Annotated in this window: 58 protein-coding genes (1 of these 58 cut by a window edge); 19 read left to right on the top strand and 39 right to left on the bottom strand. The window is 70.2% G+C overall.

Going from position 1 to position 55408, the window contains the following annotated elements; translation table 11 throughout:
• Nucleotides 1-294, bottom strand: the start of a protein-coding gene (locus FHX33_RS18515; protein WP_051336962.1) for an OmpL47-type beta-barrel domain-containing protein. It extends 5901 nt beyond the left edge of the window; only the first 294 of its 6195 coding nucleotides appear in the window; the start codon lies at nucleotides 292-294; the stop codon falls past the left edge of the window.
• 195 nt (nucleotides 295-489) lie between these two features.
• Between FHX33_RS18515 and FHX33_RS18510 the strand changes: the two genes are divergently transcribed.
• Nucleotides 490-936 (top strand): GyrI-like domain-containing protein, encoded by a 447-nt coding sequence (locus FHX33_RS18510; RefSeq protein WP_039922142.1) that lies wholly within the window; start codon nucleotides 490-492, stop codon nucleotides 934-936.
• Nucleotides 937-1006: 70 nt separating this feature from the next.
• On the opposite strand, the gene FHX33_RS18505 is transcribed toward FHX33_RS18510, so the two are convergent.
• Nucleotides 1007-1243, bottom strand: coding sequence for a hypothetical protein (locus FHX33_RS18505; RefSeq protein ID WP_021762904.1), 237 nt, complete (start codon nucleotides 1241-1243; stop codon nucleotides 1007-1009).
• 198 nt (nucleotides 1244-1441) lie between these two features.
• Nucleotides 1442-2323 carry a sigma-70 family RNA polymerase sigma factor gene (locus FHX33_RS18500; RefSeq protein ID WP_183428839.1) on the bottom strand — a complete coding sequence of 294 codons (882 nt, stop codon included), beginning with the start codon at nucleotides 2321-2323 and terminating at the stop codon, nucleotides 1442-1444.
• A 74-nt stretch (nucleotides 2324-2397) separates the two neighbouring features.
• On the opposite strand from FHX33_RS18500, the gene FHX33_RS18495 reads away from it, so the two are divergent.
• Nucleotides 2398-3180, top strand: a complete 783-nt coding sequence (locus FHX33_RS18495; RefSeq protein ID WP_021765070.1) for an SDR family oxidoreductase — start codon at nucleotides 2398-2400, stop codon at nucleotides 3178-3180.
• A gap of 31 nt (nucleotides 3181-3211) precedes the next feature.
• Here the strand turns inward: FHX33_RS18495 and FHX33_RS18490 are convergent, their stop codons facing one another.
• Nucleotides 3212-3850 (bottom strand): LysE family translocator, encoded by a 639-nt coding sequence (locus FHX33_RS18490; RefSeq protein ID WP_021765069.1) that lies wholly within the window; start codon nucleotides 3848-3850, stop codon nucleotides 3212-3214.
• Between the two features lie 106 nt (nucleotides 3851-3956).
• Here FHX33_RS18490 and FHX33_RS18485 point away from each other — a divergent pair, with 106 nt between their 5' ends.
• A complete protein-coding gene (locus FHX33_RS18485; protein WP_021765068.1) occupies nucleotides 3957-4418 on the top strand; it encodes an Lrp/AsnC family transcriptional regulator in 462 nt (153 codons plus the stop codon).
• A 61-nt stretch (nucleotides 4419-4479) separates the two neighbouring features.
• On the top strand, nucleotides 4480-5181 hold the full coding sequence (locus FHX33_RS18480) for a hemerythrin domain-containing protein (protein ID WP_039923743.1): 702 nt from the start codon (nucleotides 4480-4482) through the stop codon (nucleotides 5179-5181).
• A gap of 3 nt (nucleotides 5182-5184) precedes the next feature.
• Here FHX33_RS18480 and FHX33_RS18475 read toward each other — a convergent pair whose 3' ends face one another.
• The 7 genes from FHX33_RS18475 to FHX33_RS18445 form a co-directional block, all read right to left on the bottom strand.
• A complete protein-coding gene (locus FHX33_RS18475; protein WP_021765066.1) occupies nucleotides 5185-5676 on the bottom strand; it encodes a hypothetical protein in 492 nt (163 codons plus the stop codon).
• Between the two features lie 85 nt (nucleotides 5677-5761).
• Nucleotides 5762-6703 (bottom strand): nucleoside hydrolase, encoded by a 942-nt coding sequence (locus FHX33_RS18470; protein WP_021765065.1) that lies wholly within the window; start codon nucleotides 6701-6703, stop codon nucleotides 5762-5764.
• A 60-nt stretch (nucleotides 6704-6763) separates the two neighbouring features.
• Nucleotides 6764-7390, bottom strand: a complete 627-nt coding sequence (locus FHX33_RS18465) for a GntR family transcriptional regulator (protein ID WP_021765064.1) — start codon at nucleotides 7388-7390, stop codon at nucleotides 6764-6766.
• A gap of 312 nt (nucleotides 7391-7702) precedes the next feature.
• Nucleotides 7703-9952, bottom strand: coding sequence for an Ig-like domain-containing protein (locus FHX33_RS18460; protein ID WP_183428838.1), 2250 nt, complete (start codon nucleotides 9950-9952; stop codon nucleotides 7703-7705).
• Between the two features lie 485 nt (nucleotides 9953-10437).
• Nucleotides 10438-11742 (bottom strand): threonine/serine exporter family protein, encoded by a 1305-nt coding sequence (locus FHX33_RS18455; RefSeq protein WP_021762813.1) that lies wholly within the window; start codon nucleotides 11740-11742, stop codon nucleotides 10438-10440.
• A gap of 93 nt (nucleotides 11743-11835) precedes the next feature.
• Nucleotides 11836-12717, bottom strand: a complete 882-nt coding sequence (locus FHX33_RS18450; protein ID WP_039922048.1) for a PhzF family phenazine biosynthesis protein — start codon at nucleotides 12715-12717, stop codon at nucleotides 11836-11838.
• Nucleotides 12718-12778: 61 nt separating this feature from the next.
• Complete coding sequence (locus FHX33_RS18445) at nucleotides 12779-14698, bottom strand: sensor domain-containing diguanylate cyclase (RefSeq protein ID WP_021762815.1); 1920 nt, start codon at nucleotides 14696-14698, stop codon at nucleotides 12779-12781.
• Between the two features lie 140 nt (nucleotides 14699-14838).
• On the opposite strand from FHX33_RS18445, the gene FHX33_RS18440 reads away from it, so the two are divergent.
• The 9 genes from FHX33_RS18440 (at nucleotide 14839) to FHX33_RS18400 (ending at nucleotide 22337) form a co-directional block, all read left to right on the top strand.
• A complete protein-coding gene (locus FHX33_RS18440; RefSeq protein ID WP_021762816.1) occupies nucleotides 14839-15789 on the top strand; it encodes a manganese catalase family protein in 951 nt (316 codons plus the stop codon).
• Nucleotides 15790-15908: 119 nt separating this feature from the next.
• Complete coding sequence (locus FHX33_RS18435; RefSeq protein ID WP_183428837.1) at nucleotides 15909-16655, top strand: hypothetical protein; 747 nt, start codon at nucleotides 15909-15911, stop codon at nucleotides 16653-16655.
• Nucleotides 16652-17068, top strand: a complete 417-nt coding sequence (locus FHX33_RS18430; RefSeq protein ID WP_021764989.1) for a phage holin family protein — start codon at nucleotides 16652-16654, stop codon at nucleotides 17066-17068. Before FHX33_RS18435 ends, FHX33_RS18430 begins: the two co-directional genes overlap by 4 nt.
• Entirely contained in the window at nucleotides 17065-17610 is a 546-nt protein-coding gene (locus FHX33_RS18425; RefSeq protein ID WP_021764990.1) for a DUF3618 domain-containing protein, read from the top strand. The genes FHX33_RS18430 and FHX33_RS18425 overlap by 4 nt, the downstream gene beginning before the upstream one ends.
• 138 nt (nucleotides 17611-17748) lie before the next feature.
• Nucleotides 17749-19116 carry a ferredoxin reductase family protein gene (locus tag FHX33_RS18420; protein WP_021764991.1) on the top strand — a complete coding sequence of 456 codons (1368 nt, stop codon included), beginning with the start codon at nucleotides 17749-17751 and terminating at the stop codon, nucleotides 19114-19116.
• Nucleotides 19113-19634 (top strand): FMN-binding protein, encoded by a 522-nt coding sequence (locus FHX33_RS18415; RefSeq protein ID WP_021764992.1) that lies wholly within the window; start codon nucleotides 19113-19115, stop codon nucleotides 19632-19634. The genes FHX33_RS18420 and FHX33_RS18415 overlap by 4 nt, the downstream gene beginning before the upstream one ends.
• The gene (locus FHX33_RS18410) at nucleotides 19631-20377 is read left to right on the top strand and encodes an FAD:protein FMN transferase (protein WP_338092050.1); all 747 of its coding nucleotides are present in this window, start codon (nucleotides 19631-19633) and stop codon (nucleotides 20375-20377) included. The genes FHX33_RS18415 and FHX33_RS18410 overlap by 4 nt, the downstream gene beginning before the upstream one ends.
• A gap of 26 nt (nucleotides 20378-20403) precedes the next feature.
• The gene (locus tag FHX33_RS18405) at nucleotides 20404-21069 is read left to right on the top strand and encodes a response regulator transcription factor (protein ID WP_039923662.1); all 666 of its coding nucleotides are present in this window, start codon (nucleotides 20404-20406) and stop codon (nucleotides 21067-21069) included.
• Complete coding sequence (locus tag FHX33_RS18400; protein ID WP_021764943.1) at nucleotides 21066-22337, top strand: sensor histidine kinase; 1272 nt, start codon at nucleotides 21066-21068, stop codon at nucleotides 22335-22337. Before FHX33_RS18405 ends, FHX33_RS18400 begins: the two co-directional genes overlap by 4 nt.
• A gap of 21 nt (nucleotides 22338-22358) precedes the next feature.
• On the opposite strand, the gene FHX33_RS18395 is transcribed toward FHX33_RS18400, so the two are convergent.
• Nucleotides 22359-23084: a VIT1/CCC1 transporter family protein gene (locus tag FHX33_RS18395; protein WP_021762887.1), complete on the bottom strand. Its 726-nt coding sequence runs from the start codon at nucleotides 23082-23084 to the stop codon at nucleotides 22359-22361.
• 96 nt (nucleotides 23085-23180) lie between these two features.
• On the opposite strand from FHX33_RS18395, the gene FHX33_RS18390 reads away from it, so the two are divergent.
• Nucleotides 23181-23558 (top strand): ArsR/SmtB family transcription factor, encoded by a 378-nt coding sequence (locus FHX33_RS18390; RefSeq protein ID WP_155829010.1) that lies wholly within the window; start codon nucleotides 23181-23183, stop codon nucleotides 23556-23558.
• A complete protein-coding gene (locus FHX33_RS18385) occupies nucleotides 23555-24622 on the top strand; it encodes a cation diffusion facilitator family transporter (RefSeq protein ID WP_021762885.1) in 1068 nt (355 codons plus the stop codon). Before FHX33_RS18390 ends, FHX33_RS18385 begins: the two co-directional genes overlap by 4 nt.
• Here the strand turns inward: FHX33_RS18385 and FHX33_RS18380 are convergent.
• The 4 genes from FHX33_RS18380 to FHX33_RS18370 all read right to left on the bottom strand — a co-directional run bounded on the left by FHX33_RS18380 (nucleotide 24603) and on the right by FHX33_RS18370 (nucleotide 27572).
• Nucleotides 24603-25697 carry a DUF1214 domain-containing protein gene (locus FHX33_RS18380; RefSeq protein ID WP_021762884.1) on the bottom strand — a complete coding sequence of 365 codons (1095 nt, stop codon included), beginning with the start codon at nucleotides 25695-25697 and terminating at the stop codon, nucleotides 24603-24605. The genes FHX33_RS18385 and FHX33_RS18380 overlap by 20 nt on opposite strands.
• Nucleotides 25694-25960, bottom strand: coding sequence for a hypothetical protein (locus FHX33_RS21770; RefSeq protein ID WP_021762883.1), 267 nt, complete (start codon nucleotides 25958-25960; stop codon nucleotides 25694-25696). The genes FHX33_RS18380 and FHX33_RS21770 overlap by 4 nt, the downstream gene beginning before the upstream one ends.
• A gap of 104 nt (nucleotides 25961-26064) precedes the next feature.
• Nucleotides 26065-26844 carry a CPBP family intramembrane glutamic endopeptidase gene (locus FHX33_RS18375; RefSeq protein ID WP_021762882.1) on the bottom strand — a complete coding sequence of 260 codons (780 nt, stop codon included), beginning with the start codon at nucleotides 26842-26844 and terminating at the stop codon, nucleotides 26065-26067.
• A gap of 221 nt (nucleotides 26845-27065) precedes the next feature.
• Nucleotides 27066-27572: a GyrI-like domain-containing protein gene (locus FHX33_RS18370; RefSeq protein ID WP_021756912.1), complete on the bottom strand. Its 507-nt coding sequence runs from the start codon at nucleotides 27570-27572 to the stop codon at nucleotides 27066-27068.
• Nucleotides 27573-27684: 112 nt separating this feature from the next.
• On the opposite strand from FHX33_RS18370, the gene FHX33_RS18365 reads away from it, so the two are divergent.
• Nucleotides 27685-28956 carry a flavin-dependent oxidoreductase gene (locus tag FHX33_RS18365; RefSeq protein WP_021756914.1) on the top strand — a complete coding sequence of 424 codons (1272 nt, stop codon included), beginning with the start codon at nucleotides 27685-27687 and terminating at the stop codon, nucleotides 28954-28956.
• Nucleotides 28953-29459 (top strand): DUF3237 family protein, encoded by a 507-nt coding sequence (locus FHX33_RS18360; RefSeq protein ID WP_183428835.1) that lies wholly within the window; start codon nucleotides 28953-28955, stop codon nucleotides 29457-29459. The genes FHX33_RS18365 and FHX33_RS18360 overlap by 4 nt, the downstream gene beginning before the upstream one ends.
• Here the strand turns inward: FHX33_RS18360 and FHX33_RS18355 are convergent.
• From FHX33_RS18355 to FHX33_RS18325, 7 genes are read right to left on the bottom strand one after another with little or no spacing between them, the layout of a single operon-like run.
• On the bottom strand, nucleotides 29456-29923 hold the full coding sequence (locus tag FHX33_RS18355; RefSeq protein WP_021756919.1) for a DUF3237 domain-containing protein: 468 nt from the start codon (nucleotides 29921-29923) through the stop codon (nucleotides 29456-29458). The two genes, FHX33_RS18360 and FHX33_RS18355, sit on opposite strands and share 4 nt — an antisense overlap.
• Nucleotides 29913-31613, bottom strand: a complete 1701-nt coding sequence (locus tag FHX33_RS18350) for a CocE/NonD family hydrolase (RefSeq protein ID WP_183428834.1) — start codon at nucleotides 31611-31613, stop codon at nucleotides 29913-29915. The genes FHX33_RS18355 and FHX33_RS18350 overlap by 11 nt, the downstream gene beginning before the upstream one ends.
• Nucleotides 31610-32524, bottom strand: a complete 915-nt coding sequence (locus FHX33_RS18345) for an ABC transporter ATP-binding protein (protein ID WP_183428833.1) — start codon at nucleotides 32522-32524, stop codon at nucleotides 31610-31612. Before FHX33_RS18345 ends, FHX33_RS18350 begins: the two co-directional genes overlap by 4 nt.
• Entirely contained in the window at nucleotides 32517-33323 is an 807-nt protein-coding gene (locus FHX33_RS18340) for an ABC transporter ATP-binding protein (protein ID WP_051337037.1), read from the bottom strand. The genes FHX33_RS18345 and FHX33_RS18340 overlap by 8 nt, the downstream gene beginning before the upstream one ends.
• Nucleotides 33323-34186, bottom strand: a complete 864-nt coding sequence (locus FHX33_RS18335) for an ABC transporter permease (protein ID WP_021764566.1) — start codon at nucleotides 34184-34186, stop codon at nucleotides 33323-33325. Before FHX33_RS18335 ends, FHX33_RS18340 begins: the two co-directional genes overlap by 1 nt.
• Nucleotides 34183-35133, bottom strand: coding sequence for an ABC transporter permease (locus tag FHX33_RS18330; RefSeq protein WP_021764567.1), 951 nt, complete (start codon nucleotides 35131-35133; stop codon nucleotides 34183-34185). Before FHX33_RS18330 ends, FHX33_RS18335 begins: the two co-directional genes overlap by 4 nt.
• A gap of 7 nt (nucleotides 35134-35140) precedes the next feature.
• Nucleotides 35141-36784 (bottom strand): ABC transporter substrate-binding protein, encoded by a 1644-nt coding sequence (locus FHX33_RS18325; RefSeq protein WP_021764568.1) that lies wholly within the window; start codon nucleotides 36782-36784, stop codon nucleotides 35141-35143.
• Between the two features lie 186 nt (nucleotides 36785-36970).
• Between FHX33_RS18325 and FHX33_RS18320 the strand changes: the two genes are divergently transcribed.
• Nucleotides 36971-37534 carry a TetR/AcrR family transcriptional regulator gene (locus tag FHX33_RS18320; RefSeq protein ID WP_021764569.1) on the top strand — a complete coding sequence of 188 codons (564 nt, stop codon included), beginning with the start codon at nucleotides 36971-36973 and terminating at the stop codon, nucleotides 37532-37534.
• Nucleotides 37535-37566: 32 nt separating this feature from the next.
• On the opposite strand, the gene FHX33_RS18315 is transcribed toward FHX33_RS18320, so the two are convergent.
• The 3 genes from FHX33_RS18315 to FHX33_RS18305 all read right to left on the bottom strand — a co-directional run bounded on the left by FHX33_RS18315 (nucleotide 37567) and on the right by FHX33_RS18305 (nucleotide 40311).
• On the bottom strand, nucleotides 37567-38037 hold the full coding sequence (locus FHX33_RS18315) for a DUF3237 domain-containing protein (RefSeq protein ID WP_021764570.1): 471 nt from the start codon (nucleotides 38035-38037) through the stop codon (nucleotides 37567-37569).
• A complete protein-coding gene (locus tag FHX33_RS18310; protein WP_221209719.1) occupies nucleotides 38031-39443 on the bottom strand; it encodes an amidase family protein in 1413 nt (470 codons plus the stop codon). The genes FHX33_RS18315 and FHX33_RS18310 overlap by 7 nt, the downstream gene beginning before the upstream one ends.
• A gap of 112 nt (nucleotides 39444-39555) precedes the next feature.
• Complete coding sequence (locus FHX33_RS18305; RefSeq protein WP_021765114.1) at nucleotides 39556-40311, bottom strand: SDR family NAD(P)-dependent oxidoreductase; 756 nt, start codon at nucleotides 40309-40311, stop codon at nucleotides 39556-39558.
• Nucleotides 40312-40487: 176 nt separating this feature from the next.
• Between FHX33_RS18305 and FHX33_RS18300 the strand changes: the two genes are divergently transcribed.
• Nucleotides 40488-41378, top strand: coding sequence for a hypothetical protein (locus FHX33_RS18300; protein ID WP_039923772.1), 891 nt, complete (start codon nucleotides 40488-40490; stop codon nucleotides 41376-41378).
• 20 nt (nucleotides 41379-41398) lie between these two features.
• Here the strand turns inward: FHX33_RS18300 and FHX33_RS18295 are convergent, their stop codons facing one another.
• From FHX33_RS18295 to FHX33_RS18235, 13 genes are all read right to left on the bottom strand, one after another.
• The gene (locus FHX33_RS18295; RefSeq protein WP_183428832.1) at nucleotides 41399-42544 is read right to left on the bottom strand and encodes an MFS transporter; all 1146 of its coding nucleotides are present in this window, start codon (nucleotides 42542-42544) and stop codon (nucleotides 41399-41401) included.
• Nucleotides 42545-42548: 4 nt separating this feature from the next.
• Nucleotides 42549-43385, bottom strand: a complete 837-nt coding sequence (locus tag FHX33_RS18290; RefSeq protein WP_021762351.1) for a carbohydrate ABC transporter permease — start codon at nucleotides 43383-43385, stop codon at nucleotides 42549-42551.
• Nucleotides 43379-44353 carry a carbohydrate ABC transporter permease gene (locus tag FHX33_RS18285; protein WP_183428831.1) on the bottom strand — a complete coding sequence of 325 codons (975 nt, stop codon included), beginning with the start codon at nucleotides 44351-44353 and terminating at the stop codon, nucleotides 43379-43381. Before FHX33_RS18285 ends, FHX33_RS18290 begins: the two co-directional genes overlap by 7 nt.
• Nucleotides 44350-45678 (bottom strand): ABC transporter substrate-binding protein, encoded by a 1329-nt coding sequence (locus FHX33_RS18280; RefSeq protein WP_021763241.1) that lies wholly within the window; start codon nucleotides 45676-45678, stop codon nucleotides 44350-44352. The genes FHX33_RS18285 and FHX33_RS18280 overlap by 4 nt, the downstream gene beginning before the upstream one ends.
• Nucleotides 45679-45836: 158 nt before the next feature.
• Nucleotides 45837-46928, bottom strand: a complete 1092-nt coding sequence (locus FHX33_RS18275) for a LacI family DNA-binding transcriptional regulator (protein ID WP_039922389.1) — start codon at nucleotides 46926-46928, stop codon at nucleotides 45837-45839.
• 35 nt (nucleotides 46929-46963) lie between these two features.
• A complete protein-coding gene (locus FHX33_RS18270) occupies nucleotides 46964-47887 on the bottom strand; it encodes a PfkB family carbohydrate kinase (protein WP_021763239.1) in 924 nt (307 codons plus the stop codon).
• A 10-nt stretch (nucleotides 47888-47897) separates the two neighbouring features.
• Nucleotides 47898-48899 carry an SIS domain-containing protein gene (locus FHX33_RS18265; protein WP_021763238.1) on the bottom strand — a complete coding sequence of 334 codons (1002 nt, stop codon included), beginning with the start codon at nucleotides 48897-48899 and terminating at the stop codon, nucleotides 47898-47900.
• A gap of 328 nt (nucleotides 48900-49227) precedes the next feature.
• Entirely contained in the window at nucleotides 49228-50031 is an 804-nt protein-coding gene (locus FHX33_RS18260; RefSeq protein WP_021763236.1) for a class I SAM-dependent methyltransferase, read from the bottom strand.
• 310 nt (nucleotides 50032-50341) lie between these two features.
• A complete protein-coding gene (locus FHX33_RS18255) occupies nucleotides 50342-50896 on the bottom strand; it encodes a hypothetical protein (protein WP_155829034.1) in 555 nt (184 codons plus the stop codon).
• 40 nt (nucleotides 50897-50936) lie between these two features.
• Entirely contained in the window at nucleotides 50937-52790 is a 1854-nt protein-coding gene (locus FHX33_RS18250; protein WP_155829033.1) for an alpha/beta fold hydrolase, read from the bottom strand.
• Nucleotides 52791-53003: 213 nt separating this feature from the next.
• A complete protein-coding gene (locus tag FHX33_RS18245; protein ID WP_155829032.1) occupies nucleotides 53004-53171 on the bottom strand; it encodes a hypothetical protein in 168 nt (55 codons plus the stop codon).
• Nucleotides 53172-53327: 156 nt separating this feature from the next.
• Nucleotides 53328-54524: an ABC transporter permease gene (locus FHX33_RS18240; RefSeq protein ID WP_021763232.1), complete on the bottom strand. Its 1197-nt coding sequence runs from the start codon at nucleotides 54522-54524 to the stop codon at nucleotides 53328-53330.
• Nucleotides 54521-55408, bottom strand: an 888-nt coding sequence (locus tag FHX33_RS18235) for an ABC transporter ATP-binding protein (RefSeq protein WP_246397573.1), incomplete at its 5' end; no start/stop codon positions are given. The genes FHX33_RS18240 and FHX33_RS18235, both read right to left, overlap by 4 nt.

Raw genomic sequence — 55408 nt, 5'->3', positions numbered from 1 at the left:
GCCGGTCGTCCCGGTGCGGGCGAGCATCGTGTCGAACCAGAAGTCCTTCGACGGATCGCTGCCCGCTCCCTTCGCGACGTCGGCGTCGAAGATGGCGCCGAGCTCGTTGTGCGGGTCGTAGGTCACGCCGGTGTCGGGAACGGGGTTGGCCGAGCCGGTGAAGGTCGGGTACCCGAGATCGCTGTTGGCGGCCTGTGCGACCGGAGCCGACAGTAGGCCGGCCACAGAGAGCGCGAGGGCGGTCGAGGCGGCGACGAGGCCGCGGATGGGGGATCGCTTAGGTGGGTGCGTCACTGCACAGACCTCTCCAGAGGGGGAATGGATTCTCCAGGAGGCTAGCGGGACGTCGAATGCTTTCGCAATGCTTTTCGGAACTTTTCGGAAATGCCGTGCTGATCGCGCAATCCCATGAGCACTTCAGGCTCCCTTGCTTTTCGAAATCTCTTTCGCAAACGTGGCAGTCGGCACCGTCGCCCTATGCTTTCGCACGTGAGTTCGTCGCCCCTCCCCGCCTTCGTCGCGGGACACGCCATCCGCACCACCAACGCCGCCGAGGCCACCGACCAGGGGCTCATCCCCGGGGTGTGGCAGCGGACGAGCGCCGACGTCGGCCTGCTCGGGCTTGCCGCCCGCCGCGGCGATGCCTTGTACGCCGTGCTCTTCGACTACGAGTCCGACCAGGATGGCGCCTACACGCAGATCGTCGGCGGCGTCGGCATCGACGACCCCGCCGACGCGCCTGCGGGTCTCGCGATCGTGCGCCTCGGCGACGAGCCGCGCGTCGCCGTCGAGGCCGTCGGCGAGATGCCGCACGCGCTCATCGCCGCGTGGGGATCCGTCTGGGAGCAGAGCGCGAGCGGGACGCTCGAGCGCGCCTTCACCGTCGACGTCGAGGTGCACCACGCGGACGGCACGGCGACGCTGCTGATCGCCTGACCCATCCACTTGTCACGACACGCCGCCGGAGGGACGTGGCGGACGGCGTGTCGTGACGACTGGATGCGGGCTAGAGCATCGTCTCCTGCGGGACGTGGCCCGGGGTGTACGACTCGATGCTCCACGTGCCGGGCGAGAAGTCGGCGGAGAGGAACTCGCTGATGACCCCCGTCCCGCCGATGTAGAAGCCGTCGTCGCGAATGCGCTCCCAGGCCGTGGAGGCCTCGTCGAGCGACGCGTACACGCCGTACGAGATCTGCATCTCGCCGACGTACTGCCAGAGCACGTGGACGCCGTGTGCGCGCATGCTCGACCCCTTCTGCTCCCTGGTGCCTGATGATTGGGCACGCCGAGGTGACCTTCGGCGGGTGGAAACCCGAGCGCGATGGTCTGCGCGATCGTGACGTGCTCCCGAGCGGGGTCTGGGCCCGGATGTGACGGTAGCGTACGCTACGCGCTCGCCCAGTGGAAGAGCGGCAGGGGGCCCCTTTCGGGGAGCGGTCGGTCAGCGGCCGGCGGCGAGCGCCCCCGGGTCCAGCTCGGCGAGGCGGCGCGGGTCGGCGAGGACGTCGAGGCCGACGATCCGCTCGTCCGCGCCGAGGTCGAAGGCCATCAGCGAGACGACACGGCCGTGCAGCACGGCCGCGACGCCGGGGCGCCCGCCGATCAGCACAGGGAGGGAGTGCGACGCCAGGTGCGCCGCGGTCCGTGCCGAGTCCGCGATCTCCGCCGCACCGGCGAGCTGGACCGTCGACGAGCCGTAGTCCGCGTCGAGGACGGCGTGCTCGTCCAGGAGGGCGAGCAGACCGGCGAGGTCGCCCTCCTGCACCGCGCGCAGCCAGGCGTCCACGACGGCGCGGCCGCGGCGGCCGTCCGCACGGGGCTCCTGTTCGGAGGCACGCACGCGCCGCCGCGCCCGCGACACCAGCTGCCGGGTGGCGGCCGGCGAGCGGTCGACGAGCGGGGCGATCTCGTCGAACGGCTGCCCGAACACGTCGTGCAGCAGGAACGCGAGCCGTTCCGTCGGCGAGAGCAGGTCGAGCACAGTCAGAAGGGCGACTGCGACACGCTCGTTGCCCGCGGCGATCGCGGCGGGGTCCGCGTCGGCATCCGTCGAGACGCTCTCCCACGCCTCGACGTTCCACCGGTCGGCCTTCACGACGCGGGCGGAGCGGAGCACGTCGAGGCTCAGCCGCGAGACGACGGTGGTCAGCCAGGCGTCGAGGTTCTGGATGCTGTCCGTGTCGGCGAGGGCGAGCTTCAGCCAGGCGTCCTGCAGCACATCGTCGGCCTCCGCCGTCGAGCCCAGCAGCCGGGTCGCAACAGCCCGCAGGCGCGGGCGGCGCTGTTCGAAGGCCTCGGCCAGGGCATCCTCATCGATCGGCATCGTCACATTCTCCTTCGTTCGCCCGTTCGGAGAGAAGACGGGGAATCCTGCCCCGATGTGACGAAGGAGCGAACATGACCAGCACCATCCTCGTGACCGGCGGCACCGGCACCCTCGGCCGGCACGTCGTCCCGCTGGTCGCAGCCGGCGACCGGCGCATCCGCGTCCTGAGCCGCCACGGGCGTCCGGAGGCGGATTCCGCCGAACGGGCGTGCGCGGCGGACGACGGCATCCAGTACCTCGTCGGCGACACCGTGGCGGGAACCGGCCTGGCCGAGGCGATGGCCGGCGCGGACGTCGTGCTGCACCTGGCCGGCGGTCCGAAAGGGGACGACGAGGGAACGCGGCACGTCGCGGAGGCCGCCCGCGCCGCGCGCGTCGGGCACGTCGTCCTCATCTCGGTGATCGGCGCCGGCCGCATGCCGATCGGCTACTTCCGCCGCAAGGCCGCGTCGGAACGCATCCTCGCCGCGTCGGGAGTGCCGTGGACCGTGCTGCGCGCCGCCCAGTTCCACAGCTTCGCGCGCTCGATGGCCGGAGGGATGGCGCGGCTGCCGATCGTCCCGGTCATGCGGGACGTCCGCCTCGAGCCCGTCGCCGTCGCGGACGTCGCGCACCGCCTCGCCGAGCTCGCTCTGCAGCCTCCCCAGGCCCGCGTCGCCGACCTCGCCGGGCCGGAGGTGCGCACGCTGGAGGACCTGATCGACTCGCTCCCCGCGCGGAGGCATCCGCATCTGCGGTTCGGCCTCCCGGGAGCGCTGGGGCGCGCCTACCGGAGCGGCGCGAACCTCGCGGCTCCGGGCGCCGACCGCGGGACCGGCACGTGGGAGGAGTATCTCGGAGCCGTCAGCGCCTGACCGTCACGCGACCGCTGTCACGCGACCGCCGTCAGGCGAACGCCGTCGGCGACACGACGTGCGCGACGCGCTCGACGACGAGGAACGCACCGATGGCGATCATCGCGAACCCGGACACTCGGGCGACCACACGCGCCGCGACCGGCCGGGCAGACAGCACGCGCTTCGCGGCGAAGCCGACCGCGAAGTAGACGATGGCGCAGTTCACGACGTGCACCGCCCCGAGCACGACGATCTGCAGCCCCACCGGCCACGGATCCGCGACGGACGTGAACTGCGGGAGCACGGCGAGAGTCAGGAGGAGCAGCTTCGGGTTGAGCCCGCTGACCGCGAAGCCGCGCGCCAGCCAGCTCCGGGCGGTGCCGTCGTCGACGCCGTCCGCGGCGCGCGGAGCCGACGACCGGCGCAGGACGCCCCAGCCCAGCCACAGCAGGTACGCGGCTCCGACCAGCGTCAGGCCGGTGAGGGCCATCGGGAACCGGGCGATCACCGCGCCGACTCCGGCGGCGACGATCGCGATCACGACGACGTGGTCGAGGAGGAGGCCGGTGACGGCAGGCACGACGCGGCGCTTCAGGCCGCCCGAGATCGCGTACGCCCAGTCCGCCCCGGGCGTGAGGATGAAGAGGAGCGAGATGCCCCCGAAGGCCACGATCGCCGATCCCGGCATGCTGTCCCCTTTCCCGAACCACGGTGTCGAGGGAAGATTAGGATGGATGTCGCGCAAGGTGGTCCCGTAAATCCCACCTGAACCGACCTGCTGTGGAAGGAAAATCGTGATCGACGCGATCGACTGGAAGATTCTTGCCGAGCTGCAGCAGGACGGGCGCCTCAGCATCACCGAGCTCGCCGAGCGGGTCAACCTCAGCACCTCCCCCGCTCACCGGAGGCTGCGCACGCTGGAGGCCGACGGCGTCATCTCCGGCTATCACGCCGACGTCGACCTGCAGCTGCTCGGTTTCGGTTTCGAGACCCTCCTCTTCGCCACGATGCGCGTCACGGACAAGGCGACGATCGAGGCGTTCGAGGTCGCGGTCGCGGACGTGCCCGAGGTGCTGCAGGCGCAGCGCCTGTTCGGCGACCCCGACTACCTGTTGCGCGTCGTCTGCCGCGACCTCACCGCGTTCCAGGAGCTCTACGACGAGACCCTCTCCAACCTCCCGGGCGTCGGTCGCCTCGAGACGACCCTCGTCATGAAGAACGTGGTCTCCGGCCGCTCGATGCCGCTGCGGCCCTGACCGTCCCGCGACCGCGAAGATCCCCTCGCGCAGGCGGCCGCCGGAGTCGTAGAGTTCCGCCATGGCAGCGACCCCTCTGCCGTCGTCCGGCGCTTCACCGCTCGACGGCCCCACGACCTGCGACGCGAGTGGCATGGCCGAGATCCACCGGATGTTCCGCCGCTCCTTCGACGAGGCGACCGGCCTCGTCGACGGCGTGGCCGACGGCGACAGCGCGCACGCGCAGGTCGTCGCCGCCCAGCTCTCCCTCGTCTCCACGTCCCTGCACGCCCACCATGAGGGCGAGGACGCCCGGCTGTGGCCGGCCATCGACGAGCGCGCGCCGTCGTGCGCGGCGCACGTCGAGCGGATGCGGCGCCAGCATGCCGCGATGCTGGTGCAGCTGACGGCACTCGACGCCGCTCTCCCGGTGTGGCGCGATGCCCCTTCCGCGACGACCGCCGAACCGGTCCGCGCGGCGCTCCGCGGGATCACCGGCGCGCTGGCCGAGCACCTCCCCGACGAGGAGGCCACGATCGTTCCCGTGATGGAGCGCGTGCTCACGCCGCGCGAGGTCGAGTGGTTCGCCAGGCACGGCCGCGCCAGCACGCCCAAGGGCCAGTCCTGGAACATGCTCGGCGCCATCCTCGCCGCGCAGCCCGACGGTGGCGGCGAGTGGGAGAAGAAGAACCTGCCTGCGCCCGTCCGGTTCTTCTGGCGACGGGTCGGGGCGCCGAAGTACGCCCGCTACCGCGCGGAGCTCGAGGGCCGCACGTCGCCGTGACGGTTAGCGTGCGGCGAGGTCCTCCCGCAGGGCGGTGAAGATCGTCCAGACCGAGCTGCGCTTGTGCGGCGTGTTCGCCTCGCTCATCGGGATGATGAGCTCGAGGCCGTCGCGGTAGAGCGCCCGCACCGTGAACCGGCCGGGCCATTCGGCCGTGTCGTCGCTGCCGAGGGAGGGCACGCCTCCCGAGATCTCGAGCCGTTCGAGATCGCCGCGGCGGTGCACGCGCGTCGAGACGTCGGTGTTGCGGGTCGGGAGGGAGTAGACCGCATCGATCGTCGTCACCGTTCCGCTGGTGAAGGCGCCGACACGCACCCGCACGATCTCGCCCTTCTTCTGAGCGCTCGCGCCGAGATAGTTGAGCTCGCTCTCGCCGATGGCGAGCGCGACCCCGGTCACGATCGAGCCGAGGAACGTCGACGGGACCCCGTCGAGGGCCGACTCCCCGATCTCCTCGAGGATCATCCGGCGGATCGAGTCGCGCGACGTCTGCATGTTGGTCCCTCCCGGCCGGCAGCAGTACCGGCTCCCTGATGAGTATGCGCCCGCCAGGCTCCGCCGACCAGCGGTCCTGCGGATCTCAGCTGCGCGGTGCGTGCGAGAGCAACTGCGCCAGGAGCACCGGAGCCGCGTCGCCGTCGACCGCCGTGACGACGTCGATGTTCGCCGGGCCGCTGTCGAGGGCCGTCGTGCGGCCCCGGGTGGACTCCCGCGACGTGTCCACGGCGAGGGCCGTGGGGCGCACCTCGCTCGGGATGCTGTCGCCGGTCACGATCATCGACGCGAGCGGATCGTGCAGGGCCGCGCGCCGCACGGTCGAGACCGTGGCGTAGAAGTCGAGGTACCGGTCGAGCATCGCCCCGAGTGCGGAGTGGTAGTCGGTGCCCGCCTCGGCGAGTGCCCGCTGGGCCTCCGCGTCGAAGCCGTGCTGCAAGGTGACGTCGAGCGGTACCAGCGTGATCCGCCAGTCCGCGGCGAACACGGCCTCCGCCGCCTCCGGGTCGTTGTGGATGTTCGCCTCGGCGGCCGGCGTGATGTTGCCCGGCACCCATACGGCCCCGCCCATGACGGTGAGGCTCTTGACCAGGCGCGGCAGCTCCGGCTCGAGTTCCAGCGCCTTCGCCAGGTTGGTGAGCGGCCCGATGGCGAGCACATCCACCTCGCCGGGCCGCTCGCGCACCGACGCGATCAGCAGCTCCGGCCCGGTGAGGTCGCTGACCTGCTGCGCGGGCTCCGGGAGGGTGATGTCGCCGATCCCGTTGCCGCCGTGGACGTGCGGCGCCCCGCCGTGGAACTCGCCCGCGAGCGGGTGGTGCTCGCCGACCGCGACGGGGATGCCCTCGGCACCGGCCAGGGCGAGCAGCCCGAGCGTGTTGGCCGCCGCCTGCTCCGCCGTCGTGTTGCCGCTCACCGTGCTCACGCCGACGAGCCGCACCTGCGGGCGGGCGAGGAGGTGGGCGATGGTGAGGGCGTCGTCGATGCCGGTGTCGCAATCGAGGTGGACGAACTGGGGTGCGGGCATGGGGGAAACCCTACCGCCGGTGGGGACGGCTCCGGCGGGGGACAGCTCCGGCGGCCCCTGTCACAGTGCGGGCACCATCCGGGTGTGCATCGCTTCGGCGGCGTCCCTGGCCGCGGAGGCGTCAGCACGTGCGATGGCGTCGACGAGCTCATCCGCCGCACGGGCGAGGGAACGAGCGCTGGACGCATCCAGAGCGCGGACCAACTCCTCGATGGGCACCTGGAAGTAGAGGCCGTCGAGGTCATCCAGCGCCAGATGCCGATAGACGTCGTTCGAGGTGTGGTCGGCGAAGGCGCTGAAGAACGGCATGAACGTGTCTCGGACGCGTGCGGCGTCGCCGGCACGAAAGGCGGCGGCCAGGTGCGTGCAGCTGCGCTGGAGTTCCTCGCTCGTCTCGGCGGAGAGGTGGGGCACGGCCATCAGGACGGCGCCGCCGTGCAGCACGGCGAGGGTGCGCATCGCCGGCACGATCCGGGATGTCTTCCGGGTCGCCACGCGGGTGTAACGGTTGGGGGAGGTCTCGATCAAGCCGATGCGAGCCAGGTCGTTGATCGCCTCGCGCAGCGGGGTGCGGGAGATTTCCAGCCATTCGGCCAGCTCAGCATCCCGAAGCAGCTCGCCCGGGGCGAACGTGCCATCGAGGATCGCGTCGCGCAGCTGATCGCGCACGATGTCTCTGAGGAGCACACGTTCCCCGGCGACCGAAGACAGTTTGCGGGGAGCGGGCATGGGATCCTCCAATGGCGTGCCGGTGCGAGCGCGGATGCGGATGCGGCTGATATGCCGATGACCGCACTCGCGTTGTGGCGGGTGCGGCCATCGGTTGGAGCCTGCCCATTCCTAGAAGGCGCTCCGTGCCTCCGAGTGACCGCTCACTCGTCGGCGGCGCGGTGCCGGAAGAACAAGGCGGCGACCGCGGGTGTGTGAGGTGTGGGGGTGGCGGGCGGACGCTGCGTGCGTCCGCCCACCGGGGTGACCCTGGTCCGGGTCGGGGTGCTGCTAGTTGGTGCTGGTGCGGCGGCGGCGGATCATCAGGAACGATCCCGCAGCGGCCAGGAGCGCCAGAGCTGCGCCACCGGCGATGGCCGGGTCCATCATCGGGCTGGCCTCGTCCGCGTCGACCACGACGATGCCGCCGAGATCGGTGCTCACCGGGTCCGCACCAGGAGCGGTGTAGGTGATCTCGAGGTTGTTCGGACCCTGCGGCAGACCGGTGACCGGGGTGGACCAGTTGCCTTCGGTGTCGACCTCGGCCTGACCGACCGGGGTGCCGTCCTTGTCCGTGATGACGACGGTGGTGCCGGGCTCGCCCTTTCCGGTGAACACGGTGCCGTTCGTGATCGAACCGTTGTCCGTGGACAGGTCCGGGGTGAGGACCTCGAACTTCGTGGTCGACTCCGTCATCTCGTAGGTGTTGTCCGCGAGCTGGATCGTGTCGCCACCGCCCTTTCCGGTGACCTCGATGATCAGGTTGGTGTCACCGTTGTTCGGGGCCGGGGACAGCTTCGTGGACCAGGTGCCGTCCTGGCCGACCTCGGCCTGGCCGAGGACGTTGCCGTCCTTGTCCTTGATCTTCACGACGTCACCGATGTTGCCGGTCCCGGCGAACACCGTGTCCGGAGTGATCTGGCTGCCCGACTTCGGGGAGGTCAGCGCGCGCTCCTCGTCCGCACCCGTCATCACCAGGTTGCTGTCGGCGACCTTCTCGCCACCGATGGTGACGATCAGGTTCACGTCCCCGTTCTTCGGCGCCGGGTCAAGCTTCAGCGACCACTGGCCGTCCAGACCGACCGTGGTGGTGCCGACGACGTTGCCGCTGCCGTCCGTGATGACGACGGTCTCGCCCTTGGCACCGGTACCCGTGAAGGCGGTGTCCGGAGTGATGGTGCCGGACGTGGGCCCGGTGTAGGAGCGCGCCTCGTCCGAGCCGGTCATCGTGACCTTCGGGTTCGCGACCGTCTCGTCACCGATCGTGACGGTCAGGTCGAGGTTGCCGTTGATCGGCGCCGGGTCCAGCTTCAGTGACCACTGGCCGTCCTGACCGACCGTGGTGGTGCCGACGACGTTGCCGCTGCCGTCCGTGATGACGACCGACTCACCCTTGGCACCGGTACCCGTGAAGGCCGTGTCCGGAGTGATCGTGCCGGTCTTGGGCCCGGTGTACGCGTTGGGCTCCTCGGAACCTTCCATCGTGTACGTGTTGTCCGCCAGCTGCTCGGTGATGCCGTCCTCGCCGGTGATCTCGATCACCAGATCGGTGGAACCGTTGGTCGGCGCCGGGCTCAGGGTCGTCGACCAGTGTCCCTGGTCATCCACGGTCGCCCGGCCGAGGACGTTGCCGTCCTTGTCCTTGATGACGACCTTCTCGCCCTTGCCACCCGTCCCGGCGAACACGGTGTCAGGCGTGATCGTCGTGCCGGACTCGGGCGAGGTGAACCCACGCGCCTCATCCGAACCCGTCATCGAATACGTGCCCTCGGCGAGGGTCGTCGCCAGGCCGTCGGTGTCGGTCGCGACGACCTTCAGGACGCTGTCGCCGTTGATGGGCGGGTCGATCAGCACCAGCGACCAGGTCTTGTCCGCACCAGCCTCTGCCGTGCCGATGACCTTGCCGTTCATGTCCACGACCGTGATGACAGTGTTCTGCTCGGCCTCACCCGTGAACACCGTGCCGGGAGTGATGTCCGCGCCCGGGAGCGGCGAGGTCAGCGAGGGCGCGATCGTGACCGGAGCCGCGGCGGCGAGCCCGAGCGCAAGAATGGCCCCGTTCGCATTCGTCTGGACTCCCCGGGGCGGATTGACAGTCGAGTCGGTGTACCACGCGAACTGGTACGAGCTGGTCGCACTCCTCGCTCGCAGCTTGAAGGTGGTCGCGTCCCCGGTTCCGAACCACGTCTGGTCCAGGATCGTGTCGTTGCAGGTGACGAGGACGGACGTCTGATACGCCCCGACGGCCGTCTTGTTGGCTTGCAGGCATCGTCCATCGGCGGACGTGATCGGGCCGACACCGCCCGGGCCCGGGTAGGTCCAGGTGGCATTGGCGGCGGCGCCGGCCGCCGAGTAGGCAGCGGGAAGCGTCGAGTTGGTGGGCAGATAGAACGCGAGCCCAGCGATGGGACCGCGGACCATGTCGGTGCCGGTGTCCGCGCTGGCCGGCGCGGCAAAGGCGAGGCCGGTGGCGGTGAGGCCGAGGAGGGTGGCGCCGGCTAGGGCCGCGCGTCCGATTCGTTTGTGAGATGTCTTTTTCACGTTGTCTTCCTGGGATATTCGGGTAGGCAGCGCGAAGCCACTGCTGGTCGAGCGTGGAATCGACCGCGCGGCGAGTGATCGCCGAGCCTGGCAGACGGAATTTGCGCCACTTGGGACGCTAGGGTCGCCAGGGACGCGAACCAGCGGATATGCCCGAGAACTCCGTGTTCGGGCCGAAGAAACCGCGGGAGTCGGCCTCGATTGTTACGCAATGCGCACAGGCGAAAACCAGTAATCGGCCGCCTGAATCGGCGCAGCACGGATCAGCAGCGCCTTCGCCGCGATCACAGTCCTGGGATGAGCGCGGGGTTCGTGTTTCCACGCATCGAACCCGCGTGGCCGACAGACGGTATCCCACCATCTGAACGTCGACCTCTTCGCACGGCTCCGGAAGACGGGAACCGAACGAGTCAACAGGTTAGCACACTCGCCACTGACATTCCAGTTGATGGGATGGTCGGTGTCGCCGACCGCTCAGTCTCCGATCATGGTTGCGGCTGCCGCCACCCGCGGGCGACGGCTGTGGCGTCGCGGCTCACGCCGGCGCCGATGAGCATCCCTGTGGCGATCGCGATGAGCGAGCCGAAGGTCTGCAGGATCAGGTTGGTCGCGCCCGCGGCACCGGCCGCGGCCTCGCTGAGGCCGATGAACCCCATCGCTCCGGGCACGAGCAGCCAGTACGCACAGGTCAGCATGATCGCGACCGGTGGTGCGGCCGGAATGCGCGCGGCCAGGTAGACCGCGGGGACGACGATGGCCGCGCCGACGAGGCCGGACAGCTCCGGCCCGAGCAGCAGGTTGCCGAGCAGCTGGGCCGCGTACGCGACGACCAGCGCGTAAAGGATCCAGACGAGGGAGCGGCGGGGCGCCGCCGAGAAGAAGTAGTAGCCGACGCTGACCAGGAGGATGCCGACCCACGCCGCCCACCCGCCGAGCTGGTGGGCGTGCACATCCACCTGGGCCGGGTGGCCCGTGACCACGATCGCGGCGAAGACCCCGAAGGCGAGGAGAGCCAGCCGGGCGATCCCGTAGACGAGGCGGCTGGCGCCGGCCATCACCTGCCCGCTGGTCAGCTCGACCGCCGCGATGGTCAGGGTGAGACCCGGGAGGAAGCTGACCAGCGCGGGCGCGACGAGCCGGAGCACGTCGTCGTGGATGAACGCGTCCGCCGCGTACGAGGTGACGAGGGTGACGACGAAGGCCGTGAACACCGGCAGGATGAGCGACAGCGTCGGCATCCGCGTCCCGAACGTCACGATCGTGCCGACGATCGCGCCCAGTACGGCATACACGGGGAGCGCGGCCACCGTCGGGTTGAGCACCAGCCCGAAGCCGACCGTCAGCAGCAGGTGGCCGACGATCGTCAGCGCGACGCCGAACCGCGGGGGCCGGTCCTCGATGCGCCGGATCTCGGCCACCACGGCGCTCGGGTCGTCGCGGTGCGCAGCCGCGTGCCGCACCGCGTGATCGACAGCGCCCGCCTGATCCAGCCGGAGCTGCTGGTTGTTCGCGGGATAGATGGCGGTGTGCGACGGCGCGACTCCCGGGTCCTCCACGATCACCAGGGTGGGGAGGACGAAGACACGCAGGTCGGGACGCTCGTACGCGGCGGCCACCCGCTCCAGCGTCTCCTGGACGTCGCTCGTGGCCTGCGACGAGGAGAGGAGGGCCGGCCCGAGCGCGCCGACCATCTCGGGAACCCCGATCTCGGACGCGAGCGGCAGTCGCTCCGGCGGCGGCTTGATGAGCGCCACCAGCGCACCGCGCACTCGATCCTGGATCCCGGACATCCCACCTCCGACGCGTGGCCACTTGGGGCCAGCGTATTCAGCGCGACCCGCTGCACCGAAGAGGCAGTTTGCTGGACGAGGTGTGGGTCGGCGTCAGAGGAAGAGCGTTCCCGCCGCCGCGACGACACCCGAGCCGGTGAGGGCGACGCGGTCGCCGTCCACCGTCACGACGATCCGACTGGGCCGGCCGAGGGAGCGGCCCTGCTCGATCACGACCGGTGCGCCGGCGGCAGCGAGGCCGTCGCGGACGAGGAGCGCCGCCAGCGGTCCGGCCGCGGTGCCCGTGGCCGGATCCTCGGCGATCCCGACCGTGGGGTTGAAGAAGCGGGCGTACGCGTGCGTCCCCGACGACGGATCGACGGCGGTCGTGTAGAGGTAGCAGCCCTCGGCGCCCGCACCGGCCAGGACGGCCTTCAGCGCGGCCTGGTCCGGCACCGCCGCGTCGACCGCCTCCCGGTTCGTCGCCGGGACCAGGAGGTGCTCGGCGCCCGTGTCCCCCACCTCGGGTCGCCGGTCGGCGGCGAGGCCGTCGACCGGGAGGCCGAGGGAGGCGGCGAGCGCCTCCCGATCCGCGAACCTTCCGGGGAAGCGCGGCGGCGACTGCTCCAGCGTCACCCGCACGATCCCGTCCGCCGTCGAGACCCGCACCGGCAGGAGGTCGTCGCCGATCTGCTGGACGAAGGCATCGCGCCCGGGTTCCAGCCGGCCGCTCCCGGCAAGCCAGATCCACGCGCCCATCGCGTTGTGGCCCGCTCCCTCGACCTCCACCCCCGCCGGGGTCAGCGACCGCAACCGCGCGTCGGCCTCCGGCGCGCTGGGGCGGCAGAGGAACGTCGTCTCCGACTGGTTGAACTCGCGGGCGATGGCGCGCAGCTGCTCGTCGCTCAGCGTGTCGGCGTCGGGGACGAGCGGGAGGGGGTTGCCGGCGAGGGCGCGCTCGGCGAAGACGTCGATCCAGACGAAGGGAACATCCATCGCCCCATCCTGCCCGTGGGCACCGCGCAGGTCCATGAACCGTTGCGCCGTACGACGACCGTCAGCGCGAGACGCCGTTCCTCCCGGCGCGCTTGGCCCGGTACATCGCGGCGTCGGCCTCCTCGATCACCTGCGTCGCCGTGCGGCCCGGCTGCAGCTCCACGAATCCGCAGGAGCCGGAGACGCGGACCGGACCGCGTTCGGTCTCGATGGGCTGGTCGATCCGTTCGACGAACCGGTGCGCGAGGCGCACGCTGTCCGCCGCCGAGAGCTGTGCGCTGAAGACCACGAACTCGTCGCCCGCGAGCCGCGCCACGAGGTCGGACTCGCGGCAGGCTCCGGTCAGGCGCTCGGCGACGACCCGGAGCACGTGGTCGCCGGTCTCATGACCGCGGCTGTCGTTGATCTGCTTGAAGCCATCCAGGTCGATGAAGAAGACGGCGCCGCTCTCGCCGTCCGCCAGGGCGGCCTCGATGCGGGCGACGAGGGCCCGCCGGTTGTGCAGGCCGGTGAGGTAGTCGATCAGCGCGAGTTGAGCGAGCCTCGCCTCACCGCGGCGATCCAGAGAGGTCTCGATCTCCTGTGCCAGCGCCCGCGCCTCCTCGACGGTGACGCCCCACTCCAGCGCCGTGCCCTCGACGCTCTGCTGCCATTCGGAGAACGAGCGGCGGGGCGACAGCGGGGTGTCCCGGTTGCTCGCGCTCTGGTCGCCGAGCCAGCGGATGACCCGGGTCGCCTCGACCCGGAACAGTACGAGCACGCCGTGCGCACCGAGCGGCACGACCAGCACGCCGGCGAATCCTGTCACGAGGTCGGCCAGCTCGGGATGGGTGCGTGCGACCTCGTTCGTCGCGAACGGTTCGGTTCCGATCGCGCTCAGCAGCCGGGAGCGATCGGCGAGGGGGACGTGCCCGATGCTGCGGCTGACCCCGTCGATGGAGACGATGGCGCCGTCCGCCTCGACGAGCGCCAGCAGGTCCGCGCCCCGGTCGACGAGGGTGAGCAGCGCGTCGGCCGAGGACGGCAGGTCCGCCGTCAACGCCGTGCGTCGTGCTTGCAGGGAGAGATCGCGTCGCAGCGTCGCGATCGACTCCAGCGCCGTCAGTTGCAGTGTCGCGTGCGCCGCCAGGACCTCGATCGCGCGGCGGAGGAGCAGCGGCATCCTCTTCTCCGTGCGGTGGGCACAGGTGATCATGCCGATCAGGCGCCCGTCGTGGATCAACGAGAAGGAGACCGTCGAGGCCTGGCCCATGTTCCGCATGAACTGGAGGTGGTGCGGCGACACGGCGCGCAGCTCCGCCTGGCTCAGGTCCAGCGGCGGGAGTTCGGGGTCGAGCGCGACCAGGGCCGAGCCCGGGTCCTCGGTGCTGACGATCGCCCGCGAGAGCTTGGTCAGGTAGAGCGCGCGCGCCTGCTCCGGGATGTCGGAGGCGGGGAAGCGCAGCCCCTGATACGACTCCATGTCGGGCTCCGCGGCCTCCCCCGCCACCTCGCCGTGTCCGTCGTCGAAGAACCGGTACGTCATCACCCGGTCGAAGCCCGTCATCCGCTTCACCTCGGCCGCGACGGCGAGATGGAGCTCGTCCACGGTCCCGATGGCGCCCAGGCGGCGGATCGCGTCGACGACCGTCGAGGCGGGCTGGCTCGACGAATCGGTGAGGGGTTCGAGCTCGAGCACGAGGAGCGGGCCGGCCGTGTGGGTGACCGCGTCGTACGAGACGCCGTCGAGGTCGACCCGCACGGGATCGCCCCGCAGCGACGACGTCGCGGTCCACTCGATCGTGCGGCTCCGCAGGTCCGCCAGGGACCGCCCCAGCCACTCCTGGGCGTTCTCGCTGGCGACGACGATCTCCTGCGAGGCGGGGTCGATGACCATCAGCTTCCCGTGCGACTGGATCCGTCCTGGAGTGCGGATGGGCTCCCGCACGCATTCCCGCAACCTCCGGAGCTCCTCCGACAGAGCCGCATCTTCGACAACCACCCGACAAGCCTACGTGAGGCCGCCGACTGCGAGGCCGATCCCTCATATCGGCCTCGGTCAATGGGTACGTATCGGCGGGGATGCGGGGACGGTGGGGGGCGTCGGACTCCTCCGGCAGCGAAGACCCTTGGAGGTCACGGATGTTCTTCCACGTGCAGAGCCTGATCAACGACATCGCTCAGGACGAGCCCGATCCCGCTGCGGCCAACGCGCTCCAGGAGGGGCTCGGCGGCCAGTTCGGCGAGATGCGCACCATGATGCAGTACCTGTTCCAGGCCATGAACTTCCGCGGACCGGCGGCGAAGCCGTACCGCGACCTGATCCAGGGGATCGGGACCGAGGAGATCAGCCACGTCGAGCTGATCGGCACCACGATCTCCCGCCTCCTGGACGGCTCCCCGCGCTACCAGGGCAAGCTCACCGACCCGCTCGACAAGCCGGGCGCGGGAGGCGCGACACCGCTGAACATCGCGCTCTCGGAGAGCAACATCCACCACTACCTCGTCGGCGCGCAGGGCGCGCTCCCGGTGGATGCGGTCGGCAACCCGTGGTCGGGCAGCTACGTCTACAACTCCGGCAACCTGGTGCTCGACCTGCTCTACAACCTCATGCTCGAGTCCACCGGGCGGCTGCAGAAGTGCCGCATCTACGAGATGACGGACAACAAGACCGCCCGCTCGACGATCGCCTACCTGATCGTGCGCGACCAGGCCCACGAGAACGGCTACGCCAAGGCCCTGGAGACGCTCGGCGTCGACTGGGCGAAGCTGCTGCCCATCCCGAAGACCAACGCGGAGCGCTTCCCCGAGGTGAAGAAGCTCACCGATCTGGGGCTGCAGAGCAAGCAGTACACGTTCGACCTCGCCGGCCAGTCGGAGGCGGGCAAGATCTTCCGCGGCCTCTCCCCGTCGAAGGACGGCACCGACCTCGAGTCGACCGAGCAGGCCCCCGTGGGCGTCCCCTCCGTCATCGCGGAGGAGCGGCTCGAGGAGTTCGCGCCCGGGCTCGACCCGGAGCTGCTGAAGCTCATCCAGGCGACCGCCGACCTCGAGCTCGCCGAGGTGGACGCGCTCTTCGGTCCCGTCAAGTGACCCGGGCGGCCGCCGGCCGACCCGGCGCGCCGCACCTCCCGAACTCCTCGAACCACCCGAACCTCCCGCGGCCGAGCCCGGCACGCAGGGACCATCAGCGACACCACGAAGGAAGAGCCATGACAGACACGTATCCCGGAGCGGCGCCCGCCGCCCTCCCCCACGACGACGAGCCCGGCCGATCGACCCCCGAGGTCGCGCGCGACGAGGCCTTGGCCGTGAAGGACGAAGCCGTCGAGGGCGGCCAGCGCGTGATGGAGACGGCGAAGGAGGGCGCGGGCGACGTCGTCGACGAGGCGAAGTCGCAGGCGACCGACCTGCTGCGCCAGACCCAGGACGAGCTGCGCGAGCAGGCCGGGGTGCAGCAGCAGCGCGTCGCGGACGGGCTCAAGGCCATCGGCGACCAGCTCGACGAGATGGCCGGCGGCGCCTCGGACGGCCTCGCGGCCGACCTGGTGGCCCGCGTGGCCGCCCGCACGCAGGGGGCCGCCGCCTACCTCGACGCCCGCGACCCCGGCACGCTGCTCTCCGACCTGAAGCGGTACGCCGCCCGCCGGCCGGGAGCGTTCATCGCGATGGCCGTCGCGGCCGGTGCGGTGGCGGGCCGACTGACCCGCTCGCTCGCCGCGGAGCACTCCGACGCGCAGGCGGAGAGCGCGCACGCGGAGGGCGGACCGTCCGAGCGTCCTGACACCCTGGAGCCGGTACCGGCTCCCGAGCAGCGCACCCCGGGCGTGCAGCACGCGTCCTTCGGCGCCGCCGACGCCGACCCGGTCGCCACTCCGCTCTATGCCGAGCTCCTCACGGAGACCGGCGCGGAGTCGTCGCACGCCGGCGAGGGCATCGACCCGGACCTCTCCCGATGACGGACACCTCCACGCCGTCGGAGGAGAAGGCGGCGAACACGTCACTGGGCGACCTGCTCGGCGAAGTCACGCGCGACATGTCGACGCTGCTGCGCCAGGAGCTCGAGCTCGCGAAGGCGGAGCTGCGGCAGTCGGCCGGTCGCGCCGGCAAGGGCGCCGGGTTGCTCGGAGGCGCGGGCTACGCCGCGCTGATGGCGATCCTGTTCCTCTCGATCGCGGCCTGGTGGGCGCTCGGCTACCTGGTCGGCAACGGCTGGTCCGGGCTCATCGTGGCCGGCGTCTGGCTGATCGTCGCGGGCGTGCTGTTCCTCACGGGACGGTCCGCGATGAAGTCCGTGCGCGGTGCTCCGCAGACGGTCGACACCCTCAAAGAGATCCCCGAAACACTCAAGCGAAATGAAGAGAACCGATGACGAACGACCCGGATGAGATCCGCTCCACCATCGAGGAGACCCGGCGCGAGCTCGGCTCGAACGTCGATGCCCTCGCCGACAAGGTGAGCCCCTCCAAGATCGCCGAACGGCAGGCCGACAAGGTCAAGGGCGCGTTCCGCTCCGCCCGCGAGCACGTGATGGGATCGGTCGACGACGCGCAGGACGCGGTGTCCGGCGCGGCCGGGAAGGCCGGGTCGGCGGTGAAAGGCAACCCGCTAGCGGTGGGCCTGATCGCCGTGGGCGTCGGCTGGCTGGCGGCCTCTCTCTTCCCGGCGACCGACACCGAGAAGCACCTGACCTCGTCCGTGAAGGATGCCGCCCAGCCGCTGCTCGACGACCTGGCCTCCACGGCCAAGGGCGTCGCCGGCGACCTGAAGGAGCCGGCGCAGGACGCGTTCGCCGCGGTCAAGGAGACCGCGACCGACGCCGTGCAGGCGGTCGGCGCCGAGGCGACGGATGCCGCCGACGGCGTCCGCGAGCAGGCGCAGTCGAGCGTGCAGGCCGTGCAGCAGCAGTCCTAGCGGGCGACGGGACGCCCCGGCACCCGCACAGCGGGCCGGGGCGTTCGTCATGTCATAGCCGACCCACAGGGTTTCTCCAGCCCGCGTAAGAATCCGCCAAGAATCGATCGCGATCGTTGATTCCATGGAGAACGGACGATGAGCGCGATCACGGCGCCCCGCAGGATGGTCATCCGCGGCACCGCCACCCGGAGTCGGCGCGGCTCGGCGACGGTGCGCGTGGCGCTGGCCCTGGGCCTCGTCGGCGTGCTGCTGATGTGGTGGCTGGCCGTGCCCGCCACCTTCGTGGTCACGCCCGCGAGCGTGGTCACCACGATGGGCGAACTCGCGGGGATGCTCGGCGGCTACCTCGTCTGCGCCCAGCTGCTGCTGATCGCCCGGGTGCCGTGGTTCGAGAACGCGGTCGGACTCGACCGGCTCGTCGCCTGGCACCGATCGCTCGGGACCTCCGTCATCCTCCTGATCGTCGCGCACGTCGTGCTGCTGGTCGCGGGCGGCGAGCTGTTCGACCAGAAGACGCCGTGGTCGGAGTTCGTCGCGATCCTGCAGGACTACCCCGACATGCTCACCGCGCTGATCGGCACGATCGCGTTCGTCGTCGTCGGTCTGACCAGCGCGCGGTGGATCCGGTCGCTGCTCTCCTACGAGGTCTGGTACTGGGTGCACGTCACGACGTACGTCGCGATCTTCCTCACTTTCTTCCACCAGCTCAGCGGCGGCGCGCACTTCGTCGGTTACCCGGTCAACCGCGTGCTCTGGATCGTGCTGTACCTCGGCACCGCGGCCGCCGTGCTCACATGGCGGTTCATCCTGCCGACGGCGGACGCGTGGCGGCACCGGATGCGCGTGGTCGCGGTGGTGCCGGAGAGCGAGGGGACGCTCAGCGTCTGGTTCTCGGGCACGCACCTCCACACGCGAGGCGTGCGGGCCGGCAACTTCATGAGCTTCCGCTTCCTCGCCTGGGGCCACCTCGGCACCGCCCACCCCTACTCGATCTCCCGCGTGCCGGCCGACGGGTACCTGCGCATCACGGTCGGTGAGCTGGGTGACCACTCGTCCCGCCTTCGGAACCTGAAACCGGGAACGCTGGCGTTCGCCGAGGGGCCGTTCGGCCAGTTCACCGCGGACCACGCCAGCCGCCAGCACGTGCTGCTCATCGCCGGAGGCGCCGGGATCGGGCCGATCCGCGCGCTCGCGGAGGAGTTGGTCGCGCGCGGGTTGCGACCCGTCCTGATCTACCGCGCGCACTCGGCGGCCCATCTGGCGCTGCTCGCCGAGCTGCAGGCGATGCCCGGCCTCACCGTGGTGCCGGTCGTCGGGCGCCGTGCCGAGCTTGGCTACGATCCGCTCGGCGTCGGCGCGATGAGCAGGTTCATCCCCGACCTCCACGACTGGGAGGCCTTCCTCTGCGGCCCCGAAGGCATGGCCGACACGGCCGAGTCAACGCTCCGGTCCCTCGGGATGCCGCGCCGCTTCATCCACCGAGAAGAATTGAGCATGTCATGAGACGCAAATGGCGCGGGACGATCCTGTTCGCGGTGATCATGGTCGTGATGGGGGCAACTGTCGGGCTGCGGCTGTACGACCTCGGCGAGACCCAGACGACCGCCTCCGCATCGAGCACGACCACGACGACCAGCGGCGGGACCTCCTCGAACACGTCGACGGGGTCGACCACGACCGGGGATGCCACGGCGACGTCCCCGAGCGCGACGGCGACGCCGAGCGCCACCCCGTCGACGGCCGCCGCGTCGGCCACGAAGACGATCACGGGCGCGGTCGAGCAGAACCGTTACGGGTCCTTCCAGGTGCAGGTGACCTTCAGCGGCTCCACGATCACCGCCGTGCAGGTGCTGCAGTCGCCGGGCGACCGACGCAGCCAGGAGATCAACCAGCAGGCGACGCCGATCCTGGAGCAGGAGGCCATCGCGGCGCAGTCCGCGAGCATCGACACCGTCTCCGGCGCCACCTACACGTCGGAGAGCTACATGCAGTCCCTCCAGTCGGCGATCGACCAGCTGTGAGGGTCGTCGAGACGGTCATGGGCATCCCGATGTCGATCGACATCCGGGACGCCGGGGACCACCGCGACGTCGCCGACCGGGCGTTCGAGGTGCTGCGACAGGCGGACCGCCGGTTCAGCACGTACCGGGCCGACAGCGAGGTGAGCGCCGCGAACCGCGGAGAATTCGGTCCGGAGGGCTTCAGCGCGCCGCTGCGGGAGGTCATCGGCATCGGGCAGCGCGCGGCCGACGCCTCCGCCGGTGCGTTCCGCATCCGGACCGCCGAGGGGCTCCTCGACCTCGATGGCGTCGTCAAGGGCTGGGCAGCCGCGAACGCCGCCGCCGTGCTGGCCGCGGACGGCCTGCACGACTTCTGCCTGAACGCCGGCGGCGACGTCGTCGTCTCCGGCGCGCCGGAGGGAGCCGCGGGCTGGAACGTCGGCATCCGGTCCCCCGCCCACCCGTCGACGATGCTCACGGTGCTGACCCTCACCGACGGAGCGGTCGCGACCTCCGGCGCCTACGAACGCGGAGAGCACATCGTGGACGGCCGCACCGGGCGCCCCGCCTCCGGGCTGGTCAGTGCGACCGTCGTGGCCGCCGACCTGACCACGGCCGATGTGCTGGCGACCGCGGTCTTCGCGCTCGGCCGGGACGGCGTCGAATGGGCGCTCGCGCACGGCGCCCGCGGCGTGCTCGGGCTCACGGACGACGGCGCGCTCGTCGGCGCCGGCGACCTCCCCTTCGCCCGGGGCGCGGAGTGAGCGAGGCGCCCGCCTATGCTGTGAGCGTGACGGAGAAGCCGCAGGTTCTGGTCGCCGAAGACGACTCCCGGCTCGCGGGGATGCTCACCGAGCTGCTCGAGTCCGAGGGCTACGACGTGTCCGTCGCGGCGGACGGGCAGCGCGCCCTGCACCTGAGCCTCACACAGCCGTTCGACGTCTTCATCCTGGACCGCGGCCTCCCCGTTCTCGACGGCATGGACGTGCTGCGCCGCATCCGGCAGAGCGGGCTCACCGTGCCGGTCCTCGTGCTCTCGGCCCTCGGCAACGCCGCCGACCGGGTGGAGGGACTCGACGGCGGCGCCGAGGACTACCTCGCGAAGCCGTTCGACATCGACGAGCTGCTCGCCCGGCTGCGGGTGCTGCGCCGGCGCGGCACGTCGAGCGCGCCGACCATCCGCTTCACCGGCGGCGTGCTCGACGCGAACAACCGGACCGTCATCCTCGACGGCGGCGAGCGCACCGTCCTCTCGGAGCGGGAGTCCGCGCTGCTCGAGCAGCTCGCCCGCCGGCCCACGCAGGTGTTCTCGCGCGCGATGCTGCTGGAGACGGTGTTCGCCGACGCCGACGACCCTGGCGTGGTCGACACCTACGTCCATCACCTGCGCCGCAAGTTCGGCCGGACCCTGATCGAGACCGTGCGCGGGCTCGGCTACCGCATGGGCGCCCTGTGACGACGGCCGACGACCGGGAGGTGCGGTCTGCGTCGAGGCGCCTGGCGATCCAATTCGCGGCGATCATCCTCGTGCTGTTCGCGCTGCTCGGCGTGGTGATCGTCGCCGTCGTCTCGGCCGGGCAGGCGGAGGCCGCGAAGCGCACGCTGGCCGACGCCTCCATGGTCGACTCGGTGCACGATGCGCCCCGCGACCTCCTGATCACCGTCGTGCCGTTGCCGGGGGCGACGGGCGGCGGCCCCGGTGGCGACCAGGGCACGCAGAGCTCCGACGGACTGCCGGACGGGCTGCCCGACGAGGCCGCCATCGAGCGCGTCGCCGCAGGCGGCGCGGCCGAGACCGAGACCATCACGGCGGGCGGACAGGACTACCTGACCCAGACGAACGTGCGCCGCGGCAAGGTCGTGCAGATCTCGTACGGCCTCGGGGAGCAACGGGAGGAGCTCACCCGGCTCATCGTCGCGCTCGTCATCTCCGGGGTGATCGCCGCCATCGCCGCCTCTCTCGTCGGCGTCTTCATCGCGCGCCGGGCGATGCGCCCGCTTGCGGAATCGCTGGCGATCCAGCGCCGGTTCGTCGCCGATGCGAGTCACGAGCTGCGCACGCCGCTGACCCTGCTCAGCATGCGGGCGCAGCTGTTGCGCCGCCGCATCCGGGATGCGGACACGCCCGTCCCGGCTCCGGTGAGCACCGGCGTCGACGAGCTCGTCGACGACAGCAAGGCGCTGGCCGAGATCGTCGAGGACCTGCTGACCGCCGCCGACCCCCGGCAGGATGCGGCGAAGGACCCGGTCGATCTCGCCGCGGTGGCGGCAGCCGTGGCCGCCGCGGCACAGGCACGGGCGCAGGGGCGGGGTGTGGATGTCGCCTCGACGTCGACCGGCGACGTGACGGTCGCGGGGGCGGCGGTGTCGCTGCGGCGGATGATCGTGGCCATCGTCGACAACGCCGTCGACCACGCCGGATCGCGGGTCCTCCTCGAGTGCGCGCGCGACGGAGCGGACGTCGTGCTGCGGGTGAGCGACGACGGCCCCGGCTTCGCCCTCGACTCCGGCACGCGCGTGTTCGAGCGGTTCGCCTCGGGGCGCGCTCAGCCGGCCGATGCCGGCGCGGACGCCGGTGGCCGGCGTCACTACGGACTCGGTCTCGCCCTCGTGTCGGAGGTCGTCACCCGCCACGGCGGAACGGTGACCGCCGCGAACGACGGCCTGGACGGCGGCGGTCGTGTGACCGTGCGGCTGCCGGCCTCGGACCCACCGCGGGCGTGACCGACGCCACCGCCGGGCCGCTCAGACGACGCCGGTGGTGCCCAGCAGCGCGCCGATCGTGAAGGTCGCCGCGAGGGCGAGCGCGCCGCCCACGACCACCCGCAGCATCGCCTTGCCGCGCGAGCTGCCGCCGATCCACGCGGCGACGTAGCCGGTGACGGCCAGCGCGACCAGCACGACGACGAAAGTGACCGGGATGCGGACCTCCGCGGGAAGCAGAATCGTCAGCAGCGGGAGGATGCCGCCGATCGTGAAGGCGACGGCGGAGGCGAGCGCCGCGTGCCAGGGGCTCACCACGTCGTCCTGGTCGATCCCGAGCTCCACCGACAGGTGCGCCGCGAGGGCGTCCCGCTCGGTCAGCTCGATCGCGACTTGGCGCGCGGTCTCGGGGCGCAGGCCCTTGGCCTCCCACAACCCGGTCAGCTCCTCAAACTCCGCCTCGGGCATCTCGGCGAGCTCGCGGCGCTCCTTCGCGATGAGGGCATGCTCGCTGTCCCGCTGGCTGCTGACCGAGACGTACTCGCCGAGCGCCATCGAGATCGCGCCCCCGACGAGGGCGGCGAGACCGGCGGTCAGGATGGCCGGGACCGTCGGCGTCGCACCCGCCACACCGACGACGACCGCCGCGACGGACACGATGCCGTCGTTGGCGCCGAGCACGCCGGCCCGCAACCAGTTCAGACGCTGTGCGAGCCCCTCGCGGTGCGGTTCTCCCGGATGCTGCCCCGTGCGGATCTCGTCGGTCATGGGCACAGCCTAGGCACAGGCGGGCATCCAGTGACAAGAAGCCGGGGCGGCCCTCACCCGTTTGCGTTGCTGCGTCTCTCCGTGTTTAATCTGCGTATGGATGCAGATAAGCCGATATGCGGACGTCTTCCGGACAGCCAATACGTGGAGCTCGCTGTCGAGGTGTTCGGGATGCTCGCCGACGCGACGCGCGTGCGCATCGTCCTCGCCCTGCGGGACGCCGGCGAGCTGTCGGTGAACCATCTCGCCGACATCCTGGACAAGCAGCCCGCCGCGGTCTCGCAGCACCTCGCCAAGCTGCGGCTGGCCCGCATTGTCGCGACCCGGCAGGAGGGCCAGCGCGTCTTCTACCGACTCGGCAACGAGCACGCCAGTCGACTGGTGACGGATGCGATCTTCCAGGCGGAGCACTCGCTCGGCGGCACCCCGCGGCACCACCACGCAGAGGCCGCCGGCGCCGAGGACTCGGCGTGAGCCATCCGCACCCGCACGAGCACCACGAGCACGACCGCGACGACCACCACGACCACGGGCACGACCACGGGCACGACCACGGCCACGGCCACCCGACCGGGGTGCGGGGCTTCCTCCATGAACTGTTCGTGCCGCACTCCCATGACGCCGCCGACTCGATCGACGACGCGCTCGAGGCGAGCACCGAGGGTGTCCGCGCCCTCAAGATCAGCCTCTTCCTACTGCTCGGCACCACCGTCCTGCAGGCCGTCGTCGTCGCGATCAGCGGGTCCGTCGCGCTGCTGGCCGACACCGTCCACAACTTCTCCGATGCCCTGACAGCCATCCCGCTGTGGGTGGCGTTCGTGCTCGGCCGCCGCGCCGCCTCCCGCCGCTACACCTACGGGTACGGCAGGGCCGAAGACCTGGCCGGGCTGTTCATCATCGCCGTCGTCGCCTTCTCCGCGGTCGTCGCGGCCTGGCAGTCGATCGACCGCTTCATCCACCCGCACCCGTTGGAGAACCTGGGCTGGGTGATCGCCGCCGGCGTCATCGGCTTCGCGGGCAACGAGGCCGTGGCGATCTACCGCATCCGCGTGGGTCAGCGCATCGGCTCGGCCGCCCTCGTCGCCGACGGTGTGCACGCGCGCATCGACGGCTTCACCTCCCTCGCCGTGGTCCTGGGCGCGCTCGGCGTCATGCTCGGCTTCCCCCTGGCAGACCCGATCGTCGGACTGCTCATCTCGGCGGCGATCATCGTCCTGCTGTGGGGCACCGTGCGCAGCATCGGCCGGCGCCTCCTCGACGGCATCGAGCCCGACCTCGTCGACCGCCTGGAACACGCCCTGGAGGACACTGCGGGAGTCACCGCGGTGCCCCGCGTCCAGCTGCGCTGGGTCGGCCACCGCCTGCACGGCTCGGCGCAGCTCGTCGTCGGCGCGACCTCCCTCGCGGACGCTCAGCACATCGCAGAGGCCGCGCGGACACACGCGACCGCGCACCTCCGCAATCTCGACGAGCTGCAGCTGGAGGTCGCCGGACCCGCGCAGGACTCGTGGGCCTCCTTTAACGACCGACCGCGGTGATGTCGCCGAGCGTCCACGAGCGGTCGAAGTACCCCTCGAGCGGCCCGTAGAAGCGGAAGTACGAGAACCAGTGCCGGCCGGGGATGGTCTTCACCCAGTTGCTCTCCCCCGACGGCGGCGGGGTGGGTCCGAAGTACAGGTCCACCGAGCCGTCGTCGTTCACCTGCAGATCGGCGTCGCGCGACCCGCGGTCGCCTCGCTGCTGGTCCGTGTCGATGAGGCACCGCGTGGCGGCGTCGTAGACGGTCGCCGACCAGAAGAGCTTCGCCGGCACGTCCGCCGGGACGTGGAGCGTGTAGTCCGCGCCGCCGTCGAGCCAGTCGCCCGCGCCGTCGGTGTACGCGCCGAGGTAGGCCTGGCCGACGCCCGGCGTGCGGCTCTTCATCGCCTCCGAGAAGCTCACGGCCTCGTAGAACCAGGAGGCGCGCTCCAGCAGTTCGTCGTATCCATCGCCGCGCTGTGCCGAGTTGTCCAGCACGATCGCCTGCTCCCAGCGGCGGTCCGGCCAGTACGGCCCCTGGTCGAAGCGCTTGGCGAAAGTGTTCGCCTTCGCCATCAGCTCACCCGCGGCGGAGGCCTCGGTGAGGATGCCCTGCAGCCGGGCATCGGGAGCGAACGGCTTGCCCTTCTCGATCCCCAGCTGCTTCAGCATCGCCAGGTAGAAGCGGTCGCGCTCGTCCACGACCTCGGACTGGTAGAAGGCGTGCAGGAGTCGCCAGTAGTCGAGGCCCCCGGGCTGATCGCCGGTCCACGCGCGTCCGTTCGGCGACACGATGCGCGTCGGGCGCGGATCGTCGCGTTCCGCGTACGGGTAGATCCGCACGGCATCGACGAGAGCCTCCGAGCGCGCCGGGTCCGGGTCCAGGGTGCGGAACCCGAACATGATGTTCACTCCGCTGGAGTGCATCACCCGGATGTCAGGGTCGACACCGTCGGGCACATCGACGCCCGGGGCGAGCACGAGCGTGCGTCCGCCCTCCCCCTTGTCGGGCCCCATCTCGCCGAGGGCGCCCGTCTCGCGTTGCCAGAAGTCGGAGACGCCGCCCGCTGTCGGACCGGCAGGCAGCTCGATCACCAGCGGGCCGGTCTCGCCAGGTCGAAGAAGTTCAGGATGTAGGGGGTCGTCGCGTTCGCGGTGATGAGACCCAGCCGGTCCCGGTAGCTGAGATACCGCACGAGATCGCTGCTGGTCGCACCGAACACGTCGTAGTGCTGCGTCTTCCACTGCGCGTACGAGACGGCGGGGAGCGCCCACAGGTAGACCTGGCACGCCAGCTGATAGTCGAGTTCGTCGAAGACCGTGCCGACGTCCTCCCGGGCCGGCAGCTCGCCGTCCATCCGAACGTTCGCAAGTCGTCCCGGCAATCCCGGCATGGCTGTCCCTTCGTCGGTGTGCGTCCATCCTCTCGTCCGCCGAGAGGCCCGTCGAGAGGGCAGATCGGTTACGCGGCCACCCGCACGGCCGGCGCCGCCGCCTCCGTCGTCTTCTCGTCCGCCCCCTTGATCACCCAGTAGACGACCGCCAGCGCGAGGACGCCGACCACCGGTGCGAGGAAGCTGGCGTACGCGACGCCGAGCGGCGCGTGGCCGACCGCGAACACCGAGACGTCCCACAAGCCGTGCAGCAGCATCGCCCAGATCAGGGAGCCGGTCACCCGGCGAACGATGTAGAACGCGGTGCCGGAGGCGAACGCCATCAGCACCTGCACGAGCGTGCTGCCGAGCGGCGCCCCCAGCGCGGCGTTGACCAGGTGCATGAGACCGAAGAGCGCGCCCGAGAGGAACCACGCCCAGCCCTCGTTCAGCCGCGAGCGGAAGGCGGTGAGCACCAGACCGCGCGCCATGAGCTCCTCGTTGAACCCGACCAGGACGCCGAGCGCGACGAGCGCGAGGACGAATGAGGCGTCGACCGTCGACCAGTCGGTCGTGAAGATGTTCGCGAGCGCCACGAGGAACATGACGATCGGCACGAAGATCGGCCACTTGTGGTGCGAGCGCTTCCGCTCGAACAGCGCGGGCCGCCACCACCCGAGGATCGACGTGGTGATCGCCAGCAGCACCGCCGCGACCGCGAGATCGACGACCGCGCCCTTCCAGGTCTCCTCGGCCGAAGCGCCGATGCGGGTGTAGGGGACGCCCATGAGTTTCGTGACCAGGTAGATCACGACGACGTAACCGGCCCAGATCGCGAAGCCGATCCAGAGGCGGGGGCGGATGCGCATGCGCACGTCCTTTCGGCCAGCCCTTTCGAGCCGCCGCGGGCGCGGGCAGTCGGGGTCCTCCGGGCTTTCGTCCTGTCAGACGATAGCGGACGCGGGTGACGCGCGGCCACGACTGCGGTGCGGAGGTACGACTGCGCCTGCGCGAGCGGGCGCGGTCGTACCGCGGGACCGCAGTCGCGGGGTGCGGCGAGGGAGCGGGGCGCGGTGCGCGGCGCGCGCGGCTACGAGCGCGTGAGGAACGCGAGCTCGACCACCCATCGGGTCTTCCGCGGCTCGGTGCGCGGGTCGGTCAGGTAGATCTCGCAGCGGGAGGCGAAGGCCTCCCCGCCGGGATCCGGCCGGGTGTCCAACTGGAGACCCTGCTCCTGGACCCAGGCGTGCAGCGCACGGTTCGCCGCCATGGACTTCGCGCGATAGGCCAGCACGGCGTAGTCGCCCGCGGGGAGCACCCCGGCCTGGACCCGGTCGTCGGTCGCGTCGGACGAGCCCGCGACACCGACCTCGATCTGCATCTGATCGGACATGTCGACCACGTGGAGCCGCAGGAAGAAGGGACCCGCCGGCTCCACACCGTGCTCGTCGAGCCAGGCGATCAGCTCGGCGAGCAGGCGGTCCCGGTTCGACAGCATCGTCCGGAACGGGACGGTCTCGCGGATGCCCAGCGTCGGGACCGCGGGTCGGGACTGCAGTTCGGGACCGCTCACGACATCCAGCTCACCAGTGCGCATGCGGACATCCTCGCATGGCCGGTTTGTTAGTCGCTCTTGACTATCAATGGCGGGATTGATTAGTCTCGCCATCACCGGTGGCCGTGCGCCACCACCGACAGAGAGGTCGTTGATGAAGATCGCAATCGCCGGAGCCGGTATCGGCGGCCTCGTCGCCGCGCTCAGCCTGAAGCAGGCGGGGTTCGACGACATCCAGGTGTACGAGCGCGTCGCCGAGCTGCGACCGCTGGGGGTCGGGATCAACCTGCTCCCGCACGCCATGCGCGAGCTCACCGAGCTGGGACTCGCCGACGCCGTCTCCGCGATCGGCACGGCTCCCGCCGAGCTCAGCTACCACAACCGGTTCGGTCAGCGGATCTGGTCGGAGCCGCGGGGCGTGGCGGCGGGATACTCCTGGCCGCAGCTGTCGGTGCATCGCGGGCGGCTGCAGATGCTGCTCGTCGACGCGGTGCGGGAGCGTCTCGGTGCGGACGCGATCCGGCTGGGCCACTCGGTGCGCTCCGTCACGACCGCCGGCGGGACCGCGCACGCGGTCTTCCACCACGACGGCTCCCCGGTGGAGGTCGACGCCGACGTGTTCGTGGCCGCGGACGGCATCAACTCGGCGGTCCGCCGGCGACGGCACCCCGAGGAGGGCGAGCCGGTGTGGAACGGGCTCATCCTCTGGCGCGGGACGGCACGCGTCCCCGCCTTCCTCGACGGGCGCACCATGATCATGGCGGGCGACGACGAGCAGAAGTTCGTCGCCTACCCGCTGAGCGCGCCGGACGCCGACGGCCTGATCACCGTGAACTTCATCGCCGAGATCCGCACCGACGGCACACGGCCGGCAGGCGCGGACTGGAACCGACCGGTGGCGGCCGCGCCGATCGTGGAGCTGTTCCGCGACTGGACGTTCGACTGGCTCGACGTGCCGGGGGTGATCGCGAGCGCCGACGAGATCCTCGAGTACCCGATGGTCGACCGCAACCCCCTCGACCGCTGGACGGAGGGGCGCTCGACCCTGCTGGGCGACGCCGCCCACGCGATGTACCCGAACGGCTCCAACGGCGCCTCGCAGGCCATCATCGACGCGCGCACGCTGGCGTACGAACTCGCCACCGCCGGTGACGTCGACGCGGCCCTCGCCGCCTACGACGAGCGCCGACGCCCGGCGACGGCCGCACTGCTCGAGCTCACCCGGCAGCAGGGGCCCGAGCGCGTGATGGTCCTGGCCCGGGAGCGCGCACCGCAGGGCTTCGAGCGGATCGAGGACGTCCTCTCGCCGGCCGAGCTGACCGAGATCGCGACGGGCTACAAGCGCGCCGCAGGATTCGACCCGGCGACGCTCAACACCCGGCCGTCGCTCAGCCCGGCCGTCGCCCGGACGGACGCCCGGCTGTGAGCCGCCCCCTCCCTGTCCCCACCCTGCAGGCCGCCTTCGAGGTGCGCGTCGAACTCGGCGCCGCCGAGGACCACGGGCTCACCGGGGCGGGCCGGCGCCGCGTCGTGCCGATCGTCGGAGGGACGGTCGACGGCAGCACGGTCGACGGCAGCACGGTCGACGGCAGCACGGTCGACGGCGGCTTCACGGGCCGCATCCTCCCGGGCGGCGCCGACTGGCAGCTCATCCGGCCGGACGGCACGATCGAGATCGACGCGCGCTGCTCGGCCCGGAGCGCGGACGGCGAGCTGCTCTACGTCCGCGCCACCGGCGTCCGCGCCGGCGACGACGCGGTGCTGCAGGCGCTCGGCCGCGGGGAGGACGTGGACCCGGCCTCCTATTACTTCCGCACGTTCCTGTCGTTCGAGTCGGCCGCGCGGCCCGAGCTCACGAAGCGCCTGTTCGTCGCATCGTGCGCCCGGGAGGCCGAGAGCATCCGCTACACCGCGTACCGCATCGACTAGAGGACCAGGAAGAAGCGGATCCTGATCTGCCCCTCCTCGTCGCGGGCGAGCCCCACGAACTGGTTCTCCGCCAGCCAGCGGTGCTGCGCGGCGTCTGTCTGGAACCGGGGCGCGGTGCGGAAGTAGTAGAGCGACTCGTCGACGGACTCCCCCGCGGCGACCCGCGCCTCCACCTCCGCAGACGCCCGGTAGTAGCCGCGGTTGTGGATGCCGATCACGGCGCCGTCGTCGGCGCGCAGCAGGTAGCGGGCGTCGAGCTCGGTCGTGCCGCCCCGCTGCACGGACCAGTCACCGCCGCCCGCCAGCACCACGCCGTCGAGGCGCGGCCCGTGCACGGTCCCGCCGGTGATCGGCGTGAACCAGAGCCGCTCGTCGGCGCCGCGGCCGACGTGCCAGCCCTCCTCCACATCCACCCGCACCTCGAAGACGAACTCGAGTCGCGGGCCGTTCTCGTCAGGCGCCATGGCCGGTCTCCTTCGTGGTCGTCGTGCGCTCCGCGATCAGCGGATGGGCCGGTCCCGGGTCGTCGAGCACCAGCAGGTCGACCCGGAGGCCGTGGGGGCCGCCCAGGAGCACGGTCTGCTCGGTGGGGCGCACCTCCACCGCCGTCCAGCCGGACTCGTGAGTGCCCGGCTGCGGGACGAACTCCGGGAAGTCGCTGCTCTGCAGGTGGAGGCGGAGGCGGTGCCCGGCCCGGAGCCGGTAGCCGACGTGGCCCAGGTCGAGCGCCACGGTCAGGGGCTCCTCCGCCCGCTCGATGGTCGTCTGGCCGCGCGCGATGCGGAACAGCGTGCCGTCGGGCGCGACGTCGTAGAGGCGGGCGAACAGATCGGTGCGGGGTCCGGTGCTCACGACCGTCGCCGTGACCGAGACCGGCCCCGCGAGGTCGGTGTCGGTCGCCGTCGCGTCGCCGACGAAGCCGACCACGTCCGGCCGTTCCGCGAGCGCGCGCTCGTCGGGCGAGGAGAGGAGGAAGGAGAAGGGATCGGGCGCCGACGACGGCACCAGGTCGTCCGGGTCGTGCCGCCAGCGCGCTTCGGACGGCTCCGCGGCTTCCGTGGCGAGCGCCCCGTCGCCGTGCGCCCACAGCGTGCGCGGCGCCGCTCCGGCCGGCGGCCACACCGCCGAGTGCCGGTAGCCCTCCGTTCCGGCGAGGTTCCACCGCACGCGCGGGATCGACTCCGGCGCACCCGCGCCGCGCACGAACACGTCGAAGAACTCCAGGGCAGGGTCGAGGTAGGCCGGGAGCATCTCCCGAGTCTCCTCCAGGGTGCGCTCGCCTCCGCGGTAGCCGAACGGGTAGTTCTCGTGGTCGATCGACTCGAGCAGCAGGAACTCGTTCTGGCGCCAGGCCGGCCGGCGCGCGATCGTCTCGTGGTCGTGCCACGACCACGGCGCGCAGTTGTCCCACGAGCCGATGGTATTGAGCACGGGCACCGCGGGGGCGTCGAACGGGCTCCCGTCCCGGAACCGCGGCAGGATCACCGGGTGCGGGTACCAGAGGTCGAACGACGCCGACCGGGTGCCCACCTCGCGCTGGAACTCCTCGAGGTCGCGCACGTACGGCCGCTCGGACCAGTCCGGCTCCCAGAGGTACGTCTCCTGCGAGTGGAAGTGGGTGAGCGGGTAGAGCAGGATGATCGCCATCTCCACATCCCGCCGCCGCGACCCGGGCTCGGCCGTCGGGAACTCGCCCAGGCGCGTGCCGGTGACCCGGGGCGCGATCGCCTTGAGCGCGGGATGCGCGGACGCAGCGGCGGCCCACTGGGTGTAGCCGTAGTAGGAGTCGCCCCACATCGCCACGGCCCCGTCGGACCACGACTGCCGCGACACCCATTCGATGGTGTCGTAGCCGTCGTCGGCCTCGTTGACGAACAGCAGCGCCTGCCCCTCCGAGCGGAACTTGCCGCGCACATCCTGGGCGACGACCCGGTAGCCGCGGCCGGTCATGTACTCCGCGACCAGCGGGATGAAGGCGTAGTCGCCTGCCTTGTCGTACGGCAGGCGGATGAGGATGGTGGGGCCCGGCGCGTCCGTGCCCTCCGGCAGGTACACGTCGGTGGCCAGGTGCACGCCGTCGCGCATCCGCACCCGGAAGCTGCGGGCCGCCGGCGGGATGGGTGCGGCGTCGATCCGCTCGTAGTCGATGCTCATGGCTGGGCGGGTGCCTCTCGTCGTGGATCGGATGCGGGTGCGGAGGAGGTGGCGGAGTGGGCGCCTCCGGGCGCGGCGTCCGGCTCGCCGCGGGCGCTCAGCCGGCGCGGGCGCCAGCCGGGGCGCGGGACGGACGCGATCAGCCGCTTCGTGTACGGGTGCTCCGGCCGTTCGAGCACCGCGGCGACCGGTCCGCGCTCGACGACCGCGCCGTCCTTCATCACGATCACCTCGTCACAGACCTGGCTCACGACCGGGAGGTCGTGCGAGATGAAGAGGAGGGCGACGCCCGTCTGCGCGCGCAGCTCGGCGAGGAGGGCGAGGACCTGTGCCTGGATGGAGACGTCGAGCGACGCGACCGCCTCGTCGAGCACCAGGATGTCGGGCTGCGCCGCCAGCGAGCGGGCGATCGCGACACGCTGCCGCTGGCCTCCCGACAGCGCGCGGGGCAGCGACGCCGCGCAACCGGGGTCGAGGCGTACCTGCGCGAGCAGCTCTCCGACGCGCGACGCGCGCCCGGCGCGGTCGAGACCGGTGTGCAGCCGCAGCGCCTCGTCGAGGCACGACCCGACGGACTGCCGGCGGTCGAGCGACTGATACGGGTCCTGGAACACCATCTGGATGCGCGACCCGCGCTGCCGTCGCACCGCTCCGCGCACCCGGCGCGTCGGGTCCCACTCCTCCCCCGCGACGCGCAGGCGGCCCGCGTCCGCGAGCTCCAGCCCGACGATCATGCGGGCGGTGGTGGACTTGCCCGAGCCGGACTCGCCGACCACGGCGAGGGAGCCTCCCGGAGCGAGCGCGAACGACACGTCGTCGACGGCGCGGAAGTCCTCGCGCCCCCAGCCGGCGTCGCGTCGCACGCTGAAGTCCTTGACGAGTCCCGCGACCTCGAGGATCGGCTCAGGCATGGGGTGCTCCCGTCGACGCGGTGTACCAGGAACGGGCCTGGATGAGGGAGATCGAATACGGGTCGCGTGCCTCGTGCTCGCGCCCCGGGGTCAGCGACTCGACGATCAGCCCGTCCTTCACGACGAGCAGGCGGTCGCAGACGGCGGCGGCCAGATCGAGGTCGTGGGTGATGAAGACCATCGCGAGGCCGCGGTCGCGGCGCTCCTCGTCGAGGATCGCCATCACCTCCTCCTGCGTGGTCACGTCGAGCGCGGTCGAGATCTCGTCGGCGAGGAGCAGCCGGGGCTGGGCGAGCAGCGCGGCGGCGATCATGACGCGCTGCAGGAGGCCGCCGGAGAGCTCGTGGGGCCGCTGCCGCATCCGCCGCTGGGGCGACGAGACGCCGACCTCGTCGAGCACGGCGACCGCCCGGCGCTCGGCTTCCCGGCGCGGCACCCCGCGCTCCAGCACCAGTGCCTCCGTGAGGAAGCTGCCGATGGTGCGCACCGGGTTGATGTGCGCGCGGGGGTCCTGGAACATCATCGCGACGTCGTGCGACCGGTACCGGCGCAGCTCGTCCGGCGTCATGTCCAGCACGTCCCTCCCGGCGAACAGCACGCGGCCGCTCGGGGTCGCCGTGCGGGGCAGCAGCCGGATGATGGAGCGCACCGTCAGCGACTTGCCCGACCCGGACTCGCCGACGATGCCGACGGCCTCCCCCGGTGCGACGGAGAACGACAGACCGCGCAGGATCTCGCGGTCGCCGGAGGCGGTGGAGATGCGCAGGCGGAGGTCCTGGACGTCGAGCAGCGGCGGCATCATCGTTCTCCGATCTCGTAGTGCTGGGCGAGGCGGTCGCCGATCAGGTTCACGGAGATGACCGTGAGGACGACGAGGGCCGCCGTGATCAGCGACTGCTGCGGGTGGCCCTGGATGATCGCCGGCTGGCCCTGGGCGATGAGGAGGCCCCAGTCGGCCGCGGGAGGCTGGAGGCCGAGCCCGAGGTACGAGATCGCGGCGAGATCGAGCAGCGCGTAGCCGAAGCCGATCGTCGCCTGCACGAAGAGGAGCGGCATCAGGTTCGGGACGATGTGGCGCACGATGATCGCGCGGGCCGGCATCCCCTGCACGCGGAGCGCCGCCACATAGGGCAGGTTGCGCTCCCGCAGGGCCGCGGACCGCAGCACCCGGGCGATCATCGGGATGTAGGTGATCGACAGGGCGACGACCGGCGCGACCAGCCCGGGGCCGAACATCGTGACCGCGATGATGGCGATGATGATGCCGGGGAAGGCGAACACGATGTCCATCGCGCGGGAGACGATCGTGTCGTACAGGCCGCCGAACCACGCGGCGGTGACGGCCAGGGCCGTCCCGACGACGGTCGCGATGAGCACGACGCAGGCGGGGCCGACCAGGGTCGGGCGCGCTCCGACCAGCACGCGCGAGAAGATGTCGCGGCCGGTGTCGTCGACCCCGAACCAGTGCGCGGCGGAGGGCCCGGCGAGCGCGTTCATCACGTCCACCGCGTCCGGGTCGTAGGGCGCGATCAGCGGACCGAGCACCGCCACGAGCACGAGCAGGGCGAGGAACACGATCGCGGCGATCGTGAGCCAGCCGATGCTCGACGCCCGGCGGACGAAGGGGAGGCGCCGCGAGCCGGCGAGCTGGGCGAGACTCATGCGGTCCTCCTCTGGGCGAGCCGGGGATCGATGGCCACGTTGACCAGATCGACCACCGTGTTGATGACCACGAAGGCGACGACCATGATCAGCGAGACGACCAGCACCACCGGAAGGTCTTTGCGCCCGGCGGCCTGGACGAGCAGGGAGCCGATCCCGCTGACCCCGAAGGCCGTCTCGGCGACCGCGGTCGAGGCGATCAGCCCGGCCAGCGTGATCCCGGAGACGGCGAGGATCTCGGGCGACGCGTTGCGCAGCACGTGGCGGATCACCACCGCGCTCCGGCGGACGCCCCGGCTCGTCGCCGTCTCGACGTGCTCCGAGTAGAGCTGCCCGCGGATGGCGCTGCGCGTGATCCGGGAGAGGAACGCCAGATACGCGCAGCTCATCGCGACGGCGGGCAGCGTCAGGTGCCAGAGCATGTCGGCCAGCCCTGTCCCGGATCCGTAGACCGGGAACCAGTCGAGCTGCTGCGAGAACAGCCAGATGAGGAACATCGCCACCACGAAGGTGGGGGCTCCCATCAGGATCGAGCCGGCGATGGTGACCGTGCGGTCCGCGATGCGCCCTGAGAGGGCGGCGACGATGCCGCTGCCCACGCCGAACACGAGGATCAGCAGGGCGGCGTACGACGTGAGGACCAGCGTCGTCTCCAGCCGCGGACCGATGAGGTCCGCGACCGGAGTGCGATAGACGAACGACTCCCCCAGGTCACCGGTGAGCAGGCCGCCCACCCAGATCAGGTAGCGCTGCCAGAGCGGCGCGTCCAGGTGGAACTGGTGGCGGATCTCCGCCAGCGTCTGCGCGTCGGGCCGGGACCCGCCGGCGAGGACCGCCGCCGGGTCGCCCGGGGTGAGCGCGAACGCCAGGAAGATGAGCACGCTGGCGATGATCAGCGTGACGGCGAGCGCCAGCAGCCGCTTGCCGGTGAAGAGGAGGACGTTCATCGGGCCGTCACTCGGCGCCGAGGTGGAGCGCCCACGGCGAGCCGATGTAGGCGAACGAGACGGTGGCGCCGGTGAGCTTCGAGCTCAGATACACGGAGGAGTACTTCGCGCCGAGGGTCACGAGCGGCTGGGACTCGTCGTAGATCGCCTGGGCCTTCACGAACTCGTTCGCGGCGGTCGTCGCGTCGGTCGTCTGGATGGCGGCGGTCAGGTGCTTCGTGACTTCCGGGTCGCTGTAGCCCGACCAGTTGAACAGGCCGAGCGGCTGCGGCATCGTGAAGAACGCGGCGTTGGTGATCGGGCCCGGTGCGTTGAGGTAGCCCATGGTCCCGATGAAGTCGATGCCCTTCCGGGCGGAGGCGTCGTAGAAGAGACCGGCGAAGTCGGTCGCCTGCAGCTGCTTGATCGTGATCGTGAGGCCGAGCTTCTTGCCCGCGGCCTGCACGATGGTCGCCGACTGCAGCAGCTCCTGGTTGCCCGCCGGGATGGCGAAGACGAGGTCCTTCGCTTCCGGCTTCGCCTCGGCGATCAGCTTCTTCGCCTTGGCGAGGTCGACCGGGTAGTCGGGCAGCGCGTCGTAGCCCTTCTGGTAGATCGCCGCGTCCGGGAGGCCGGAGAAGGTGAGCGGGAGGCTGAAGGTCTTGGCCACGGCGCCGTAGCCGCCGAGCACGGTCTTCACGTACGCCGTCTTGTCGATGGCGAGGTTCAGCGCCTGACGGACGCGCGGGTCGGCGGCCGGGCCGCTGTCGGCGACGGGTCCGAAGCTCAGCGAGCCGGTGCTCGGCCCGAAGTACAGGGCGCCGGACTTCGAGGACGACAGGGTCTTCGCGCTCGAGGTCGGCACGTCGTAGGCGCCGTCGACCTCGCCCGAGAGGAGGGCGCTGGTCAGCGTCGAGTTGTCGGCGATGAAGACGTAGTCGAGCTCCTTGGTCTTGGGCGCGCCGTTCCAGTAGTGGGGGTTGGCCGTGGTGACGATGCTCTTGCCCGGCGTCCAGCTCTTCAGCTCGAACGGGCCGGTGCACATGAGGCCGCCGGAGGAGGTGCCGAGTGCCTGCCCGGCCTTCTCGGCGTACGCCTTCTCGAAGACCACGCCCGCGGTCGTCGCCAGCGCGTTGCGGAACTGCGAGTCCGGCGCCGCGAAGTGCAGCGTGACCTCGTGCGCTCCGGTGGCGGCCATCGACGTGACGCCGGCGAACAGGCCGACGTTCACCGAGCCGGTCGTGGGCGACGCGCTCTGCTGCAGGCTGTAGAGCACGTCGTCGGCGGTCATCGGGGCGCCGTCCCAGAAGGTGACGTCGTCCCGCAGCTCGATCGTGAAGGTCGTGGGGTCCGTCCAGTCGGCCGAGGTCGCGAGGCCAGGGGCGACGGCGAAGTCGGGGGTGAGCGAGAGCAGGTTCTCGCAGAGGTTCGCGTTGACGAGGTACGACGAGTCCGTTCCGGACTGGATCGGGTTGAGCGTCGGCGGCTCGCCCGCCGACAGCGCCCAGGTGACCTTGTCGGCCGTCTTCGTGGCGGCCGTCGTGGTGGTGACCAGCTTGGAGGCCGGGTAGAGGCCGTCGGAGCGGGTGGAGGTGGACGACGGGGAGGTCGTACACGCGGCCAGTGTCGTCACCAGGGCGACGGATCCGGCGATGGCAAGGACTCGTTTCATCGGGCTGCCTTTCGTTTCGCAACGGGGGTGAATCGCCGAGGACGTTCCGGCGGACGACGGGATCCGGGGACCACCGCCGTGGTGGATTGTGCCGAGACTAAGCGCCAGAACCGTTTTTGGTCAATACTGACTAACAAAAGATTTTGTGTCGCCGCCGGAAATGCCGTCCGGCTAGATTGGGGAGTCATGGGCAGACCGAGCGTGAAGGCCGAGCGCCGCGAACAGATCCTGGCGGCGACCGCGCGCTGCGTCGCCCGCGTCGGACTGGCGGGGCTCACCCTCGAGAAGGTGTCGGCGGAGTCGGGCATGAGCCGCGGCCACATCCGCCACTACGTCGGCAACCGCGAGGACCTCGTCCTCGCCCTCGTCCAGTGGGAGATCGGCAAGGACGACGAGCTCGCCGGCGCCGAGAACGAGCCGGACAGCGTCCCGACCATGCTCGACTACCTGTACGGCGCGCCGTTCTCGGCGCCGACCGACGACAACTCGGTCATCCTGGAGCTGCTGAACGCGGCACGGACGAACGACGACATCCGCGGCGCCATGCTCGACGGCTACACCGCCCTGCGCCGCGAGATCCACGCGGTGCTCGTCGCGAACTACCCGGACGCCGACACGGACGAGCTCTGGAAGCGGGCGTACGCCCTCCTGGCCCTGGCCATCGGCAACGCCGCCATGAGCGACCTCGACCCCGCGACGAACTTCGACGCCATCGTGCGGCAGAACGGCGAGCGGCTGCTCGAGCACTGACCCGGGAGGTCCGCCCCGCGGCGGTCGCCCGGTCAGCTCAGGACGAAGACGCGGATGTCGACGCGATCGGGTCCGGGCCGCGCCATCCCGACGAACTGGTGCCGGCCGAGCCACGCGTGCTCCGGCGCCGCCGTCGAGAACACCGGGGCCGTCCGGTAGTAGAGGGCCTCCTCCGGGATGTGCTCGCGCGCCTCGAACGCCGCCGCGTATCCCGGATCGGCGAGCCAGAAGTATCCCCGGTTGACGATGTCGATCGTGGCTCCGTCGTCGGCCTCCAGCAGATAGCGGGCGTCGAGGAAGGTGGTCTCGCCCCGGGTGATCCACCAGTCGCCGCCGCCTGGGACGACCCGGCCCCGCAGCCGAGGCCCCTCGACGACACCGCCGGTGATCGGCGTGAAGTTGCGGTCCTCGCCTCCCTCGCCGCCGATCCGGACGGGCTCACCCACCTCGACGCGCAGTTCGAAGGCGAACTCGAGGTGCGGCTCCAGGAGCCCCGTCACCATCGCGGTGCGGTGGGGGTCAGGCGACCGAGCGCGCGCTCGACGTCGGCGGCCGCCGCCAGCGCGACGTGGTCGGCGTTTCGGTCGGCGATCAGCTGCACGCCGACGGGCGAGCCGGAGTCGGCGACGTGAGTGGGCACGGCGGCGGACGGCAGACCGAGGAAGTTGACGGCCACGACCAGGCGGTGGCGTCGCCACAGCTCATCGGCCGCCTCCGGCCCGTCGAGGTCGTACCCGATCGGGAACGGCTCGGCCGTCGCGACGGGGCCGAGGATGATCGGGTGCTCGGCGAAGAACTCGTGCCACAGGGCGGCGATGAGCACCCGCTTCGCCCAGGCGTCGGCGTAGTCGTCGACCGACGCGAACGGCTCGGCGCCGACCACGTTGTCCTGGAAGTACTGGACGGCTCCGTCGCTCAGCGGCGCCGGGAGCGCACCCGGGGCGAACAGGCCCTTCATCTCGTACGCCGAGAGGCGCCGCCAGAGCACCGCCGCCTCCTCCAGCATCGGCGGCTCCACCTCGTCGACCTGCCAGCCCGCGTCCGTGAGGGCGCTGGCCGCGGCCTCCACGGCATCGGCGACCGAGGGCGCGACGCCCCAGCCGAGCGGATCGCGGACCACCGCGACCCGGCGCGGCCCGTCGTACGAGCGCGGGTGCTCCACCGTGATCGAGAGCGGGTCGCGCTCGTCGGCGCCGTGCACGACGGCGAACGCCAGATCGAGGTCGGCGGCCGAGCGGGCGATCGGTCCGTTGACCGCGAAGTGCTGCAGGGAGAGCGGGACCGGAGCCGGCGCGACGACCGGGGCCGGGATGCGCCATGCACTCGTGCGCAGGGCCGTCACGCCCGCGGCGTTGGCCGGGAGGCGCAGCGAGCCGCCGTAGTCGTTGCCGAGGCCGATCGCGGCCATCCCGGTCGCGACCGCCACGGCGTCGCCTCCGCTCGACCCTTCGGGCACGAGCGAGCGCACCCAGGGATTGAGGGTGCGGCCGAACAGGTCGTTGTCGGTGTCCCAGCGCAGACCGAAGTCGGGCATGTTCCCCCGGCCGATCGGGATGGCGCCGGCCGCCAGCATGCGCCGGACGGCCGTGGCGTCGTCCGCCGGCTGGTTGCCCTGGAGGAAGGTCGCGCCCTCGGTCGTGGGCGACCACGTCATGTCGATGTTCTCCTTGACGGAGAAGGGGACGCCGGCGAGCGGACCCGGGTCCTCCCCCGCAGCGATCCGGCGGTCGAGGTCCGCGGCGAGCGCGAGTGCCCGCTCCGCGAAGACGACCGTGAGCGCGTTCACACGCGGGTTGATCTCGTCGATCCTGCGCAGGTGCGCTTCGACCACCGCGGTCGCCGTCAGAGACCCCGTCCGCACCGCCTCCGCGATCTCGCCGGCGGACATCTCCCAGGGCTCGAGGCTCACGCTGTCTCCTTCGTCTCCGCCGGCGGCACCGGCTCTGCTGACGACTCTATGGACAGCGCGATTGATGGTCAATACTGACTAACAAAATTCCCAGGCGAGGATCTCGCCCGCTCTAGTGGACGGAGAACCCGCCGTCGACGGCGATCGACTGCCCGGTGACGTACCCGGAGGCGGGGCCGGCGAGGAACACCGCTGCACCCGCGAAGTCCTCCGGGATTCCGTTCCGTCCGACCAGGGTGCGCGCGGCCAGCGCCTCGACGGTCGCGGGATCCGAACTGAGCCGCCGGTTCAACGGGGTCTGCACGAATCCGGGGATGAGGGCGTTCGCCGTGATCCCCCGCGCCGACCACGCCTCCGCCTGCGATCGCGCCAGCGCTTCCACGGCCGCCTTGGAGACGCCGTAGGCGCCGCTCGCCGCGAAAGGACGGTGCGCCTGCTGCGAGCTGATGTGGATGAAGCGGCCGTACCCGCGCGACGCCATGCCCGGGGCGAGCCGTTGGCCGAGGATGAACGGGGCGTCGAGGTTCACCGTCATGACGGCATCCCAGGTCCCCTCGTCCAGCTCGGGCAGAGGAGGGCGCAGGTTGATGCCGGCGGAGTTCACGAGCACGTCGACGTCGCCGACGGCATCGGCCAGAGCGTGGGCTCCGCCACGGGTGGAGAGGTCGGCGCGGATGGCAGCTGCGGAACCGCCGTCGGATCGGATCTCCGCCACCGTCGACTCGAGGGCGGACTCGGTTCGCGCAGCGACCAGCACGTGAGCTCCGGCGCCGGCGAGAGCAGCGGCGATGGCTCTGCCGATCCCCGAACTCCCCCCGGTGACAAGCGCGGTCCGGCCGTCCAGCCCGAAGAGCTTCTCGAGATACATCGCCCCAGGCTAGCGACCGCGGTCTGTCCTCGCCCCACGACTGCGGTCCTGCGGTACGTCCGCGCCCGCTCGCCCGACCGCGAACGTACCGCAGGACCGCAGACGCCGCCCGTCCGTCCTCTGCACGGCGCTTGCCGCGCGCGGCGTTTCGGCGCATCCTGTTCCCGTGGGACGAGATGGCGCGTAAGGCGCCTCCGCGCGAGCAGGCCGCGACGCCGCATCCGTGGCGGCGCGTGGCCGTGTGGGTCGCTGCGACCGCGGGCGCGGCCGTGATCGGTCTGGTCGTCACCGGAGTCGTCCAGTCGGGCGAGCACTGGTTCGCCGGAGCGACGACCTCCGGCCCGCCGGTCGCCGTGCGCACGGACAGGCAGCCGGCGCAGGACGACGTGAGCCTGCCCGTCGGCCAGTCCCTGTCGGCGGCGGAGCGCAAGACCCTGTCGGCGATGGATGTGCGGCACGCAGACGCCTGGCTGGTCGCCCACAAGCACGGCATCGTCACCAGCGACGTGGTGGAGTCCCTCGCGGTGACAGGCAACCGGCAGGATCCGGTGCGGATCGTCGGGATGTCCCTCGCCAGCGACTGCCGGGCTCCCTCCCGCGGGACGCTGGTGCGCCAGGTGACCGGCCGCGGCGCCGGGGTCGACTCGGAGAGCATGACCTTCTATCCGGAGGAGAGCGACCCCGGCCCGTTCGAGTTCACCGCAGCGGGCCTGAAGAAGGACTACTTCCCCGCCCGGACCATCGTGCTGAAGCACGGCGAGCAGGTCGTGGTCGACGTGGATGTCTCCCCCGGGCGCCTGGACAGCGACCCGGCCGATCCCGGCACCGTCCGCGCCTGCGCCATCCAGCTGACGATGACGGTCCTGACGGGTGGGAAGGAAGCGACCGAGGCCGTTCCGGGCCGTCTGACGGTGATGGATGTCGAGCCGACCGCGGCCGACGCGGACTACGCCAGCGTCTACGTGGGGACGGGCGTCTGCGACGCCCTCTATCCAGTGCCGCCCGGCTGGCAGGGCGACCCCGTCGCAGCCTGCGGGGCCGGGCACGTCACGTACGGCGCGCGCTGAGCTGCCCGCGCACGACCGCCTCAGCGCGGCCGCACCCCCGGCACCAGCGGCAGCACGGCCGCGAGAGCGACGAACGCGGTCGCGACCAGGAACGGCCCGAACGATCCTCCGCTCTGGCCCGCGAATCCCGCGACGGCGGTTCCCGCCGCCCCGCCCACGAGCCCGGCCGTGTTGAGCCAGCCGAACGCCTCGGCGGACTCGCCCTCGCCGAGCGACTCCGAGACCATCGCGTACAGCGTGGCGAGCGAGGGAGCGTAGCCCAGGCCCGAGAGGAACATCACGGCGAACAGCGGCAGCAGCGCCGTGATGAGCCCGGCCGCGGCCGTGGCGGCGGCCATCCCGGCCAGGATCAGCGCGAGGGTCCGCGGCCCCAGGCGCCGGTGGCCGAGCGCGAACCCGCCGACCAGCGAGCCGAGGCTCGCGATCGCGATCGCGACGCCGACCAGCGGCCCTTCGTCGGAGAACCGGGTCACGAGCGCGATCTCCAGCGCCCCGAAGGACGCGACCAGCCCGAAGCTCGCGGCGACCGCCAGCCGCATCGACCGCACGGCGAGCACACGGCCGAACGGAGCGCGGTTGCGCTCGAGCCGCAGCCCGCCGAGGTGCGGGCTGAGCAGGAACCACAGGGTCCCGACGATCGCGACGCCCGCCGCGAGGAGCAGCGGGAAGGCGGTGGACACCGTGGTCGCCAGGAGCGTCGCCGCCACCGGCCCGAGGATCCAGATCAGCTCCTGCGCCGACGTGTCCAGCGCGAAGAGCGCGGGCACGCTCTCCTCCGGCGCCAGCCGCGGGTAGAGCGCCCGGACGACGGGCATGAGCGGAGGCACCGTCACGCCGATCACGAGGCCGAGCGCGATGAGCAGTGGAGGCTGCGGGCCGCCGAGCGCGAGCACCAGCATCGCCGCCGCGTTCACCGCGGCGAGCGCGGCGACCGTCGCCCGGACGCCGAGCCGCGCGGCCAGCCGGCTGGTCAGCGGCATGGCGACCGCCTGCCCGACGCTCAGGCAGGCGACCGCCACTCCGGCGATGGCGTACGAGCCGGTCAGCCGCTCGACGTGCAGCAGCACGGCGAGGGACAGCATCCCGAGCGGGAACCGCGCGAGCAGCTGCGCCGCGGTGATGCGGGCGATACCGGGCAGACGGACGAGGTCGAGGTACGCGCTCACCCACTCACTTGCCCACGCCGCCCGCGAGGCCGCGGACGAAGTAGCGCTGGCAGACGAAGAACAGGATCACCATCGGGAGCGCGGCCATCACCATCCCGGCGAAGACCACGGGGTACTGCGTGCCGTTCTTCGACATGAGGTCCGCCAGGCCGACGGGCAGCGTCTGCACGCCCGTGCCGGAGGTGAACACCATCGCGAAGAGGTACTCGTTCCAGTTCTGCAGCACGTTGAGCACGATGGTCGTGATGACGATGGGCATGCTCATCGGCAGGATGATGCGCCAGAACGTGGCCGCCCGCGAGGCGCCGTCGATCGAGGCGGCCTCGTCGACCTCGCGCGGCAGGTCGAGCATGTACGCGCGCATCAGGAACACCGTGAACGGGATGCGGAACGCCGTGTAGAGGATGAGCAGGCCGAGGAACGAGTCGTACAGCCCCATCCCCTGGAACATCTTGACGAGGGGGATGAGCGCGACCGTCGGCGCCAGCATCAGGCCGGCGAGCACCAGCACGGTGAAGGTGCGGTTGAGCGGGATGCTCACCCGGGTCAGGCCGTACGCCGCCCACGCGCTGATCAGCTCGGTGATGAGCGTCGCGAGCACGGTGAGCGAGACGCTCGTGAACACGAAGTCGCCGACGCCCTGCCGCCACGCCGTCGCGAAGTTCTGCCAGATCGGCGACGCCGGCAGCGCGAACGGGTTGGTGAACAGCTCGGCGTTCGTCTTGAGCGCGTTCGTCACCATCCACAGCAGCGGGTAGAGCACCACCACGGCGAGCACGATCAGGAGGGTCCACATCGCCGCGACGCGCACGCCGCGGCCGAACCGGGCCAGGACTACCATTCCACTCTCCTCTTGCGCGAGTACGCGAGCTGCGCGACGGCGAGCACCAGCGTGATGACGAAGATCGCGACGCCGATGGCCGCGGCCGAGCCGAAGTCGTTCGTGACGAAACCCGCGTGATAGAGCCACGTGCCGAGCACCTGGCTCGAGTTGTTCGGCCCTCCGCTCGTCATCACCATCACCTCGTTGAAGACCTGGAAGGCCCCGGAGATCGTGACGATCATCATCAGGCCGGTCATCTCGCGCACGAGCGGCAGGGAGACGTCGAAGAAGCGGCGCACCGGCCCGACGCCGTCGAGCTGGGCCGCCTCGTACAGCTCCTGCGGGATGCGCTGCAGCGCCACCGAGAACAGCAGCACGCTGTAGCCGAACCCCTGCCACTGGCTCATCGCGATGATCGCGAAGATCGCCGTGCCCTCGTGCCCGAGCCACGCCTGCGAGAACTGGCCGAGGCCGACGTTGTCGAGGAAGACGTTGAGCAGTCCGGTCTGCGGCTGGTAGACGAAGTAGAACAGGAGGCCGGCGACCGTCAACGAGATCGCCGACGGGATGAAGTAGATCGCCCGGAACGCCTTGCGCCAGCGCTCGCTGCGCACGCTCTCCACGATGGCGGCGAGGACCAGCGCGCCGAAGACCTGGAAGACGATCGAGAGCCCCGCGTACCAGGCGTTGTTGCCGAGCGCCCGCCAGAAGACCGGGTCGCCCGCGAGGTTCGTGTAGTTCTCGATGCCGACGAAGGTCTGCTCGCCGCTGTAGATGTTCCACTTCAGGAAGCTGAAGAGGATGTTCTGCAGCAGCGGCCAGTAGACGAACACCGCCAGCACGGCGAGGGCGGGGATCAGCCACACCAGGCCGCGCCAGCTCGGCGCGCGCCGGCGACCGGAGCCGGGGGCGCCGGTCGCGGGGGCCGTGCGGCCGCGCTCGAGACGCGGCCGCACGGGAGCGGGCGGGGCCTGGGTGGTGGTCATTTCGCCTTCTCGGCGGCCTGACGCACGGCCTTCAGCGCCGCATCCGGAGTGAGGCTGCCCGAGACGAGGCCCTCGGACGCCGCCACCCACGCGTCGGCGACGTCGGGCACGTTGGCCATGTCGAGCCAGACGAAGGTGGTCTTCGCGTCGTTGACGAGCTTCGTGCCCTCGGCGACCGCCGCCGTGGCGTTCTGGTCGGTGACCGCCCCCTTCACGGCGCTCGGCTGGCCGTACGGCGGCGAGGAGAGGGTCGTGGCGTTCTTCAGGTTCGTCGCGAACTTCATGAAGTCGAGCGCGAGGGCGGCGTTCTTGCTGCGCTGGTTGATCATGTAGCCCTCGGGAGCGGCCTCCAGCGTCCCCGCGTCGCCCTTGGCCGACGCCGGTGCGGGCAACGGGAAGATCCCGAAGCCGTCGGCGTGCAGCTGGCTGTCGGCGGTGTTCACCGAGTCGAACTCGATGAGCTCCTGGTAGTACATCGCGGCCTTGCCCGTCGCCTGCTGCTGCTGCGCGGTCGTGTAGGTCACACCGTTGGAGTTGGAGGCGTCGCCGGTGCACTCGGTCACGAGCTGCTGGAACTGCTTCATGCCCTCCGCGTAGCCCGGGTCGGTGTACTTCGCGGTCTTCGGCGTGAGGTCGGCGTCGAGGGTCGAGCGCGGCACGTCGTAGGCGAAGAGCTGGCCGAGGTAGTGCAGGCCGGGCCAGCCGTCCTTGTTGCCGAAGGCGATGGGCACGTAGCCGGCGGCCTTGATGGTCGAGCAGTCCGAGATCAGCTCGTCGAAGCTGGTCGGGACGCTCAGGCCGAGGTCCGCGAAGATCTTCGTGTTGTATCCCATGAACTTCGCGTCGTTGTAGAGCGGGACGCCGTAGTACTTGCCGTCGTACTTGAAGGCGTTCAGCGATCCCTCGCCGAAGGTGTCGCCCCAGGTCGTGCCGGGCGCGATCACCGAGCTGAGGTCGGCGGCGAGTCCGTTGAGGGCGAAGTTCTCACCCCAGTTGCCGGCGTAGCTGAAGTAGATGTCGGGCAGCGACTGCGACCCGATCAGGACCTTCTCCTTGTCCTTGATCGCGTTGTCGTCCGTCTCCTGCGCCAGGGTGATCTTCACCTGGGGGTGCTCGGCCTTGTATGCGGCCACGACGCCCTCGAAGTACGAGCTCATGGGGTCGCCCGCTCCGGCGGTCAGGATGCTCAGGCTGCCCGAGTAGTCGGGCTTGGCCGCGATGTCGGCGGCCGCGGTGCCGCCTCCGCCGGACGAGCACGCCGTCAGCGCGAGCGCCAGGACGCCCATAGCCGCCACCGTGATGGTTCTGGTCTTCTTCACGCTCATCTCCCGTCGTCCGGGTCGTGCGGAGGGTGCCTGCCGCCGGACCCGTCTTTGGATCGGTTGGACCGGTCGCTCCGGACCGGTTGCGATGACTATACGGGAAATTGGTACCGGTATCAACATTGGATCAGGATTCGGGGATCCCGGCCCGGCCGGTGAACTCAGGAGGCGGGAGGGGCGACGCTCTCGCGAGCGACGAAGTCGGCCTCGAGCACGTGCGTCGCCGTCGGCGCCTCGCTTCCGCCGACCCGCGCCAGCAGGCACTCGGCGGTCAGCGCGCCGAGCTGGTGCATCGGCTGCGCCACCACCGACATCGGCGGCGTCATCACGCTCGCCCAGGAGCTGTCGTCGAAGCCGATCAGCGACACGTCCTCCGGGCAGCGCAGCCCGCGCTGCCGCAGCGCGCGCAGCGAGCCGGTGAGCGCGTCCGTCTCCGTGGCGAAGATCGCAGTCGGCGGATCCGAGAGGGACAGCATCCCGAGCACCGCGCGCGTCGCCTGCGGCTCGTTCTTGAGCACGTGGGTCACGAGGGAGGTGTCGAAGGGGATGCCCGCGCGCTCCAGTGCGTCGAGGTAGCCGAGCAGCCGCTCGCCGTCGCTCCACAGCGCGTTGTCGATGATGCGCCGCAGATCGTCGGCGTCGGCCGCGGGCTCGGTGGTCACCGGGCCCCACACGAACCCGATGCGGCGGTGGCCCTGGTCGATCAGCGAGGCCACGGCCTCCCGCGACGCCTCGCGGTTGTTGATGACGACGGCGTCCGCGTCCACCGCGTCGACCAGACGGTCGAGGAGCACGAGCGGGATCTCGCGCTTGGCGACGATGTCGAGGTGGGGCAGTGGATCGGTGCGGCCCGCCGCCGGCGCGAGCGCGATGCCGTCGACCTGCTTGTCGACGAGCACCTCGATCGCGGCCTCCTCGAGCTGCAGGTTCTCGTCCGTGCTCAGCACGATGACGTCGTAGCCGGCCGTGCGGGCGGCGTCGCTGAAGCCGCGCAGCACGCCGGCGAAGAACGGGTTGCCGACGTCCGCCAGCACCAGGCCGAGCGTGCGGGTCTCGCCGGTGGTCATGCTCCGGGCGATCGAGTTGGGCCGGTAGCCCAGCTCCTTCGCGACGGCCAGGATGCGGTCCCGGGTCTTCGGGCTCACCGAGCCGTAGCCGCCGAGGGTCCGGGCGACGGTCGCACGACCGACTCCGGCGGCCTCCGCCACCTCCGAGATCGTCGGCGACGGCGTCCGCTCGCGCTCCGTGGACATCGCCACCCCTTCCTTGTCGCGGGGCGGCGTCCGCGTCATCCGAGCTCGACGGCCGCCACCCCTCCGATCGGGCCGACGGCCTCGACGGCGCCCTCGCTGTCGCGTCCGTGGCCGAACGCTCCCTCGACGGTGCACTGCCGCGCCGCGAACTGCGCGGCCCGGCGCATGGACCGGTGCAGGGCCACGCCACTGGGCCGCTCGTTCCTGCGCCAGCCGGATCGCAGCAATTCAACCACGAACGCCGCGAGGTAGGCGTCGCCGCAGCCCATCGTGTCGACGAAGGGCCCCGGCACGGGCGCCGAGTCGGAGTAGTAGTAGGCGTCGCCGTCGAACAGCACCGCTCCCGCCGCCCCCTGCGTCCCCAGTACGAGTTTCGGGCCGTGGGAGGCGATGCGCCGCAGTTCCGCCCAGACCTCGGTGCGCGTGAGGTCGCCGCACGAGACGAGCGCCAGGTCCACCCAGGGGCCGACGGCGTCGAGGTACTCGGTCGTGCGGAACTCCGGCTCCGTCGAGAAGTCGTACGACCGCAGCACCCGCGTCGGCGCCAGCTTCGGCAACTCGGCGACGGACGCCGAGTACGCGCTCGAGTGCACGAGTGAGAAGCCGGCGGCGTACCGCACGTCCTCCGCATCCAGCCGCAACGGATCGCTGATCGTGACGCCGCCCTGGTTCCAGCCGAGGAACCTCCGCTCCCCCTCCACCGTCTCGATCTCGGTCACCCCGTTCGGCCCGGGGCGCACCGGGGAGCGCGAGGTGTCGACCCCGCAGTCCTCGATGGCGCCCCGGACGAAACGGCCGCGCTCGTCATCGCCGAACACCCCCAGGTACGCCGCCTCGGCGCCGAGCTGCCGGGCGAAAACGGCGACGTTCACCGCGTTGCCGCCCGGGTACTCGATGCCGCGGTCGACGAACCGGTCGACGATGTTGTCCCCGAAGCCGAGGACGCGCAGGTCGCTCATCGCATCCCGCTCAGTACTCGACGACGCGGTAGTAACGGCGCAGGTCGAGCGAGTGGTCGCGCGCCTGGGCGAGGTGCTTGCTGAAGCGGTCGACGACGGCGTCCGCGACCATCGGCGAGAGCAGTCCGCGGAACTCGTCGCTCACTCCCGGCAGCGCGTAGTCCTTGGTGTCGATAACCGTCACGTCGTCGCTGTAGGTCGTCGCGAACGAGTGGACGCGGTCCATCAGCGGCCGGGTCTCGTCCTCGCCCACGAAGAGCAGCATGCTGGTGTCCTTCTCGATCAGCTCCAGCGAGCCGTGGAAGAACTCGGCGGCGTGCACGCGGGTGGTGCGCAGCCACTGCATCTCCTCGAGGATGCACATCGAGTAGAGGTAGGTGAACCCCCACAGGTTCCCCGAGCCGACGAGGAAGTGGTAGTCGGTCTCCGCGTGCTTCTGCGCGAACGCCTGGCCGACGGCGTCGGCCTGCTTGGTGACCGCGACCAGCGCCTCCGGGATGTAGTCGAGGTCCTGCACCAGGCGGTCGTAGCCCTCGAACTCACCGCGGGCGGCGAGGAACGCGGCGCCGAACAGCAGGAACTGCACGTCGAAGGGCCACGCCTTCGGAGCCGAGAGCAGCACCTCGTCGACGGCGGTGGCGATCGGGCTCTCCGGATAGCCGGTGAAGCCGATGGTCAGGGCGCCCTTCTCGCGGGCGAACTCGACGCAGTCGAGGATGTCCTCGGTCGTGCCCGAGACGGAGGCGAAGATCGCCACCGAGTCCGGTCCGAACTGCGGGTCCGGCGCGAGGACGAACTCCTTGCCGATGACCGTGCGCACCGGGAACGCGGAGCGCGTCTGGAAGAAGCGCTCGTACGGCAGGGCCGCGGCGTAGGTGCCGCCGGCGCCGATGAAATAGATGTTCTTCCAGTGGCCGGCCTGGATGCGCGCGACCAGCTCCTCGATCTGCGGCCGGAGCGCCACGGTGCTCCTGACCTGCTCCAGGAATTCCTCTTCATTGAAGCCCAGCATCTGTCTCCCTCCACCGACCCACTTATTGGTACCGGTATCAATGTGTCTCAATGGTGGCATGGATGGGAGGTGGAAGCAAGGCGTGGCCTCCTACGTTCGTCCTCGCTACGCTTGGCGCCCGCGCACGGAGTGAGACAACTCTCGGCTCGAGAGTGCGACGAACGTGAGTGGGCCTGGGATACGCCAACTGGACCCCGGTTACAAGCCGTGCGAATCCGCGGCCGCAGACGATGGTCGCGACTCCCAGCGCGGCGCTGACCGCGACGACTGTGGGAGCATCCGGTCCGAGGGGGCGAAGATCGGTCCCCCGGCGCCTATGGGGCCACCGCTAAGAGGCGGCTTGAGACTGCTGTGCGTTCTCAGAGGGTTTGCTGTACTCCACCGTGATTGTGCCGCTAGTCCGGCTAATGGGCGCGCCGTTGAGGCCGGACGTGCGGGCCCCTGGGGTGAGGCCGGCGTTGGTGGCGTAGGTGTCGAGTTCTCGGAGGGTGGTGACTCGGCTGGTTTCGCTGACAAATCGGGTCGTGCCGTTGTCGATCCAGCAGTGGTCGATGGTCCAGGCTTCGTGGTCCAGGGTGGAGAAGCTGACGAGGGCTCGTTTGCCGTCGGGGTAGGGCACCGCGTAGGTGATGTCCGTGCGGGGACCGTGTATCGATTGCACGAATTCAGCGTTGTGGGTTTCCACAATGAGCGTTCCGCCGGGCCTCAGCGCCTTCGCGGCGTTGACGAAGACGCGAGCTTGATCGTCCGGTTTCGTGATCATCGAGATGGTGGCGCACACGCACAGGATGATGTCGTAGTCGACGCCGTAGTGGTCGTAGACGATGTCACCGCGCGTGCCAGTGACGCGGCCGGCGGTGTCGGCGTCCTCGAGTTGGGCGAGCATCTCGGTGCTGATGTCGATGCCGTGATACTCGACGGGTTGGCCGCCTTCTGCAAGTCGTTCCGCCAAGGGCAGGGCGACGCGGCCGGTACCCACGCCCAGCTCGAGCACGCGTTTCCCGCCGCCGACGTGTCCAGAGAGCCAGGCGAGTTCGCCTGGACCGATCGTCGTCCGGGGGAAGATCGTGTCGTAGATGTCGGCGAAGTCGGCGCCGTAGTGGAGGTACGAGGGCGTGGTGCTTGCGGTCATGAGTCTCCAATTTGAAGATAGAAGGAATTGAGTTGAATTCGGGGGTTACCGTCCGCGCGGCCCGCGGCACGTCGCTCCTGCGTACTTGCCCGAGGCTGATGGTGAGCGTTTGGCTCGATGTTTCTGGCATGCTCGAACGATCGCGCCTGCCGTGTATCCGACCAGCGCGGCGAGTCCCTCGCGCCATAGCGGGCCCGGCCATCCGATCAGGATCGAAGCGGTTATGGTGAGCAGACTGGCGGCGATGAAGGCAGCGAAGGGGTACTTGATACTTGCTGGGGTTCGAGCCCATTCGTCGCGTCGAATGAGGTCAGAGAAGTAGCCCATCGCGCCCCCTTTCGCTCGCCGGAGACTCGCCGGCAGTGGGAGGAGGCGTTGGCGATGTCTTATCCAGCTGATGAGCCTTCGAGATGAACAGAATCTCGGGATCGACCGACTCGTCGTAGCCGCCGTGGAGGGTCACGAGGAACTGGACGGCAGCGATTTCGGGGTCCTCTCGTTCGCGGGCCAACCGTAGGACATAGTCGCGTAGACCGGTGTAGGCGGGCACTGTTTCGATCGCATCGACGTCCCGCTCCTGGATGAGCGGGAGGAGGTCGCTGGTCATGTCGAAGATGGACTTCCTGAGTCTGCGCTGAGGAGCCCAGATGTTGTCGAGGAGGCCGCGCTTCTGTGGCTCGATCGTGTGCATCCAGGGTGTAGGTTGACCGTCGCAGCGGATGAATCGATGAAGCGGTTCGTAGTCGTGTATGGCCGGTCGTGGTGCGAAGAAGCTCCACATGGGTATCAAGGCTGCGGAGTCTTTTGCCCGGATCCGCGCGTATGCCCCTCCGGGCATTTGCTGGAGCACGGTGATGGTCAGCATGGATGCGGCAACCCCGACGACGGTCGCTAGCGTGATGCCCTTATGCCGCACCATGTACCGGCCTGCCCTTCAAGAAGTCGATGGTGATGTTGGCCAGGTCAGCTGCGAGGTGCGGCATGGCGATCATCGAGTCGTGCTTGCCGTCGACGACGACGAGATCCAGGTCCGCGTGAGAGGGATCGCGCGTGGCCTCGACGAGCTCCTCCTGGTGCTTTCGTTGATCGTCGAGTTCGACCGTCGCCTTGGACGCGACGACGAGGCAGGGGATCGGGGTCGTGAAGAGTGGGATCGGCTGGTCGGGCAGCGATCGGAGCAGCGCCGCGTACTCCCGCTGTGCGGCCCGCCACATGCGGTGGTTGCGCTCCTGAGCTACCGCTCTTTTCCTTGAGTGAGCGGGGAGGTAGCGGGTGGGGGGAGTGCCCGGATTGAGCGGGCCGATCCCGAACGACGTGATCCTTCGCTGTGTGGCGAACGCGTCAAGGAGCTTTCGTTGCTCCTTCATGGACAGTGAGCCGTCGGTGAACTGGTTAATGTTCGTGCTGTCAATGAAGACCAACGCATCGACGAAGCCGGGATACCGGTTTACGAGGAGGCGTGCGATTTCCCCGCCCATCGAGTGGGCGGCGATGACCAGGCGCTGGTCTGGTAGTCGCAGATGGTCGATGAGCGATTTGAGGTCGTCGACCGCGGCGTCTAAGGTCCACTCGGCTTCACGTTGTGGAGAGAGTGTGCTTGCGCCGTAGCCAGCGCGCTCATACGCGACGACGCTGAAGTCCGTCTTCTGCGTGAGCGAGTCGGCGTACCACTGGTACATCTCGATCGACGCGGCCAATCCTCCTTCGAAGACGACGAGCGTGTCACCGACGCCGGAGCGGCCCTGGTAGGCGAGGGTGTTGCCCGAAGAAGCGGTGATCTGTTCCCAGCCGAGAGGAAGCTCACGTAGCGAAAGTGATCGAGCGACGTTTGCCACCGCTAGCCCACCGATCGCTACTGCGCTCGTTGCGACCGCAGCGCGCGGGACGTCTCCCGCCGGCCTGTGGACCTGGAGGCCAGGGTGAGCAACGTAGTTGATGGCCGGGTGCACACCGGCGAATGCCCATGCGAACCGGCCCAGTCCCATCGCGTAGCCGTTCACCAGGTGGAAGGCGATTGCTGAGGCGGAGTAAAGACGCGTGATCGCGGGCGCCGGAAGGAGCGCGAGCGGATAGCTCACCTCCCAGGCAACGGTGCCCCATGTCGCGGATTTTGCGAGTTTCGGGTGTCGGTCGAAGAATTTCCAGAGTCGTTCATGGCCGTATCCCTGCGTGCGGAGGACGCCCGTGATGGCGGTTCCTTCGCGCCACTCCTTCCCGAAGAGCTTGGCCACGCCGGCGACTGCGTAGGAGAGGGTTCCCTGCAACGCCGTGTACCATAACGCGGCATCTTGAACGCGTGGGTTGGTCGAGAGACGCGCTATCGCGGCAGGAGCAAGGATCTGCGTTGTCGCTTGATCCGCCCCATCGGAGCCGTAGCGGTTGTAGAAGGCCAGAAGGCCCTCGGAGACCGCTAACTGCGCGCCCGCTATGCCTCGGATGATGTGGGCTGCGCGAGATTTTGGGGTGGGGGAGACGGTTAGGAGAGTTCCGGCCAGGACTCGGCTGGAGTGCAGGGCGACTAATGCCCACTTGCGATCGAGCGCCCGGAAGATCGCGCGCCCGATCACGGTCTTGCCGGGGTCCTGGCGGTTGATCTTTGACGCGCGTCGGACACCATCATCGTTGAGTTCTCGATGGTCGGCTAACGCCTCCAGGCTACTCACGGCACAGCTGAAGCCGGCGAACCGCTCACCAGTGGTGAGGGCTCGCCGGCGACGTACACCGGAGCTCATGTCGGCAGAATTACGGAAATACAACACGACTCCGATGCTCAGTGTTCAGCCACCGCGAATGACGTTCTTGACCATCTCGCCCACGAACCATCCTCCTTGGAGGGCGCCAAAGGCCATGGCAAGAGTCGGGGTAGCCAGGACCGCCGCGTCAGGCTTCCGCGTGATCGTCATTCGCTCCAGGGAGACACCCGCGCGCGACGTCTGGTCTTCGATTGCTTGTAGCAGCATGTCAGTCGTGTCCTAGCCGAAGCACTTGTTGAAGACCGTGTACATGCCGAAGCCGATCGCGGCAAACGCCACAACCGGACATGCGAGAACGGGGGCGCTTTCGCTGGGCATGACCTGAACTCGAGACCCTCCCGCGGTGCTTTTCGCGTTGGCGTTGACGTATCCGAGTACGTTGCTCATCTTGTAGCTCCTTTCATTCCGGTGCCGATCAGGCGGACGGCACCGGTTCGTATGACTTCGTTGTGATTCGTGGATGAAGGGCTAGCCATGGCCGAGGCGGACCACGGGGGCTGCCATCTGAGGTTGTGGCGGACACCGAATTCCTTTCGCTGTGGTCTACGCGGGGCGGGAGATGAGGTCTTTGACGCGGAGTCTTTGGTCGTACTGGATGACGCCGAGTTGGAACGCGGCGATCGCCAGTCGCAGGATCAGCGCGCCGATCACGAACAAGCCGATCGCGATAAGGGCCCCGGCCCAGGGGTTGAGCGCTCCGGTCGCGTTCAGGAGCAATGCGGTCATGGGTGCAGTGAACGGGAAATAGGTCAGGATCGCCACGACGGGGCTGTCAGGTGTCATGAGGATGGTGGTGATGAAGTAGAGCGGCGCGATGGTGACGATCACGACGGCGCTGTAGAACGGCGCGGCATCTTTGGCCGACGGCATGGCTGCCCCGATCAGGACCAAGACAGCGGCAAGGGTGAGCAGACCGCCCATGAGGAGTGCGAGCCCAAGCCCGACGCGCACGGGGTCCACGACGATCGTGTCGATCCCGAGGAAGCTGAGGTCTACGGTCGGTGCGGCGGCAGCGTAGAGCAGCACCCCGGTGATGACGAAGATCCCGATCTGTACCAGACCCAGCAGGGCGAGGGCGAGGATCTTGCCCTGGATGAGGGCGCGGGCGGGGAGGGAGACGAGGATCATCTCGCTGATCCGGTTTTCCTTCTCCTCAACGGCGGAGTTCAGCATCTGGTTGCCCAGCAGTGAGACGATCAGGATCAGCAGTACGGCGAGCAAGGCGGGCAGGATCATTGCGGAGATCCCTCCGGAGGGGGCACCGTCTGTGTAGGCGTGGATCGTCGTTGCCGGCGTCGTTCGAACCAGTTCTGCGGTGCTCGGGTCGAGGGTGCTGTCGATGCTGAGGGTGAATAGTTCACGGGCGAGGGTCGTGTAATCACTGTTGCCGAATGGGCCGCGGTCAGCCGCGTGGATCTCGACGAGCTCCGTGCTGGGGTTGGTTGGATAGTGGAGGTATGCGGTGAGCTTCCCGTCCTTCGTGCGCTGTTCCGCGTCGGAGCCCGCCGGGCGCCCTCCCAGACGCGCCGCTGCGGCCTCGGAGATGATTCCCGAGTCGTCTGAGTATTCGAAGCTGACGGGCTCCGACGTCTCGGGGGTGGAGGTGCCCGCCCAGGTCATCACGGCGATCATTGCCGCCATCAGAGCGGGAAGAAGGAGGGCGGCGATCCAGAACTGTGGCCGGCGGATTGTCCTGGTGAGTTCGAACCGGGTGACGATACGGACCTGATTGGCGCTCATGCGTAGACCTCCTCGTTGGCAGCGCCATAGAGGCTGACGAACACCTGATCCATCGACACTCGTTTCGGTTCGTAGGAGACCGGGCGTGCATCGCCGGCGACCAGGGCAGCAAGGATGTCCTCATCCGTCGCGCCAGCGGTCGGAAGCAGCTCGACGACATCGCCGACGCGGCGTGCCACGGTGTAGAGCGGCGATACTGGCAGTTCTCCCAGCAGGCGAGTCGCGATCGTTCGGGCGCCGTGGACGTCCTGGATCTCCTGGATCGTCCCGTACGCGGCGGCGTGCCCGTCCCGCAGCAGGAGTGCACGGTCACACAGCCGCTCGACTTCGTCCATGTTGTGGGTGACGAGGATCACGGTCGCTCCCGCCGCCTTGCGTTCGGCGATCAGATCCATCAGTAGCTGCCGATTGACCGGGTCCAACCCCTTCGCCGGCTCATCGAGGATCAGCAGGCCCGGGTCCCCCATAATGGCTACGCCCAGCTGGACCTTCTGTTGCTGACCGCCGGAGAGCTTCTCGAGTCGCATCCGTGCCCGGTCAGCGAGCCCGACGCGCTCCAGGTAGGTTTCCGACCAGGCGCGGGCCTCCTTGCGACCCAATCCCTTGATCTCGGCGAAGTACGCCATCACATCGAGAACGGTGTCCTTGCGATACAGACCGCGCTCCTCCGGGAGGTAACCCACCCGCGCGCGATCTCCTGGACGGAACGTCTGGCCATCGATGAGCAACTGGCCCCCGGTGGGCTGCAGCATTCCGAGTAGTGCGCGCAGCGTCGTGGTCTTGCCGGAGCCGTTGCTGCCGAGAAATCCGAAGGTTTCCCCGTACGCGACCGAGAACGAGAGATCATCTATGAGCACTCGGTCCCCGAAAACCATCCGGAAATT

Origin of the sequence: Leifsonia aquatica (assembly GCF_014190775.1) — a bacterium.
GTDB lineage: Bacteria > Actinomycetota > Actinomycetes > Actinomycetales > Microbacteriaceae > Leifsonia > Leifsonia aquatica.
The sequence above is the reverse complement of the archived record's forward strand: the minus strand, read 5'-3'. Positions and strand labels throughout refer to the sequence as shown.

Excerpts from the sequence above, each read along its gene's own strand:
- FHX33_RS18490 (WP_021765069.1), bottom strand. The coding sequence starts at position 3,850 with ATGCCGGGATCGGCGATCGTGGCCTTCGGGGGCATCTCGCTCCTCTTC.
- FHX33_RS18475 (WP_021765066.1), bottom strand. The coding sequence starts at position 5,676 with ATGCAGACGTCGCGCGACTCGATCCGCCGGATGATCCTCGAGGAGATC.
- FHX33_RS18260 (WP_021763236.1), bottom strand. The coding sequence starts at position 50,031 with ATGACCGCAAGCACCACGCCCTCGTACCTCCACTACGGCGCCGACTTC.
- FHX33_RS18370 (WP_021756912.1), bottom strand. The coding sequence starts at position 27,572 with ATGCGCACTGGTGAGCTGGATGTCGTGAGCGGTCCCGAACTGCAGTCC.
- FHX33_RS18290 (WP_021762351.1), bottom strand. The coding sequence starts at position 43,385 with ATGGTAGTCCTGGCCCGGTTCGGCCGCGGCGTGCGCGTCGCGGCGATG.
- FHX33_RS18340 (WP_051337037.1), bottom strand. The coding sequence starts at position 33,323 with ATGCCGCCGCTGCTCGACGTCCAGGACCTCCGCCTGCGCATCTCCACC.
- FHX33_RS18450 (WP_039922048.1), bottom strand. The coding sequence starts at position 12,717 with ATGGATGTTCCCTTCGTCTGGATCGACGTCTTCGCCGAGCGCGCCCTC.
- FHX33_RS18240 (WP_021763232.1), bottom strand. The coding sequence starts at position 54,524 with ATGAGCGCCAATCAGGTCCGTATCGTCACCCGGTTCGAACTCACCAGG.
- FHX33_RS18285 (WP_183428831.1), bottom strand. The coding sequence starts at position 44,353 with ATGACCACCACCCAGGCCCCGCCCGCTCCCGTGCGGCCGCGTCTCGAG.
- FHX33_RS18420 (WP_021764991.1), top strand. The coding sequence starts at position 17,749 with ATGAGCGCGATCACGGCGCCCCGCAGGATGGTCATCCGCGGCACCGCC.
- FHX33_RS18335 (WP_021764566.1), bottom strand. The coding sequence starts at position 34,186 with ATGAGTCTCGCCCAGCTCGCCGGCTCGCGGCGCCTCCCCTTCGTCCGC.
- FHX33_RS18470 (WP_021765065.1), bottom strand. The coding sequence starts at position 6,703 with ATGCCCGCACCCCAGTTCGTCCACCTCGATTGCGACACCGGCATCGAC.
- FHX33_RS18245 (WP_155829032.1), bottom strand. The coding sequence starts at position 53,171 with ATGAGCAACGTACTCGGATACGTCAACGCCAACGCGAAAAGCACCGCG.
- FHX33_RS18435 (WP_183428837.1), top strand. The coding sequence starts at position 15,909 with ATGACAGACACGTATCCCGGAGCGGCGCCCGCCGCCCTCCCCCACGAC.
- FHX33_RS21770 (WP_021762883.1), bottom strand. The coding sequence starts at position 25,960 with ATGGACGGCGAGCTGCCGGCCCGGGAGGACGTCGGCACGGTCTTCGAC.
- FHX33_RS18270 (WP_021763239.1), bottom strand. The coding sequence starts at position 47,887 with ATGAGCGACCTGCGCGTCCTCGGCTTCGGGGACAACATCGTCGACCGG.
- FHX33_RS18375 (WP_021762882.1), bottom strand. The coding sequence starts at position 26,844 with ATGCGCATCCGCCCCCGCCTCTGGATCGGCTTCGCGATCTGGGCCGGT.
- FHX33_RS18355 (WP_021756919.1), bottom strand. The coding sequence starts at position 29,923 with ATGGCGCCTGACGAGAACGGCCCGCGACTCGAGTTCGTCTTCGAGGTG.
- FHX33_RS18320 (WP_021764569.1), top strand. The coding sequence starts at position 36,971 with ATGGGCAGACCGAGCGTGAAGGCCGAGCGCCGCGAACAGATCCTGGCG.
- FHX33_RS18300 (WP_039923772.1), top strand. The coding sequence starts at position 40,488 with ATGGCGCGTAAGGCGCCTCCGCGCGAGCAGGCCGCGACGCCGCATCCG.
- FHX33_RS18395 (WP_021762887.1), bottom strand. The coding sequence starts at position 23,084 with ATGACCGACGAGATCCGCACGGGGCAGCATCCGGGAGAACCGCACCGC.
- FHX33_RS18500 (WP_183428839.1), bottom strand. The coding sequence starts at position 2,323 with ATGCCGATCGATGAGGATGCCCTGGCCGAGGCCTTCGAACAGCGCCGC.
- FHX33_RS18480 (WP_039923743.1), top strand. The coding sequence starts at position 4,480 with ATGGCAGCGACCCCTCTGCCGTCGTCCGGCGCTTCACCGCTCGACGGC.
- FHX33_RS18305 (WP_021765114.1), bottom strand. The coding sequence starts at position 40,311 with ATGTATCTCGAGAAGCTCTTCGGGCTGGACGGCCGGACCGCGCTTGTC.
- FHX33_RS18280 (WP_021763241.1), bottom strand. The coding sequence starts at position 45,678 with ATGAGCGTGAAGAAGACCAGAACCATCACGGTGGCGGCTATGGGCGTC.
- FHX33_RS18330 (WP_021764567.1), bottom strand. The coding sequence starts at position 35,133 with ATGAACGTCCTCCTCTTCACCGGCAAGCGGCTGCTGGCGCTCGCCGTC.
- FHX33_RS18505 (WP_021762904.1), bottom strand. The coding sequence starts at position 1,243 with ATGCGCGCACACGGCGTCCACGTGCTCTGGCAGTACGTCGGCGAGATG.
- FHX33_RS18365 (WP_021756914.1), top strand. The coding sequence starts at position 27,685 with ATGAAGATCGCAATCGCCGGAGCCGGTATCGGCGGCCTCGTCGCCGCG.
- FHX33_RS18325 (WP_021764568.1), bottom strand. The coding sequence starts at position 36,784 with ATGAAACGAGTCCTTGCCATCGCCGGATCCGTCGCCCTGGTGACGACA.
- FHX33_RS18315 (WP_021764570.1), bottom strand. The coding sequence starts at position 38,037 with ATGGTGACGGGGCTCCTGGAGCCGCACCTCGAGTTCGCCTTCGAACTG.
- FHX33_RS18455 (WP_021762813.1), bottom strand. The coding sequence starts at position 11,742 with ATGTCCGGGATCCAGGATCGAGTGCGCGGTGCGCTGGTGGCGCTCATC.
- FHX33_RS18255 (WP_155829034.1), bottom strand. The coding sequence starts at position 50,896 with ATGCTGACCATCACCGTGCTCCAGCAAATGCCCGGAGGGGCATACGCG.
- FHX33_RS18415 (WP_021764992.1), top strand. The coding sequence starts at position 19,113 with ATGAGACGCAAATGGCGCGGGACGATCCTGTTCGCGGTGATCATGGTC.
- FHX33_RS18345 (WP_183428833.1), bottom strand. The coding sequence starts at position 32,524 with ATGCCTGAGCCGATCCTCGAGGTCGCGGGACTCGTCAAGGACTTCAGC.
- FHX33_RS18390 (WP_155829010.1), top strand. The coding sequence starts at position 23,181 with ATGGATGCAGATAAGCCGATATGCGGACGTCTTCCGGACAGCCAATAC.
- FHX33_RS18495 (WP_021765070.1), top strand. The coding sequence starts at position 2,398 with ATGACCAGCACCATCCTCGTGACCGGCGGCACCGGCACCCTCGGCCGG.
- FHX33_RS18430 (WP_021764989.1), top strand. The coding sequence starts at position 16,652 with ATGACGGACACCTCCACGCCGTCGGAGGAGAAGGCGGCGAACACGTCA.
- FHX33_RS18265 (WP_021763238.1), bottom strand. The coding sequence starts at position 48,899 with ATGCTGGGCTTCAATGAAGAGGAATTCCTGGAGCAGGTCAGGAGCACC.
- FHX33_RS18350 (WP_183428834.1), bottom strand. The coding sequence starts at position 31,613 with ATGAGCATCGACTACGAGCGGATCGACGCCGCACCCATCCCGCCGGCG.
- FHX33_RS18425 (WP_021764990.1), top strand. The coding sequence starts at position 17,065 with ATGACGAACGACCCGGATGAGATCCGCTCCACCATCGAGGAGACCCGG.
- FHX33_RS18275 (WP_039922389.1), bottom strand. The coding sequence starts at position 46,928 with ATGTCCACGGAGCGCGAGCGGACGCCGTCGCCGACGATCTCGGAGGTG.
- FHX33_RS18440 (WP_021762816.1), top strand. The coding sequence starts at position 14,839 with ATGTTCTTCCACGTGCAGAGCCTGATCAACGACATCGCTCAGGACGAG.